Consider the following 55739-nt stretch of genomic DNA (forward strand, 5'->3'; position numbering starts at 1 on the left):
CGCGCTTCGTAGGCGGGCGGGTAGACCGGATCCGCCCTGCTGCCATACACGGTGGTCGGGTTGTAGCTGGGCACGTAGACGACCGGCTGGTCGGCCGGATGGAGCACGATGACCTGGTCGCCGCCCTCGGCCGCCACCGGCGAGGGCGCGCGGGCAACCTGCGCTCATGGACATGCACATCCACGACCGTTTCCGGGGGCTCGTGAGCTGCGCCGCGGCAGGGTGTCGCTGCCGGGGCAGGTCTATCACGTGACCGCGGTCACGCGCGACCGGCAGGCGTGGTTTGCGGACTTCCATGTGGCGTGCACCGCGGTGCGCGCTTTCCGTGAGCCGGCCGCGCTTGGAGATGCCCGGCTGCTGGCCTGGGTGCTGATGCCGGACCACGTGCACTGGCTGCTGCAGCTCGGCGAACGCATGCCGCTGGAGATGGTGGTGGCGCGGATGAAGGCCGCCGTCGGCGTGCAGGCCAATCGGGTGCTGTTCCGTGCCGGCCCACTGTGGGCACCGGCGTTCCACGACCGCGCGCTGCGCAGGGAGGACGACCTGCGGGCCACGGCCCGCTACATCGTCGCCAATCCGTTGCGGGCCGGGATGGTCGACCACCTCGGCGACTACCCCTTCTGGGACAGCGTCTGGCTGAACCCCGTGTAGGAGCCCACTTCAGGGGGCGACCCGACGCGGCAGGATCGTAGCTGCGTTCAACGCGAGCGCTCGGTCCCCGGGTGTGCACGTTGACCGCGATACCTTTTGACGGGACGGGGTCGCCCCCTGAAGTGGGCTCCTACAGGGGGATGGCCCCTTTTTGCTTCAGGCGCCGATCAGGCTTTCGACCGGGATGCCCAGGTTCCTGTGCAGGTTGCGGATCATCGGAATCGTCAGTTCGCGGCGGCCGTTGAGGATTTCGTAGACCCGGTTGCGCTGTCCGATCGAGGGGATCAGGTCCTTGGCGGTGAGGCCGGCCTGCTCCATCCGGAACTTGATCGCTTCGATCGGGTCGGGGGGCCCGATGGGATGGCGCCTGGCTTCGTAGGACTCGATCAGGGTGACGAGGATGTCGAACTCGTCGCCCTCGGCGGTTCCTGGCTCGGGCTCGTGGTCGAAGAAGTACGAGGCGGCCTGCAGGGCCTCCTGGTAATCCTTTTCCGTGCGGATGGGCCGGAGGGTCATGGCATGTGCTCCACCGTTGCGGCGTCGATCCTGTCGTACTCGGCGTGGGTGCCGATGAACTTGATGTACACGGCCTGGAATCCGTAGGCGACGGCCACCACCAGCCGATAGTGGTTGCCCCGGAGGTTGAACACGACGCGATTGCCGCCCACGAAGCTGGCGTGGGCATACATGTCCTTGATGTCCTGTGGGGAGCGCCAGTTCGCGGCCTTTGCTTCGTCGTGCCACGACTGCAGCGTTTGCTCCGAATCGGGGTGGCGTTTCCAGAAGGCTTCGAGGACGGGCTTGGCAATCACTCTCACGGGGCACCATAGTCCCAAATTGGGACTAGCGTCAAGGGTCACGGCACGGGGGTGGGCAGGGGTGAACCCAGCATGCCCTGCGGTCAGGACGTGGGGCATAGGGAGGAGCCGGGCAAAGGTGTCGGAATCGACGGAATTCAATCGGATGTTTCCTCCGGCCCCTTTTCTTCGTCATGCTTGGCGGCCTTTGGGTGGGGTGGCCGCCGATGTTCAGCATTCCGATACGCGTGTACTGGGAAGATACCGACGCCGGTGGTGTGGTCTACCACGCGCGCTACGTGGCGTTCCTCGAACGCGCGCGCAGTGACGCGCTGCGGGCGATCGGCCAGGGCCAGCGGTCGTTGCAGCAGGCCGGGCAGGTGTTCGCGGTGCATTCGATGCGGCTGGACTTCCTGCGCCCGGCGCGGCTGGACGACCTGCTCGAGGTGACCGCGGAGATCACCCACCTGGGCCGGGCCAGCGTGGTCTTCGCCCAGCGCATCCTGCGCGGGGAGGAGCTGCTGCTGGCGGCGGAGGTGAAGGTGGCCTCGCTGCGCGCGGCCGATTTCCGCCCCTGCCCGATCGAGGGCGGGCTGCACCGGGAACTGGCGGCGCTGCAGGCCGGTCCCACCCCCTGATTCCCGCGGCGCGGCCAACCCCGTCCGCCCGCCCCGGGCGTTGCACCCAGACATACCAATAAGAGAAGAGGAACTGGAAGGATGACCGGATCGATCATGGCCCTGGTGGCCACCGTGGTGGAGGCGTTGCCGGAGGATGCGGCCGCGGCCGCCGTCCAGGCCGCGGCCGGCGCCGCGCACGGCGGGATCAACTACCTGGACCTGATGCTGCGGGCCAGCCTGCCGGTCAAGCTGATCGTGCTGCTGCTGTTGGCCGGGTCGCTGATCAGCTGGGTGATCATCTTCCGCAAGCTGCGCAGCTTCAAGGCAGCCGACCAGGAGGCCGACGAGTTCGAGAACCGGTTCTGGTCCGGCGCCGAGCTGGGCAAGCTGTACGCGGCGGCCACCGACCGCAACCGCGTGGTCGGCGGGCTGGAGGCGATCTTCGAGGCCGGCTTCCGCGAGTTCACCCGCCTGCGCGACAAGCGCCGGCACGACCCGCGCGCGCAGCTGGAGGGCGCGCAGCGGGCGATGCGGGTGGCCTATACCCGCGAGGTCGGGCTGCTGGAGCGCAACCTCGAGTTGCTGGCCAACATCGGTTCCACCGCGCCGTACGTGGGCCTGGTCGGCACCGTGTTCGGGATCATGGTGACCATGCACGACATGGTCAGCCAGGGCGCGCAGGTGGGCATCGCCTCGGTGGCGCCGGGTATTTCCGAGGCGCTGTTCGCCACCGCCATCGGCCTGTTCGTGGCGATCCCGGCGGTGTGGGCGTTCAACCGCTACAGCACCCGCGTGGAGCGGCTGGCGCAGCGCTACGAGAGCTTCGCCGATGAATTCAGCTCGATCCTGCAGCGCCAGACCGGCGCGGACGAATGAGTCCGCGCGGACCTGACAGGAGCACGCCATGAGCACACTCGCCCGCCACAAGCGCCGCAAGCTCAAGTCCGAGATCAACGTCGTGCCGTACATCGACGTGATGCTGGTGCTGCTGATCATCTTCATGGTCACCGCGCCGCTGCTGAGCCTGAGCGTGGACGTGGACCTGCCGCAGTCGCAGGCGCGCGCGGTGGACAGCAAGAAGGACCCGGTGATCGTCACCGTGGACGCCGACGGCCGCTATTACCTGACCCTGCAGGGCGGCAAGGCCGAGGGCATCGACGCCACCGAACTGACCGAAAAGCTGCGCGCCTTCGTCGCCCAGAACAAGGACGTGCCGGTGTTCGTCGCCGCCCCGGGGGTGACCGAGTACCAGAAGGTCATGGACACGATGGTCCTGGTCCAGGCCGCCGGCGTGCCGCGGGTGAGCCTGATGAGCCAGCCGGGTGGCCAGGCCGGACAGGCGCCGCGTTGAGGCCGGGCCGCTGATGCACGCCGACGCTTTCTACCGCAATCCCGGCGAGCGCGAGGGCGGGCTCGGCGGCCCGCTGGCGTTGGCCGTTGGCCTGCATGTGCTGGTGGCGCTGCTGTTCTGGGCAGCGTGGCTGTGGTCGCCGCAGCGGCATGCGGAGCCGGCGGCCGGGTCGCCGGTGATCGAGGCCTCGCTGGTGATGTCGCCGGCCGACGTGGCCGCCGCGCAGAAGCGGGCCGAGGACGCGCCCAAGCCCGAGCCGCTGCCGCAGCCGGTGCAGGAGGTGGCCGAGGAAGAGACCGTGCCGCCGCCGCAGCCGATCCCCGAGCCGCGCCCGCAGGACGCGCCGGTGGCTCCGCAGCAGAAGGCCCAGGATTTCATCCCGGTCCCGGACACGGTCGAGCAGGACGCCGCCCGCCGCGATGCGATCGCCCGCGAGAAGGCCGAGCGCGAGCAGGAAGAGCGCCGCCGCCAGGAGCAGGTCGACCTGACCGAGGAGCGCGAGCGGCAGAAGGCCGCCGAGAACCAGCGCCGGCTGGCCGCGCAGGCCGAGGCGGAGAAGCAGCAGAAGCTGGCCGAGATCCGCAAGCAGCGCGAGCAGGCCGCCCGCCAGGCCGACCTGGCCGAGCAGAAGCTGCGCCAGCTGCAGCAGGTGCAGCAACGCCAGGCCACCGCGGCGGCCACGCCGTCGCAGGGCACGCCGGGGCAGGGCGGGAACAGCGAGGACCTGACCGCGAAGTACGCCGCCGCGATCCAGGAGGCGGTGCTGGGCCAGTGGATCCGCCCGGATACCGTGCCGCTGGGGCAGCGTTGCCGGGTTTCGATCCGGCAGATCCCCGGTGGCGAGGTGATCGACGTGGAGGTGCAGCCGGGCTGCCCGTTCGACGAAGCCGGCCGCCGCTCGCTGGAAGCCGCCGTGCTGCGCGCCAAGCCGCTGCCGTACCGCGGCTTCGAGTCGGTGTTCCAGCCCACCCTGACCCTGAACTTCGAAGCCCAGGACCGCTGACGCCGGGGTGCCGCGCCGTTCCTCCAGACCCGGCACGCCTTTCTGTAGGAGCCCACTTCAGGGGGCGACCCGACGCCGTCACCGGGCCGCGGTGTTCAACGCGACCCCTCCGGCCGGGTTCGCGTTGAACGCGGTGGTGGCCAGCGTCCTCGGGTCGCCCCCTGAAGTGGGCTCCTACAGGAGAGGCGTTGGGGGCGTCGGCGGCCTCCATGAACCTGCGTTCACGCTCTTTTCGTTCATGATTGCGAAAATGTTCACGCCTACGCTGCTATTCCTCTGTGCCCGGACCGGAGCCGACGCCTAGCCCATGAAGACCCCCCTGCGCTGGTTTGCCCTGCTTGCCTTCCTCCTGCTGCCGTTCGCGGCCTCGGCCCAGCAGCAGGGCCTGGAGATCGACATCATCGGCGGCAACGCTTCGGCCCTGCCGATCACCGTGGTGCCGATGCCGTACCAGGGCAGCGGCACGCCGTCGGAAACCGACGTGGCCAAGGTGGTGCGCGACGACCTGGCCCGCTCGGGCGTGTTCCGGACCCTGCCGGAGGCGCAGATCGTCGAGCGCCCGACCCGCGGCGGCGAGATCAACTACCCGACCTGGAAGCAGCTGCGCCAGGACTACATCGTGGTCGGCCGCATGCTCGACGGCGGCGACGGCGGTTACCGGATCGAATACGAGCTGTTCGACGTGGCCCGCGGCGAGCGCCTGCTCGGCCAGGCCATCACCGCCCGCGCCAATGCCACCCGCGATGCCGCCCACCAGATCGCCGACGCCATCTACGAGAAGATCACCGGCGTGCGCGGCGCGTTCTGGACCCGGGTGGCCTACGTCACCGCCAGCGGCCGCGGCAAGGACATGCGCTTCGCGCTCAACGTCGCCGACGCCGACGGCTGGAACCCGCAGGTGGTGGTGCGCTCGGCCGAGCCGCTGCTGTCGCCGTCGTGGAGCCCGGACGGGCGCAAGCTGGCCTACGTCAGCTTCGAACGCGGCAACTCGGCGATCTACGTGCAGGACATTTCCTCGGGCGCGCGCGAGCTGGTCTCCAGCTTCCGCGGCATCAACGGCGCGCCGTCGTTCTCGCCGGACGGGCGCAAGCTGGCCATGTCGCTGTCGCGCAGCGGCAACCCTGAGATCTACGTGATGGACCTGGGCAGCAAGCAGCTGACCCAGCTGACCAACCACTTCGGCATCGACACCGAGCCGACCTGGAGCGCGGACGGTTCGAAGATCTACTTCACCTCCGATCGCGGCGGCCGCCCGCAGATCTACCAGGTGGCCGCCAGCGGCGGCAGCGCCACCCGGGTCACCTTCCAGGGCAACTACAACGCCACCGCCTCGGTGTCCTACGACGACAAGAAGATCGCGGTGGCCCAGGGCGCCGGCAACACCTACCGGATCGCGCTGATGGACTCCAGCCTGGGGTCGCCGCGCTGGAGCACGGTGTCCACCGGCAACCTGGACGAATCGCCCAGCTTCGCCCCCAACGCCAGCATGCTGCTGTACGCGGCGCGCGAGGGCGGGCGCGGGGTGCTGTATGCCGTTTCGGCCGACGGCCGGGTGCGCCAGCGCCTGGTCCTGGCCGACGGCGACGTGCGCGAGCCGGCCTGGTCCCCCTACCGCAGCGCCCGTTAAAAATCGAATGTAAGATGGCGAACCTGCGTCAGCCCTACCACCACCCCGTGCATCACAAGGAATGATCATGAACACCTCCACCCGCGTCCTGCTGGTCTCGGTCCTGTCTGTCGTCGCCCTGGCCGGCTGTTCGAAGAAGGTCAAGGAAACGCCGGTCGCCGACACCACCCCGGTCACCCCGACCGCGCCGGTCGACACCGGTTCGGGCGCCTACGGTCCGGAAGACCTGGACACCGATCCCTGCCTGCGCCAGCGCGTGCTCCACTTCGATTTCGACCAGTACACCGTCAAGCCGGAGTACCAGGCCGTGATCGCCTGCCACGCCAAGTACCTGCGCGACCGTCCGTCCGCGCGCCAGAACCTGGAAGGCCACACCGACGAGCGTGGTTCGCGCGAGTACAACATGGGCCTGGGCGAGCGCCGCGGCAACGCCGTGTCCTCCGCGCTGCAGGCCGCCGGCGCCTCGGCCAGCCAGCTGACCGTGGTCAGCTACGGCGAGGAGCGCCCGGTGTGCACCGAGTCGACCGAGGCCTGCTGGGCGCAGAACCGTCGCGTCGAGATCGTGTACAGCGCGCGCTGATCCATGCGCGTGTCGCGTCCCCTGCGGATGCTGGTCGTGGCGGCCCTGGTGGCCGCCACGCCCGCTTACGCACAGAAGCTGAGCCTGGCCGACCGGGTCGCCCGGCTGGAAATGCAGGCCAACAACACCCAGGCCAACCAGGACCTGCTCAACCAGCTCGACCAGCTGCGCACCGAGGTGCAGTCGCTGCGCGAGTCGGTCGAGCAGTTGCAGCATGAGAACCAGCAGCTGCAGCAGCGCGCCCGCGACCAGTACCTGGACCTCGACGGCCGCCTCATCCGGCTCGAGGGCGGGGCCGTGCCCGCGCCGCCGGCCGCTGGCGCAGACCCTTCCGCAGCCACGCCTTCCACCGCGCCGGCGTCGCGCACCGTCACTCCCTCCGCGCCGCCGGAACCGGCCCCGCGCGTGCATGGCGACAGCGGCTCGCTGGCCAAGGCCGGGGACGAGCGCGCCGCCTACGACATCGCCTTCGACGCCCTGAAGGGCGGCCGTTACGACGAGTCGGCGCAGCTGTTCCAGGCCTTCATCGATACCTATCCGGCCGGCGTCTATGCGCCCAACGCGCTGTACTGGCTGGGCGAGAGCTATTACGCCACCCGCAATTTCAAGCTGGCCCAGCAGCAGTTCGACGCGCTGACCGCCCGCTACCCGACCCACGACAAGGCGCCCGGCGCGCTGCTGAAGCTGGGCCTGTCGCAGTTCGGCGACGGCCAGGTGCAGCAGGCCGAGGCGACCCTGCAGCAGGTGATCGCGCGCTACCCGAACACCGACGCCGCACGCATCGCCGGCGACCGCCTGCACTCGATCCAGATCGGCCAGCTGCGCTGAGGCGCTTGGCAGTATGGACACCCCCATCCCGCAGAACCGCCTGCGGTTGACCGAAATCTTCCTGTCGCTGCAGGGCGAGGCCAATGCCGCCGGCTGGCCGACGGTGTTCGTGCGCCTGACCGGCTGCCCGCTGCGCTGCCAGTACTGCGACACCGCCTACGCCTTCCACGGCGGGCAGTGGTGGGAGATCGACGACATCCTGGCCGAGGTCGCCCGCCACGGCGTGCGCCACGTCTGCGTGACCGGCGGCGAGCCGCTGGCGCAGAAGCGCTGCCTGGACCTGCTGCGGCGGCTGTGCGACGCCGGTTACGACGTGTCGCTGGAGACCTCCGGCGCGCTGGACATCGCCGGCGTGGATCCGCGCGTGTCGCGGGTGGTGGACCTGAAGACGCCCGGTTCGGCCGAGATGGACCGCAACCGGCTGGAGAACATCCCGCTGCTGACCGCGCGCGACCAGGTGAAGTTCGTGCTGTGCGGCCGCGGCGACTACGAGTGGGCGCGCGACATGGTCGCCGAGCACGGCCTGGCCGGCCGCTGCGACGTGCTGTTCTCGCCGAGCAAGAGCGAGCTGGCGCCGCGCGAACTGGCCGACTGGATCGTCGCCGACCGCCTGCCGGTGCGCTTCCAGATGCAGCTGCACAAGATCCTCTGGAACGACGAGCCGGGGCGCTGACATGAAGAAGGCTGTCGTCCTGGTTTCCGGTGGCATGGATTCGGCCGTGGTCGTGGCCATCGCCCGCGAGCAGGGCTTCGCCGTGCATGCGCTGAGCGTGCGCTACGGCCAGCGCCACACCTCCGAACTGGAAGCCGCCGACCGCGTGTCGCGCGCGCTGGGCGCGGTGGCGCACAAGACCGTGGACGTGGACCTGCGCAGCATCGGCGGCTCTGCCCTGACCGACGACATCGAGGTACCGGATGCCGGCGGCGAGGGCATCCCGGTCACCTACGTGCCGGCGCGCAACACGATCATGCTCTCGCTGGCGCTGGGCTGGGCCGAGGTGCTGGGCGCGGCGGACATCTTCTGCGGGGTCAACGCGGTGGACTACTCCGGCTACCCGGACTGCCGCCCGGAGTTCATCGCGGCCTTCGAGCGCCTGGCCAACCTGGCGACCAAGGCCGGCGTGGAGGGCGCGGGGATCCGCGTGCACGCGCCGCTGATGCGCATGGGCAAGGACGACATCGTGCGCGAGGGCCTGCGCCTGGGCGTGGACTTCGGCCAGACCGTGTCGTGCTACCGCGCCGATGCCGACGGCCAGGCCTGCGGCCACTGCGACGCCTGCCGCCTGCGCGCCGCCGGCTTCGAAGCCGCCGGCGTGGCCGACCCGACGCGCTACACGGACGGTGGTGCCCCACTGTAGGAGCCCACTTCAGGGGGCGACCCGACGAGGGTGGGAGGCGCGACGATCAACGCGACGCTTCCGGATGGACCGCGTTGAACGAGGCTGCGCCATTGCGGCCGGGGGTCGCCCCCTGAAGTGGGCTCCTACAGGGGGAGCGCCGCGGCGGCGGTCACCGGTGCGCCGCCGCGGCGGCATCGACGCGGCCTGATCGGGTAAAATGCCCGCCCGGCCGAGCGCCGGCACGCATGTGGGCCGTTAGCTCAGTCGGTAGAGCATCGGACTTTTAATCCGCTGGTCGATGGTTCGAATCCATCACGGCCCACCATTCGGGTTTCCTGTCGCGCCTCACGATCCCGCCTGAACGCATCAGGCCGGCCGGGAGCGGCGCGGTTGAAGCGTCCCGTGGCCGGGCGCATATTCGTTTTCCCCTTGCGAACTCCGGACACGGATGCGTCTCGGCCGCTGCGACCGTGGCGGCGCAGGCTGCCGTCTTCCCCGCACACGGCGCCTCATCTGGCATCGCCCATGACCCTCGCCGCCTTCCATCCTGCCGTCGCTCGCTGGTTCGAGGGTGCCTTCCCGGCGCCGACGCCGGCCCAGGCTGCGGCGTGGCCGGCGATCATGGCCGGGCGCAACACCCTGGTGGCCGCGCCGACCGGTTCGGGCAAGACCCTCACCGCGTTCCTGGCGGCGATCGACGCGCTGGTGCGCGAAGGGCTGGCCAACGGCGGCGAGCTGCCCGACCGCACCACGGTGGTCTACGTCTCGCCGCTGAAGGCGCTGTCCAACGACATCTACCTCAATCTCGAGGCGCCGCTGGCCGGCATCCGCGACGCACTGCTGGAGCTGGGCCTGCCCGACGTGCAGATCCGCACCGCGGTGCGCACCGGCGACACCCCGCAGTCCGAGCGTGCGCAGCTGCGCAGGAAGCCGCCGCACATCCTGGTGACCACGCCCGAGTCGCTGTACGTGCTGCTCGGCTCGGCCTCGGGCCGGGCGATGCTGGGCACGGTGCGCAGCGTGATCGTCGACGAGATCCACGCGTTGGCCGACGACAAGCGTGGCAGCCACCTGGCGCTGTCGCTGGAGCGGCTGGAGGCGCTGTGCGGGCGGCCGCTGGTGCGGATCGGCCTGTCGGCCACGCAGAAGCCGGTGGAGGAGGTGGCGCGGTTCCTGGTCGGCGCGGCCAACGTGTATCCGTCGCGCGCGGACCTGGCGGGCGCGGCGATCCCCGGCGCGGCGATCCCCGGCGCGGCGATCCCCGGCGCGGCGATCCCCGGCGCGGCGATCCCCGGCGCGGGCGAACAGGCTGGTGCCGATGGCGTGCGCGAGGATGCCGCGGTGCGCATCGGAGGTACCGCCACCATCGACGTGCCCGACTGCGCGATCGTCGACATCGGCTATGCGAAGCAGCGCGACCTGGCGCTGGAGCTGCCGCCCACGCCGCTGTCGGCGGTGATGTCCAACGATCAGTGGGAGCAGGTCTACGCGCGCCTGGTCGAACTGGTGCGCGAGCACCGGACCACGCTGGTGTTCGTCAACACCCGGCGCATGGCCGAGCGCGCCGCGTTCCACCTGGGCGAACTGCTCGGGCGCGAAGTGGTCGGCACCCACCACGGCAGCCTGTCCAAGGAACTGCGGCTGGAGGCCGAGCAGAAGCTCAAGCGCGGCGAGCTGCAGGCGCTGGTGGCGACCGCTTCGCTGGAGCTGGGCCTGGACATCGGCGACGTCGACCTGGTCTGCCAGCTCGGTTCGCCGCGCTCGATCGCCGCGTTCCTGCAGCGCGCCGGGCGCTCGGGCCACCACGTCGGCGGAGTGCCCAAGGCGCGGCTGTTCCCGCAGACCCGCGACGAACTGGTCGAATGCGCCGCGCTGCTGGACTGCGTGCGCCGCGGCGAGCTGGACGCGCTGCGGGTGCTGCCGGCGCCGCTGGACGTGCTGTCGCAGCAGATCGTGGCCGAGGTCGCCGCCAGCGAGTGGGACGAGGACGCGCTGTACGAGTGGTTCCGTCGCGCCTGGCCGTACGCGAAGCTGGAGCGGGCGAAGTTCGACGAAGTGGTGAAGATGCTGGCCGACGGTTTCAGCGACCGCCGCGGCCCGCGCGCCGGGTGGCTGCACCGCGACGCGGTCAACCGCCGCCTGCGTGGGCGCCAGGGCGCGCGCATGGTCGCGACCATGTCCGGCGGCACGATTCCGGAGACCGGGGATTACGCGGTGGTGCTGGAGCCGTCGTCGACCTTCATCGGCTCGGTGAACGAGGACTTCGCGGTCGAGAGCATGGCCGGCGACATCTTCCAGCTGGGCAACGCCAGCTACCGGATCCTGCGGGTGGAAATGGGGCGGGTGCGGGGGGAGGACGCGCAGGGGATGCCGCCGAGCATTCCGTTCTGGCTGGGCGAGGCGCCCGGACGCACGGATGAACTGTCGTTCGGCGTGTCGCGGCTGCGCGAGGAGCTGGCGTCGCGGATGCGCGGCCTGCGTGTGGTGCAAGCCCAGCCTCCGGTCGTGGACGGCGGCGCGGTCTCCGATGGGGAGGCAGACGGGCAAGTCCGGCTCGACGGGGGCGAGGATGCGGTCGAGTGGTTGTGCGGCGAGGTCGGCCTGCCCGAGGCCGCCGCGCGGCAGCTGGTCGACTACCTCGGCGCCACCATGCTCGCCCTCGGTGCGATGCCGACCCAGCGCCGGGTCGTGCTCGAGCGCTTCTTCGACGAGACCGGCTCCACCCACCTGGTCGTGCACAGTCCCTACGGCAGCCGCCTCAACCGCGCCTGGGGCCTGGCGCTGCGCAAGCGCTTCTGCCGCCAGTTCAACTTCGAGCTGCAGGCCGCGGCGACCGAGGAAGCGATCGTGCTGTCGCTGTCCACCAGCCACAGCTTCCCGCTGATCGAGGTTTCGAAGTACCTGCATTCCTCGTCCGCGCAGGACGTGCTGGTGCAGGCGCTGCTGGACGCACCACTGTTCCCGGTGCGCTGGCGCTGGAACGCGACCACCGCGCTGGCGCTGCCGCGCTTCGTCGGCGGGAAGAAGGTGCCGCCGCAGCTGCAGCGGATGAAGTCCGAGGACCTGCTGGCCACCGTGTTCCCCGACCAGGTCGCGTGCCTGGAGAACATCGTCGGCGAGCGCCAGGTGCCCGATCATCCGCTGGTCGCGCAGACCCTGGACGACTGCCTGCACGAGGCGATGGACACCGAAGGCTGGCTGCAGCTGCTGCGCGGGCTGGAGTCCGGTGCCGTCGAGGTGGTCGCCTGCGATGTCACCGCGCCGTCGCCGCTGGCGGCCGAGGCGCTCAACGCGCGGCCGTATGCCTTCCTCGACGACGCGCCGCTGGAGGAACGCCGCACCCAGGCCGTGCAGACCCGCCGCTACGCGGATCCGCAATCGGCCGGCGATCTCGGCCGGCTGGATGCCGACGCGGTCGAACAGGTGCGCGCCGAGGCCTGGCCGCGGGCGCGTAACGCCGACGAGATGCACGAGGTGTTGACCGGGCTGGGCTTCGTCACCCTCGCCGAGGCCGCGCGCGAGCCGGCGTGGGAGCCGCTGCTGCAGTCGCTGGCGCGCGACGCGCGCGCGACCCGGGTCACTGCGGCCGGCCGGCAGTGGTGGGTGGCGGCCGAGCGCCTGCCGCAGCTGCTGGCGCTGCATCCTTCGGCGCTGCGGCAGCCGGGGATCGCGGTGCCGGAGGAGTTCGCCCGCGTGGAATGGAGCGCCGAGGACGCGGCCGTGGCGCTGCTGCGTTCGCGCCTGACCGGGCTGGGCCCGGTCGGCGCCGCGGCGCTGGCCGACAGCCTGGGCATCGCGCCGCTGGCCGCGGACATGGCGCTGCTGAAGCTGCAGTCGCAGGGCTACGCGATGCAGGGGCGGTTCTCGCCCGGCGCGGCAGGCGAGGGATGGGGCGAGCGCCACCTGCTCGCGCGCCTCCACCGCTACACGCCCAAGCGCCTGCGCCGCGAGATCGAGCCGGTGGCGCCGCGCGATTTCATGCGCTTCCTGTTCGACTGGCAGCGGGTGTCGAAGGACGGCCGGGTCAGTGGTCCGGAAGCACTGGCGGGGGTGCTGGCGCAGCTGGAAGGCTTCGAGGCGCCCGCCGCGGCGGGGGGAAGCGAACTGCTGCCGGCGCGCGTGCGCGACTATTCGATCGGCTGGCTGGACGACCTGTGCACCGCCGGCCGCACGCTGTGGACGCGGTTGCGCCCGGCCACGGCCGAACCCGGCGCGCCTCGTGGCCCGGCCTCGCTGCGTTCGACCCCGGTGCTGCTGCTGCCGCGGCGCAATGCCGTGCACTGGACCACGCTGGCCCGCGGCCCGTCGGGCGAACCGCAGGCCGACGTCGTGGCGCTGTCCTCGCGCGCGCAGAAGCTGGCCGACTTCCTAGCCGCGCACGGCGCCTCGTTCTTCGACGAGATGGTCGCCGGCACGCGCCTGCTGCAGACCGAGGTGGAGGACGCGCTGGCCGAGCTGGTCGCCCGCGGCCGCGCGCACTGCGACAGCTTCGCTGGCCTGCGCGCACTGCTGGTGCCCGCATCGAAGCGGCCCACGCCCGGGCACGGCCGCCGCCGCGCGATGATGCTGGGGATCGAGGACGCCGGCCGCTGGGCGCTGGTGCGGCGGGTGCCGGCGGTCGTGCAGGAGGCGACGGCGGATCGTGGCCGCCCGGTGCGCCCGGACCCGGAAGCGGTCGAGCATGTCGCCCGCGTGCTGCTGCGCCGCTACGGCGTGGTCTGCTGGCGCGTGCTGGAGCGCGAGGCGGCCTGGCTGCCGCCGTGGCGCGAGCTGCTGCGCGTCTACCACCGGCTGGAGGCGCGCGGCGAGGTGCGCGGCGGGCGCTTCATCAGCGGCCTGTCCGGCGAGCAGTTCGCCCTGCCCGAAGCGATCGGCCTGCTGCGCAAGGCGCGGCAGAAGCCGGACGACGGCACCCTGGTCTGCGTGAGCGCGCTCGATCCGCTGAACCTGTCCGGCACCGTGGTCGCCGGCGAGAAGGGGCCGCGCATCCCCGGCGCGCGGTTGCTGTACCGCGACGGCATGCCGCTGGCCGCGCTGGTGGCGGGAGAGGTGCAGCCGATGGCGGCGATGGGAGTGCTGGAGGAGCAGGAGCCGGAACTGCGGGCCACGGTGCGCAAGGCGCTGCTGCGTGAACCGGCGTCGGGCGCGGAAGCCCTGCTGGCCCAGCTGCACGCCGGCCCACTGCCCCTGTAACCCCTGTAGGAGCACACTTCAGGGGGCGACCCGATGCCGCTGGATTACGCGGTATTCAACGCGCGCCTATCCGGAAGGGTCGCGTTCAATGCGGCATGCGTTCCAACGTCCCGGGGTCGCCCCCTGAAGTGGGCTCCTACAGGAGGCGCCGCGGGGCGCGTTGGGTGCGCGGCGCGGGTGCGTCGCAGTGGGTCGCGGGAGGCGCTGTTGCAGCGCGAGTGCGCCCGATGCCTCAGCCTTGCTCGCGCACGATCTCAAGCACCGCTTCGCCGTAGCGGCCGAGCTTGCTGCCGCCGATGCCGCCGACGCGGGCCAGTTCGCTGATCGTGGCCGGGCGCAGGCCGGCGATGTCGCGCAGAGTGCGGTCGTGGAAGATGACGTAGGCCGGGACGTTCTGTTCGCGCGCCAGGTCGCCGCGCCAGGCGCGCAGCGCGTCGAACAGCGGGCGGTCGCCGGCGTCCACGTGCAGGGTGCTTTCGCTGCGCTTCGCCTCGCCACCGGCGCCCTTCGCGCCGCGCGCCTTGCGCGCCGGTTCCTCGCGCAGCTGCACGGACTGCTCGCCGCGCAGCACCGGCCGCGAGGCCGCGCCCAGGCGCAGGCTGCCGTGGCCTTCGGCGTCCACCTCCAGCAGCCCGGACACCACCAGCTGACGGAACACGCTGCGCCACGTGTTGGTGTCCAGTTCGGCGCCGATGCCGTAGGTGGAGATCTCGTGGTGGCGGAACTGGCGCACCTTCTCGGTATCGGCGCCGCGCAGCACGTCGATCAGGTGCGCGGCGCCGAAGCGCTGGCCGGTGCGGTAGACGCAGCTCAGCGCCTTGCGCGCGGCCTCGGTCGCGTCCCAGGTGCGCACCGGCTGCAGGCAGTTGTCGCAGTTGCCGCAGGTGCCCGGGCCACTGCCGCCGCCGGCGTACTCCTCGCCGAACGCGGCCAGCAGCGCCTGGCGCCGGCAGCCGGCCGATTCGCAGTAGCCCAGCAGCTGGTCCAGCTTGCGTCGTTCCAGGCGCTTGCGTTCTTCGCTGGCCTCGCCCTGTTCGATCATCTGCCGCAGCAGCACCACGTCGCCCAGGCCGTAACCCATCCAGGCCTCGGCCGGTTCGCCGTCGCGACCGGCGCGGCCTGTCTCCTGGTAATAGCCCTCGATCGACTTGGGCAGGTCCAGGTGGGCGACGAAGCGTACGTCGGGCTTGTCGATGCCCATGCCGAAGGCGATGGTGGCGCACATCACGATGCCGTCCTCGCGCAGGAAGCGGCGCTGGTTGTCCGCGCGCACCGCCGCAGGCAGGCCGGCGTGGTAGGGCAGGGCGGCGATGCCATGGCCGGCGAGGAACTCCGCGGTCTCCTCGACCTTGCGCCGCGACAGGCAGTAGACGATGCCCGATTCGCCGGCATGCCCGCCGAGGAAGTCCAGCAGCTGCCGGCGCGGGTTGTCCTTGTGCGCCACCGAGTAGCGGATGTTCGGACGGTCGAAGGAGCTGAGGAAGCACTCGGCCTCCTCCAGCGCCAGCCGCTCGACGATCTCGCGCCGCGTGGGCGGATCGGCGGTGGCGGTGAGCGCGATGCGCGGCACCTCCGGCCAGCGCTCGTGCAGCACAGTCAGTTCGCGGTATTCGGGGCGGAAATCGTGGCCCCACTGCGAGACGCAGTGCGCCTCGTCGATCGCGAACAGGGCGATGCGGCTGCGATCCAGCAGCGACAGGAAGCGCGGGGTGAGCAGGCGTTCGGGGGCGACGTAGAGCAGGTCGAGACGGCCTTCGACGAGTTCGCGCTCGACCTCGCGTGCCTCATCGGCGCCCAGGCTGGAGTTGAGGCAGGCCGCGCGCACGCCGAGCTGGCGCAGCGCTTCGACCTGGTCCTGCATCAGCGCGATCAGCGGCGAGACCACCAGCCCGGTGCCCTCGCGCAGCAGCGCCGGGATCTGGAAACACAGCGACTTGCCGCCGCCGGTGGGCATCAGTACCAGTGCGTCGCCGCCGGCGGAGACGTGTTCGACGATGGCCTGCTGCGGGCCGCGGAAGGCATCGTAGCCGAAGGTGCGGCGCAGGACTTCGAGCGCGTCGTGGCGGGGGGCGACGTCGGCGATGCGCGTCCTGGTGGCGGTGGAAATCTCCTGCATGCGCGCAAGGATACCGGCGCGGTCCCGCCGTCGCGCTGAATCCGTACCCCGCCAAGGGGTGGGCGTCCCACCCGTTCCATTGTAGGAGCCCACTTCAGGGGGCGACCCGGAAGCAACCTGACGCAGCCTCGTCCAACACGGCCGATCCGGAGGCTCCGCGTTGACCGCAGCGCGTTCCGGCCGCGTCGGGTCGCCCCCTGAAGTGGGCTCCTACAAGGGGCACACCCGCCGTTTCGATGGCTCAGACGGGGGGGATAGTGGCTTCGCGGCCGGCGTAGCGGAACGGGGGCGTGGCCATCACCATCTCGGCCAGCGAATAGGCCAGCTCGCGCTCGGCCATCACCGCGCCGTCGGCACCGTGGGCGAGCAGGTGGCGCACTTCGGCATCGCTGTGCGCGCGCGCCAGCACCGGCAGCGCCGGGTTCAGCGCGCGCAGCTTGGCGATCGCCTCGCCGGCTTCCAGCGGCTGCGGGATCGCCAGGATCGCGATCGCCGCCGATTCCGGATGGGCCTCGGCCAGCACCTTCTCCGACGCGGCGTGGCCGCGGATGGCGGGGATGCCTTCGGCATGCGCCCGGTCCACGTGCAGCGAATTGTCATCGATCACCACCACCGCCACCCCGCGGCCGTGCAGCACCTGGCTCAGCTCGCGGCCGACCCGGCCGTAGCCGACCACGATGGCGTGGTTGCCCGGGTGCAGCGGCGGGCCGTCGGGCTGCTCCGGCGCGGGCGGCGCCACCGCTTCCTCGCGGTGCCGCGCTTCCCAGCGGTCCAGCAGCATGAAGATCATCGGGTTGAGCATGATCGAGATCAGCGCGCCGGCCAGCACCAGCGCCTGGCCGGTCGCGGGCAGGATCTTCAGGCTCACGCCCAGGCCGGCGATGATGAAAGCGAACTCGCCGATCTGCGCCAGCGAAGCGGAGATGGTCAGCGCGGTCATCTTCGGATGGCCGAAGGCGCGCACGATGAAGAACGCGGCCGCCGACTTGCCGAACATGATGATCACCGTGGTCGCCAGCACCTGCCACGGATGCTCGACCAGGATCGCCGGGTTGAACAGCATGCCCACCGAGACGAAGAACAGCACCGCGAACGCATCGCGCAGCGGCAGCGAATCGTTGGCGGCCTTGTGGCTCAGTTCGGACTCGTTGAGCATCATCCCGGCGAAGAACGCGCCCAGCGCGAACGACACCCCGAACAGCGAGGCGGCGCCGAACGCCACGCCCAGCGCAATGGCCAGCACCGACAGCGTGAACAGCTCGCGTGAGCCGGTGCCGGCGATCCGTTCCAGCACCCAGGGGATCACCCGGCGGCCGACCACCAGCATCACCGCCACGAACAGGCCCAGCTGCACCAGGGTCCAGCCGATCCGGGCCAGCACGCTGCCGGCGCTGTGGCCCTCCGCTGCCGCTTCCGGGCCGAAGATCCCGGCGATCACCGGCATCATCACCAGCGCCAGCACGCAGGCCAGGTCCTCGACGATCAGCCAGCCCACCGCGATCTTGCCGCGCATGGTTTCCAGCAGGCGGCGTTCCTCCATCGCCCGCAGCAGGACCACGGTCGAGGCGGTGGCCAGGGAGAAGCCGAACACCAGCCCTTCCAGCGTCGGCCAGCCCATCAGCCAGGCCACGCCCCAGCCGAACAGGGTGGCCACCGCGATCTGCGCGGTCGCGCCGGGGATGGCGATCCATTTCACTTCCAGCAGGTCGTCCAGCGAGAAGTGCAGGCCGACGCCGAACATCAGCAGCATCACGCCGATCTCCGCCAGCTGGTTGGCGATCTCCTGGTCGGCGACGAAGCCGGGGGTGAACGGCCCGACCACCACGCCGGCCAGCAGGTAGCCCACCAGCGGCGACAGCCGCAGCCGGTTGGCGATCGCGCCCAGCACGAAGGCCAGGCCGAGGCCGACCGCGACGATGTCGATCAGGCTGGTGTCGTGGGGCATCGGGGCGAGGGTGTCGGGGGTTGGCCAGTTTCACCGACTCGGCGCGCCCGCGGCAAACCCGCCGCGTCGTGTTGCCCTCACCGCGCGCCGCGGCGAACGCGTCGCGTGGCGTGCCTTGCCTTTCTGTAGGAGCCCACTTCAGGGGGCGACCCGACGACCTCCAGGTTGCGCGGCGTTCAACGCGACCGCTCGGATCCGGAGAGTCCGCGTTCGACGAGGGTGCCTTGCAGGGCGTCGGGTCGCCCCCTGAAGTGGGCTCCTACAAAAAACAGTTTGTTAAGTTTTTGTTATTGGCCGTTGCCGGTAGAATGCGCGACGCAGCGTGCGTCGCCCGCTGCGGGCTCCCGATCCTTCCGCAAGACCCCATCCATGATCTCCCTGCGAAATTTCGCCCTGCGCCGCGGCGAGCGGCTGCTGTTGTCCAACGTCGACCTGGCCCTGCACGCCGGCTACCGGGTGGGCGTGGTCGGCCGCAACGGCACCGGCAAGTCCAGCCTGTTCGCCGCGATCAAGGGCGAGCTGGAGGCGGACAAGGGCGACGTCGACCTGCCCGGCAAGGTCCGGATCGCCTCGGTGGCGCAGGAAACCCCGTCCCTGCCCGACCCGGCGCTGGAGTTCGTCCTCGGCGGCGACGAGGTGCTGGCCGCGGCGGTGCGCGAGGAGGCCGAGGCCAACGCGCGCGAGGACTGGGAGGCCGTGGCCGCCGCGCACCAGAAGCTGGCCGAACTCAACGGCTACGACGCCGAGGCCCGCGCCGGGCGCCTGCTGCACGGCCTGGGTTTCCCGGCCGAAACCCACCGCCGGCCGGTGTCCTCGTTCTCCGGCGGTTGGCGCGTGCGCCTGAACCTGGCCCGCGCGCTGATGATGCCCAGCGACCTGCTGCTGCTGGACGAACCGACCAACCACCTGGACCTGGACGCGGTCTACTGGCTGGAGCAGTGGCTGCTGAAATACCCCGGCACCCTGCTGCTGATCTCGCACGACCGCGAATTCCTCGACAACGTCGCCACCCACACCCTGCACCTGCACGGCGGCGGCGCGAAGCTGTACGTTGGCGGCTACACCGACTTCGAGCGCCAGCGCGCCGAACAGCTGCGCCAGCAGCAGATCGCGCACGAGAAGGAACAGGCCGAGCGCGCCCACCTGCAGAGCTTCATCGACCGCTTCAAGGCCAAGGCCAGCAAGGCCGCCCAGGCGCAGAGCCGGATGAAGCGCCTGGCCAAGCTGGCCGGCACCGAGGCGGTGCGCGCCGAGCGCGAGTTCCGGATCGAGTTCGCCCAGCCCAACCGCCTGCCGTTCTCGCTGATCCGCCTGAACCATGTCGATTGCGGTTATCCGGCGACCCTGCGATCTGATGCCTCCGGCCCCGCGCAGCGCGCGGGGCATTCGGACGTGCGCGAGCCGGTGGCTCGCGAGCAGCACGTCCTCATCCTGCACGAGGTCGGCTTCGGCCTGGAGGCGGGCGACCGCATCGGTCTGCTCGGCCCCAACGGCGCCGGCAAGACCACCCTGGTGCGCACCCTGGTCGGCGACCTGGCGCCGGTGGCCGGCGAGCGCAGTGCACACCCGGACCTGCGCATCGGCTACTTCGCCCAGCACACGGTCGAGTCGCTGCACGAAGGGCAGTCGCCGATCGACCACTTCCGCGAGCTGTCGCCGGATGCGCCGACCCAGGCCTTCCGCGACTTCCTCGGCAAGTGGAACTTCCCCGGCGACCGCGCCTTCGAGAGCGTCGATGGTTTTTCCGGCGGCGAGCGCGCGCGCCTGGCGCTGGCGCTGATCGCCTGGCAGCAGCCCAACGTGCTGCTGCTGGACGAACCGACCAACCACCTGGACCTGGAGATGCGCGAGGCGCTGGCCGAGGCGCTGAGCGACTTCGAGGGCGCGATCGTGATGGTCAGCCACGACCGCCACCTGATCGGCCTGGTCTGCGACACCTTCTGGCGGGTGGCCGACGGCGTGGTCGAGCCGTTCGCCGGCGACCTGGACGAATACGCGGCCTGGCTGCGTTCGCGGCCTTCGGCGCAGGGCACCAAGCAGCGCATGGCCGAGGCAGCGCCGCCGCCGGCGCCCGCCGCGCCGGCGAAGCCGGCCGTGGCGAAGAAGCCGGCCAACCCGGTCAAGCTCGCCGCGGCGGAGAAGAAGGTTGGCGAGCTGGAGGAGGTGGTGGCGGACCTCGATCGCCGCCTGGCCGATCCGGCGCACCTTGCCGATGCCGGCCGGCTGGCTACGCTCGGCCGCGAACGCGAGGACGCGGCGCGGCGGCTGGACCAGGCCGAGCAGGCCTGGCTGGAACTGCTCGAAGGCGCCTGCCCCGCCCCTCCGGAGCCTCCGCGTCGAACGCCGCACGCCCCGCCTCCACCGGGTTGCCCCTGAAGGGGGCTCCTGCAGGACGCGCGGGTGCCGCGTTTTTCCCCGGGGGCGGCGGAAGGGCCTAAAATTCCCGTATCCGGCCCGCCGGGCCCGTTGCCCCCCAAGATCCAGACGCCATGCCGATCTACGCTTTCCAGTGCGCCGAGTGCGGCCACAGTTTCGACCGCCTGCAGAAGCTTGCCGATCCCGATCCCGACGCCTGCCCGTCGTGCGCTGCGCAGGGCTCCATCCGCCGCCAGCTGACCGCGCCTTCGTTCCGCCTCGCCGGCAGCGGCTGGTACGAGACCGACTTCAAGAAGGACGGCGACCGCAAGCGCAACCTGGTCGACGGCGGCGAAGGTGCGGCCAGGCCGGACGCCAAGCCGGAAGCGAAGGCGGAAGCCAAGCCCGCCGCCGAAGCGCCGAAGGCCGACAGCAAGCCCGCCGTCGCCGCCGCCGCGGCCAAGCCGGCCACGCCTGCCGGCGGTAGCTGATTCCCGCGCGTCGCGCGCGTTCCGGAGTGTGGCGTGGTGATGTCCCGCTGCCGCATCCGCCCTGCATCGCTTTCGTAGAGCGGGGCTTGCCCCGCTGCTGTTGGCTGCTTCGCTGCGCCGGGCGTGGGTAGCCGGGCAAGCCCGGCGTTACGTGGGTCAGGCGGCGCGCTTGCTGCACTTGCGCCCTGCGGTTACGGTGCGGCGATGAAGACCTTCCACGCGCTCCCGTTCGTCCTGCTGCTGGCCGCCTGCTCGCAGCAGTCCCCGCCGCCGGCCGCGACCGCGGTCGATCCGGCGCCAGCGCCCGATGCCGTCGATGCCATCCCGGCCCCGGCCGACGCCTTCCTCGCCGCGATCGCCGGCCACTGCGGCCAGGCCTATGCAGGCCGCATCGTTGCGAACGTGCCTGCCAACGGCGCTACGCCCGATCCGTTCGAAGGCAAGGCGCTGGTCATGCACGTGCGCGGCTGCGATGCACCGCAAAGCGGGCTGCGCATTCCCTTCCACGTCGGCGACGACCATTCGCGTACCTGGGTGCTGGACCGCACCGCCGCCGGCCTGCGCCTGAAGCACGACCATCGCCACGAAGACGGCACCCCGGACGCGGTGACGATGTACGGCGGCGACACCGTCGCGGCCGGCACCGCCGTGCGCCAGGAATTCCCGGTCGACGCGGAGTCCGTGGCGATGTTCGAGCGCGAAGGCCTCACGGCCTCGGTGGCCAACACCTGGGCGATGGAGATCGAGCCGGGCACGCGCTTCGTCTACGAGCTGGCGCGGCCGGACGGGCGCCTGTTCCGGGTCGAATTCGACCTGTCCACGCCGGTGGCGCTGCCGCCGGCGCCGTGGGGCGACGAGGCGGGCTGAGCGCGTCGTCCCGGCCGACGCCGGGACCCGCGCGCCTTCAGCGCGCGCCGAAGCGTGCGCGGCAGCCGCCGCTGACCCGGATTGTGCTGTTGCCGTCCCAGCTCCAGTTGCGGTTCTCCTGGCAGCGCGTGCTGGAGAGGTTCTCGATCACCACAGGCCGGCCCTGGCGACGGTCCCAGGCGCAGCTGCGCTGGCGGTTGCCGTCGCTGCTGCAGGTCACCGAGTAGTTCGGGTTGCCGCCGCCGCCCCAGCCGCTGCCGCTGCGCGGGCCGAACTCGCCGCGGCAACCATTGCGCACCCAGACCGAATTGCCGCGCTGGCCCCAGGTCTGGCCTTCGATGCAGCGCGCGCTGGACAGTTGCCGTACCAGTACCGCGTTGCCGCGGAAGCCGGTGGGGCAGGACTGCTCGCGATGGTTGCGGCTCTCGCAGCGCATGGTCTGGCCGCTGCCGTCGTTCCAACCGCCACGCCCCTGGGTGAAGCGGCCGCGGCAACCCTGGTCGACCCACATCACCCCGCCACCGCCGCCAAAGTTGACCCCTTCCACGCAGCGGGTGCCTGAGATGTTCTCCACCAGCGCCGGGCGGCCCTGGAACGGGGTGCGGCATTCGCGCCGGCGGCGGTCGTTGCTGGAGCAGGTCAGGGTCTGGCCGGTCCAGCTGGAGCCGTTCCAGCCGCCCCAGCCGGCGCCGGGGCGGTTGCCGCCGCCGCCGCGCAGCGAGGTGGCGATGTCCTGCTTGATCCGACTGAAGCCCCAGCCGGAGTTGACCTGGTCCAGGTAGAACTCGAGCTGGTCGTCGGGAATCTGGCGGCCACGGGACTGGTCGGCGTACTCGCGTTCGATCACCCGCACCCGGTCGGGCACCGACAGCTGCCGCAGGTTTTCCGGCGCGTAGGCACGGGTGGCCTGGGCGGCGGCGGGGAGGGGCAGGGCGGTGGCCGAGGTGGCCAGGCCCAGGACGAGCAATGCGGCAGGCAGGGAACGGAACATGACCATCTCCTTCGGCTTGCGCCCTCGCGCCGTGGGTGGGGTTCCCGGCGACCTGCCGGGCTCGACTGCAGGGGACGTGCAATCGCAGGTGTAAGGGCGCATGGCTTAATGCCGGCTCACCGCTGCGTGGCCGCCGGCCGCGGCAATGGCCCCAGCCGCCGGGTCCGGTTTGCCCGGACCGCCCGCGGGCCGCAAAATATCGCGTTCACCGGTGCCCCGGCGCCGGCCTCCCCCGGAGTTCCCATGCGTACCCACTTCTGCGGCCTGGTCGACGAGACCCTGATCGGCCAGACCCTCACCCTCGCCGGCTGGACCGACGTGGCCCGCAACCTCGGCGGCGTGTGCTTCATCGACCTGCGCGACCACGAGGGCATCGTCCAGGTGACGGTGGAGCCGTCGAACGTGGAGGTGTTCGCGGTCGCCGCGGCGCTGGGCTACGAGGACGTGATCCAGGTCGAGGGCGTGGTCCGCGCGCGCGAGGCGGTGAACACGAAGATCCCGACCGGCAAGGTCGAGGTGATCGCCACGAAGATCACCGTGCTCAACAAGGCCGCGCCGCTGCCGTTCCACGCCCACGAGAACCCGGGCGAGGAAACCCGCCTGAAGTACCGGTACCTCGACTTGCGCCGCCCGGAGATGCAGCGCATGCAGCGCACCCGCATCAAGCTGGTGCAGGCGCTGCGCCGGCACCTGGACGCGGACGGTTTCCAGGACATCGAGACGCCGATTCTGACCAAGGCCACGCCCGAGGGCGCGCGCGACTTCCTGGTCCCGGCGCGCATGCACGCCGGCGAGTTCTACGCGCTGCCGCAGAGCCCGCAGCTGTTCAAGCAGATCCTGATGGTGGCCGGCTTCGACCGCTACTACCAGATCGCCCGCTGCTTCCGCGACGAGGCGCTGCGCGCCGACCGCCAGCTCGAGTTCACCCAGCTGGACATGGAGTTCGCCTTCGTCCGCGAGCGCGATGTGCAGGACTACGTGGAAGGCATGATCCGCGCGATCTTCAGGGAAGTGATCGATGTGGAGCTGGACGCGCAGTTCCCGCGCATGACCTGGGCCGAGGCGATGCGCCGCTACGGTTCGGACAAGCCGGACCTGCGCATCGCGCTGGAGCTGGCCGACGTGGCCGCGCTGGTGAAGGACAGCCAGTTCGCGGTGTTCAGCGCCGCCGCCAACGATCCGGACGGGCGCGTGGCCGCGCTCCGCATCCCCGGCGGCGCGGCGCTGTCGCGCAAGCAGATCGACGAGTACGCCGCCCACGCCGCCAAGTACGGCGCCAAGGGCCTGGCCTACATCAAGATCGACGAGGCCGGCGCGGTGTCCTCGCCGATCGCCAAGTTCTTCGACGAGGCCGCGTTCGCCGCGCTGGTTGCCCACGTCGGCGCCGGCAACGGCGACATCGTGTTCTTCGGCGCCGGCGGCTACAACAAGGTCTCCGACTTCATGGGCGCGCTGCGGCTGAAGGCCGGCAAGGACTTCAACCTGGTCGCCGACCGCTGGGCCCCGCTGTGGGTCACCGACTTCCCGATGTTCGAGTGGGACGAGGAGGCGCAGCGCTACGTGGCCCTGCACCATCCGTTCACCGCGCCGGCGGTGGACGACATCGCCGAACTGCGTGCGCACGCGAAGACCGCGGTGTCGCGCGGCTACGACATGGTCCTCAACGGCAACGAGATCGGCGGCGGTTCGATCCGCATCCACCGCCCGGAGATGCAGAGCGCGGTGTTCGAGCTGCTGGGCATCGGCGCCGAGGAGGCGCAGGCCAAGTTCGGCTTCCTGCTCGATGCGCTCAACTATGGCGCCCCGCCGCACGGCGGCATCGCCTTCGGCATCGACCGCATTGCCGCGCTGATGGCCGGCACCGAGTCGATCCGCGACGTGATCCCGTTCCCGAAGACCACCGGTGCGCAGTGCCTGATGACCGGCGCGCCGTCGCCCATCGCCGATGCGCAGCTGGCCGAGGTGCACGTGAAGGTGCGGGCGGACGGGAAGGACTGAGGAAGATCCGGGAATCGACGGGATGTCCCTGTCCATCCGGCGCGCCACCCCCGACGACGCGGCGACACTGTCGTCGCTGGCCGCGCGCACCTTCGTCGAGACCTTCGGCCATCTGTATCCGCCGGAAGACCTGGCGTTCTTCCTGGCCGATGCCTACCCGGTGGAGAAGCAGGCGGTCATCCTCGCCCATCCGGACTACGCGGTGTGGCTGCTGGAAGAGGACGGCGTGGCCGTGGGCCATGCCGCCGCCGGGCCGTGCGGCTTGCCGCATCCGCAGGTCGCCGCCGGCGACGGCGAGCTCAAGCGCCTGTACGTGCTGGCTTCGCACCAGGGCGGCGGCTGGGGCGGGCGCATGTTCGATGAAGCCGAGCGCTGGTTGCTGCGCGACGGCCCGCGCACGCTGTGGATCGGGGTGTGGTCGGAAAACTTCGGCGCGCAGCGGTTCTATGCGCGGTACGGCTTCGAGCGCGTGGGCAGCTACGAATTCCCGGTGGGCCGCGTACGCGACCTCGAGTTCATCCTGCGCCGCCCGGCCGCCGCTGATGGCGGCTGAGCCGTCAGCGGCCGGGTCGATGGCCGGCGGCGGCCGCGTCCTGCTGCTGCACGGCCTGTGGATGCCGGGGCTGTCGATGGGCTGGATGGCGGGCTGGCTGCGGCGGGAAGGATTCGTCACCGAAGTGTTCGCCTATCCGGGCGCGCTGGCCGGGCCCGGCACGGTGGTGCCCGCGCTGCTTCCGCGCCTGGCGCGGGTCGACGCGGTCGTTGCCCACAGCCTGGGCGGACTGATGGCGCTGGAGGCGCTGCGCCAGGGCGATTTCCCCGGCGTCCGCCGCGTGGTCTGCCTGGGTTCGCCGCTGCGTGGCAGCGACGCGGCACGCGGCCTGCGCACGCACCGGGCCACGGCGTGGACCCTCGGGCGGGCGGGGACGCTGCTGCGCCGCGGTTGCGCGCCGTGGACCGGGCCGGCCGAGGTCGGCATGGTCGCCGGCACGCGAGCGCTGGGCTTCGGCCGCTGGTTCGCCCGCTTCGACGGCCCCAGCGACGGCACCGTGGCGGTGGCCGAGACCCGGCTGGACGGCCTGGCCGACCATTGCTGCGTGGACGCCAGCCACAGCGGGCTGCTGCTTTCACGCCAGGCGGCGCGGCAGTCAGTCAGTTTCCTGCGCGAGGGCCGGTTCGAGGCGCATGGCGTGGACGACAGCGGCGGCGATCCGCCCTGAGCCGCTGCATCGTCGAGCGGGGCCGGGTGTAAAATCACCGCTTCGCAACGCAGCACCAGGAAAGCGCCATGGGTAGAGGCCCGTCGATCGAAGCCCGCAAGAACGCCACCGACGCCCAGCGCGGCAAGGTGTTCACCAAGCTGATCCGCGAGATCGGGGTGGCCGCCCGCGCCGGCGGCGGCGACCCGGCCAACAACCCGCGCCTGCGCACGGCGATGGACAAGGCGCTGGCCGCCAACATGTCCAAGGACGTGATGGAGCGGGCGGTGAAGAAGGCCACCGGTGAGCTCGAGGGCGTCGAGTACGAGGAAGTGCGCTACGAAGGCTACGCGCCGGGCGGGGTGGCGGTGATCGTCGACTGCCTCACCGACAACCGCGTGCGCACCGTGGCCGACGTGCGCCACGCCTTCAGCAAGAACGGCGGCAACATGGGCACCGAGGGCTCGGTGGCCTTCATGTTCAAGCGCCTGGGCGTGCTCAGCTACGAGGGCGGCGACGAAGAGAGGATCACCGAGGCGGCGATCGAGGCCGGCGCCGACGACATCGTGGCCTACCCGGAAGACGGCGCGATCGACGTGCTCACCACGCCGGAGAGTTTCGAGGCGGTGAAGCAGGCGATGTCCGCCGCCGGCCTGGCGCCGGGCTACGCGGAGGTGGGGTTCCGCGCCGACAATGACGTCGCCGTGTCCGGCGACACCGCGTTGCAGGTGAAGAAGATGCTGGCCATGCTCGAGGACCTGGACGACGTGCAGAACGTCTGGTCCAACGCCGACCTGGGCGACGCCGGCTGACCATGCACCCGTGCCGGGGCGAAGCGGTCGCGGTGGCGTTGCTGGCATTCCTTCCGGGGGTCGCCGCGTGAACGCGCCGCGTCCGGCAGCGCTGGCCGGCGTGCGCATCCTGGGCATCGATCCGGGCTCGCAGCGCACCGGCATCGGCATCATCGACGTGGACGGCGCCGGCCGTGTGCGCCACGTCCACCACCAGCCGCTGCTGCTGCTGGGCGAGGGCGGCTTCGCCGACCGCCTGAAGCGGCTGCTGCACGGGCTGGCCGCGCTGATCGAGGAGTTCCGGCCGCAGGAAGTGGCGATCGAGCAGGTCTTCGTCGGCCGCAGCGCCGATTCGGCGCTCAAGCTCGGCCAGGCTCGCGGCGCGGCGATCAGCGCGGTGGTCCTGCGCGACCTGCCGGTGAGCGAGTACGCCGCGCGCGAGGTCAAGCTGGCGGTGGTCGGCACCGGCGCCGCCGACAAGGCGCAGATCCAGCACATGGTCGCGGCCATGCTCGGCCTGACCGGCAAGGTCCAGGCCGACGCGGCCGACGCGCTGGCCATCGCCCTGACCCATGCCCACGTGCGAGCCACCGCGCAGCGGCTCGGCGTCGACGCGCGCCTGGCCTGGAGCCGCAAGTGAATCCCACCGTCATCCCTCCAGGAGCGGCAGCATGATCGGACGCCTGCGTGGCATCCTCGCCCTCAAGCAACCGCCGTGGCTGGTGGTCGACGTCAACGGCGTCGGCTACGAGCTGGAGGCGCCGATGAGCACTTTCTACGACCTGCCCGAACTCGGCCGCGAGGTGTCGCTGTTCACCCACTACGCGCAGAAGGAGGACAGCGTCTCGCTGTACGGGTTCCTGCGCGAACCGGAGCGGCGCCTGTTCCGCGACGTGCAGAAGGTCAGCGGCATCGGCGCGAAGATCGCGCTGGCGGTGCTGTCGGGGGTGAGCGTGGACGAGTTCGCGCGGCTGGTGCAGGCCGGCGACGTCACCGCGCTGACCCGGATCCCCGGCATCGGCAAGAAGACCGCCGAGCGCATGGTGGTGGAACTGCGCGACCGTGCCGCGGGCCTGACCGGCACCGGCGTGCCCGGCGGCATGCCGGCGGCGGCCGGCGACCCGGTCGCCGACGCGGCCACCGCCCTGCAGCAGCTGGGCTACAAACCGGTCGAAGCGGCGCGCATGGCACGCGACGCGGCCGCCGCCGGCGACGAGGCCGCGGCGATCATCCGCAAGGCGTTGCAGTCGGCACTGCGCTGAGCCGCCGCCAGGCTTCCGCACATTCCCATTGCGCGACCGCGCTAACCTAGGCACGCCATGTCCGCAGCGCACACCCCCACGCCTGCCCCCGGCCACCACGGCGCGCCCGTGCACGGGCCCCGCGCCGCGTACCTGGCGCTGGTGGTCGGCGCGATCGGCGTGGTCTTCGGCGACATCGGCACCAGCCCGCTGTACACGCTCAAGGAGGCGTTCTCGCCGCACTACGGCCTGGACAGCGACCACGACACGGTGCTGGGCGTGCTGTCGCTGGGATTCTGGTCGCTGATGCTGGTGGTCACGCTGAAGTACGTGACCATCATCATGCGCGCCGACAACGAGGGCGAGGGCGGGATCATGGCGCTGATGGCGCTGGCTCAGCGCACCCTGAAGGACGGCTCGCGCTCGGCCTACGTGGTGGGCATCCTCGGCATCTTCGGCGCCTCGCTGTTCTTCGGCGACGGGGTGATCACCCCGGCGATCTCGGTGCTCGGCGCGGTCGAGGGCCTGGAGATCGCCGCACCCGGGCTGCACCACTTCATCGTGCCGATCACCGTGGCGGTGCTGCTGCTGGTGTTCATGGCCCAGCGCTTCGGCACCGAGAAGGTGGGCAAGGTGTTCGGGCCGGTGATGGTGCTGTGGTTCCTGGCGCTGGCGGCGATCGGTGCCTGGAACATCGTCGAGGCGCCGGAGGTGCTGAAGGCGTTCAATCCGTGGTGGGCCGTGCTGTTCTTCATGGAGCACGGCTGGCAGGGCGTGTTCATCCTCGGCGCGGTGGTGCTGGCGGTGACCGGCGGCGAGGCGCTGTACGCGGACATGGGCCACTTCGGCGCCCCGCCGATCCGCCACGGCTGGGACTTCTTCGTGTTGCCGTGCCTGCTGCTGAACTACCTGGGGCAGGGCGCGCTGGTGCTGGAACACCCGGAGCTGGTCAGGAACCCGTTCTACGAAGCGGTGCCGGACTGGGCGCTGTACCCGATGATCGTGCTGGCCACCCTGGCCGCGGTGATCGCCTCGCAGGCGGTGATCACCGGCGCCTTCTCGGTGTCGCGCCAGGCCATGCAGCTGGGCTACATCCCGCGCATGCGGATCAAGCACACCTCGCACGACACCATCGGCCAGATCTACGTCCCCGGGATCAACTGGCTGCTGATGACGATGGTGCTGGGGCTGGTGCTGGCGTTCCGCAGCTCCAGCAACCTGGCCGTGGCCTACGGCATCTCGGTCTCGGCCACCATGCTGATCGACACCCTGCTGCTGGCGCTGGTGGCGCGGGTGCTGTGGCCGCGCTGGCGCGGCTGGGTGCTGGCGCTGTGCGTGCCGTTCTTCCTGATCGACCTGGCCTTCGTCGTGGCCAACGGCGCCAAGCTGCTGCAGGGCGCGTGGTTTCCGGTGGTGCTGGGCATCGTCCTGTTCACCCTGATGCGGACCTGGCGCCGCGGCCGCGAACTGATGCGCGAGGAACTGCGCAAGGACGGCATCCGGGTCGACACCTTCATCCCGGGGCTGATGCTGGCGCCGCCGGCGCGAGTGCCGGGCACCGCGGTGTTCCTGACCACCGACGGCACCGTGGTGCCGCACGCGCTGCTGCACAACCTCAAGCACAACAAGGTCCTGCATGAGCGCAACGTGTTCCTCACCGTGGAGACGCTGCCGGTGCCGCACGCGCCGGTCGAGCGGCGGCTGAAGCTGGAGCAGATCGGCGACGATTTCTACCGGCTGGTGGTGCGCTTCGGCTTCATGGAGACCCCGGACGTGCCGCTGGCGCTGATGCGCGCCTGCGACGTGGGCGGGATGTCGTTCGACCCGATGGATACGACCTACTTCGCCAGCCGCGAGACCATCGTCGCCAGCGCCCGCCGCGGCATGCCGATCTGGCGCGACCGGGTGTTCGCGGTGATGCACCGCAACGCCGCGCCGGCCACCGGCTTCTTCCGCATCCCGGGCAACCGGCTGGTCGAACTCGGTTCCCAGGTCGAGATCTGAGCCGGCCAGAACCGGCCATAACGGGCCATAATTGGGCGCATGACCGACGACCGCATCATCGCCTCCGGCGCAACCCGCGAGGACGAGGCCATCGAGGCCTCGATCCGCCCGAAGCGCCTGGACGAATACCTGGGCCAGCAGCCGGTGCGCGAGCAACTGGCGATCTACATCGAGGCCGCCCGCCGCCGCGGCGAGGCCATGGATCACGTGCTGATCTTCGGTCCGCCGGGACTGGGCAAGACCACGCTCAGCCATGTGATCGCCAACGAACTGGGGGTGAACCTGCGGGTCACTTCCGGCCCGGTGATCGAGAAGGCCGGCGACCTGGCCGCACTGCTGACCAACCTGCAGCCGCACGACGTGCTGTTCATCGACGAGATCCACCGCATGTCGCCGGTGGTCGAGGAAGTCCTCTATCCGGCGATGGAGGATTTCCAGATCGACATCATGATCGGCGAGGGTCCGGCCGCGCGCTCGATCAAGCTCGACCTGCCGCCCTTCACCCTGATCGGTGCCACCACCCGCGCCGGCCTGCTCACCGCGCCGCTGCGCGACCGCTTCGGCATCGTCCAGCGCCTGGAGTTCTACAGCCCGGAGGAACTGACCCGGATCGTGCGCCGCTCGGCGGCGATCCTGGGCATCGACTGCGAGGCCACCGGCGCCGGCGAGATCGCGCGGCGCGCGCGCGGCACCCCGCGCATCGCCAACCGCCTGCTGCGCCGCGTGCGCGACTACGCCCAGGTCCGCGCCGGCGGCCACATCGACGCGGCCACCGCCGAGGCGGCGATGGCCATGCTCAAGGTCGATCCGGAAGGCTTCGACGAACTCGACCGGCGCCTGCTGCGCATCATCGTCGAGCACTTCGACGGCGGCCCGGTCGGGGTGGAATCGCTGGCCGCCTCCCTTTCCGAGGAGCGCGGCACGCTCGAGGACGTGATCGAGCCCTACCTGATCCAGCAGGGCTTCCTGGTGCGCACCGCGCGCGGCCGCATGGCCACGTCCAAGGCGTACCGCCACCTGGGCCTCAAGCCCCCCGCCCCCCGCGAAACCGGCGAGCTGCTGTAGGAGCTCCCTTCAGGGGCGACCCGGTCACGCCGGGAGACGCTGCGTTCAACGCATGGCCTCCGGATCGGTCGCCTTGAACGCCGCTGTGATCCGACCATCCCGGGTCGCCCCTGAAGGGAGCTCCTACAAGGAGCGCAGCACTGCGATGCGGGCGCAGGTGGTTACCGCCGCCTCCAGGCTCGACGGATCGGCCAGCCCGCGGCCGGCCAGGTCCGGCGCGGTGCCGTGGTCGACGGCCACGCGCGGGTAGGGCAGCCCGAGGGTCAGGTTCACCGCACGCTCGAAGCCGCTGTACTTGAGCACCGGCAATCCCTGGTCGTGGTACATCGCCAGCACCGCGTCGAACCCGCGCAGCTTGCCGGGCAGGAACGCCGTATCGGCCGGCAGTGGCCCGACCAGCGCCATGCCCTCGCCGCGGAGTTCCTCCAGCACGGGGATGATCGTGTCGATCTCCTCGCTGCCCAGGTGCCCGCTCTCGCCTGCGTGCGGGTTCAGGCCCAGCACCGCGATCACCGGCGCGGCGATGCCGAAGTCCGCGCACAGCGCCGCATGCGTGGTCCGCAGCACCCGGCGCAGCAGCGGCGCGTCGATCGCGTCGGCGACCTGGCGCAGCGGCAGGTGGGTGGTGGCCAGCGCGACCCGGACGATATCGTTGGCCAGCATCATCACCACCTCGCGGCCGGCGTGGCCGGCGAGCAGCTCGGTGGTGCCGGTGTAGGCGATCCCGCCCTCGTTGATCGTGGCCTTCTGCACCGGCCCGGTGACCATGCCGGCGAAGTCGCCGCGCATGCAGCCGTCGGCGGCGGCGAGCAGGGCGCCGACCACCGCGCCGGCGTTGCGCGGATCGGGCCGGCCGAAGACCGCCGCGTTGGCGTTGGGGAACATGCGCAGCGGCAGGTCGCCGGGCGCCTGCGCCGGCTGGTCCTCGTGCAGCAGGTTGAGCGGCAGCGACAGCGCCGCGGCGGCCGCCTGCAGCGCGGCAGGATCGGCGAAGGCGACCAGGGTGCAGTCGGTGCGCGGCCGCTGGGCCAGGCGCACGCACAGTTCAGGCCCGACCCCGGCCGGTTCGCCCGGTACCAGCGCGAGCCGGGGCAGGGACATGGTGCCGCCGTCAGCCGCCGGCGGGCGGCGCGTCGGTGGCCGCCGCCGGAGCGGTGGTTTCGTCGGTGCGGTCGCCGCTGCGGAACACGACGTAGGCCTCGCCCCGCATTTCCTGCAGGTGGCGGTTGTATTCCTCTTCCAGCTTGCGGCGGCCGATGGTCTCGCGGACCTGCGCGCGGCGGTTGTTGTCGGTGACGTCGGTCTGCCGTTCGGCCACGCGCTGGATCACGTGCCAGCCGGCGTCGGTGCGGAACGGCTGCGACACGCCGCCGTCGGCCAGTGCGGTCACCTGGTTGCCGAAGTCGGGACCGTAGGCATCGGCCGGGAACCAGCCCAGGTCGCCGCCCTGGCCGCGGGTGTTGTTGTCCTCGGACGACTCGCGCGCCACGTCCTCGAAACCGGCGCCGCCGGCGATGCGCGCGCGCAGGGTGTCGATGCGCGCGCGCGCGGCTGCCTCGTCCTGGCGATCGTTGACCCGCACCAGGATATGGCGCACGTGGTACTCGGTGACCGTCTGCTTCGCGCCGCCGCCGGCGTCGTCGCGTACTTCGACCAGTTGCAGCAGCTGGAAGCCGCTGGGCCCGCGGAGCGGGCCGAGGATCTGGCCGGGGGATAGCCCGGTGATGGCCTGGGCGAACGCGGACGGGATCTCGTCGGCGCTGCGCCAGCCCAGGTCGCCGCCTTCCAGCGCGTTGGGGCTGTCGGAGTAGCGCACGGCGGCGGCGTGGAAGCTCAGTTCGCCGCGGTCGATGACGTTCCTGATGCCTTCGATCTTGCGCTCGCCGGTGGCGATCTGCTCGGCGGTGGCACCTTCGGGCACGCCGACCAGGATGTGCGCCAGGTGGTACTGGCGGCCACCGGCCTGCTGCGCGAGCGCGGCGTCGATCTCGCCTTCGCTGACGTTGATCCGGCTCTGGGCGAAGCTCTGGCGCAGGCGCTGGATCAGGATCTCGTCGGCCAGCGAGCGGCGGAACTCGTCGAAACCGAGGCCGTCGGCGGCCAGGCGCTGGCGCAACCCGTCCACGCTCAGCCCGTTCTGCTGGGCGATGGCGTTGACGGCCTGGTTGACTTCCTGGTCGCTGATGCGGATGCCCTGGCTGCGCGCGCGATCGACCTGCAGCCGGGTCAGGACCAGGCGCTCGAGCACCTGGCGCTCGAGCACCGCGCGCGGCGGCAACTGGTCCTCGCGGCCGGCGTACTGGGCCAGCACGTTGCGCACGGCCAGCTCCAGCTCGCTCTGCAGGACCACGTCCTCGTTGACGACGGCGGCGATGCGCTCGACCGGCTGCGACTGCTGCGCGGTGGCGATCGCGGGAAGGGCGCACGCGGCGATGGCCGCCAGGAGGATTCCCGTCAGACGGGCGGAAAGGCGTCGGCTCATGGACTCGGGAATCTGGGGCTCGGGAATCTGGGAATCTGGGATCCGGGAGATCACGGAATCAGGTTCGGATCGTAATCGTCCGGATGGGGCGTGGTATTGCTTGGCGGGACCAGATAGAGGTCGTCGCGGTGGTAGCCGAGAATAGCACGGCGCAAAGTGCGCTCCGTGTCCTGGCCGGCGGACCCCAGGCCCTTGAGCACGAACTCCACCTGAATGGTGTTGTCCAGCTCGCCTTCGCGGTTGCGCACGTAGCGCCGGGCCAGCAGGCGCACGGCCAGGCAGCAGCTGTCCCACTGCACGCCGCCGATGGCCTCCAGCAGCTTGTCGTCCTCGAACGAGTAGTAGTAGCGGCCGACCACGCTCCAGACCGGGTTGATCGGGTACAGGAAGGCGAAGTCGGCCTGTTCGAGCAGGTCGCGGCGGTAGCGGTAGCCGATGTTGGCCACGCCGTCGCCCGGCCACAGGTAGCGGGCGCGCACGCTGGCCAGGTCCTCGCGGCGGAACTTGGGGTCCCACTGGTAGGACGCGCCCAGGGTCCAGCGGTCGTTGAGCACGTAGTTGGCATCGGCCACCCAGGCCGACTTGCCTTCCTCCACCGGCAGCTCGCCCGGCGCCACCACCCGCGAGTCCTCGAAGTAGCGGATCTGGCCCAGGCTGGCCGACAGCTTCTCGCGGCCGTCGGCCTGGCGGATCAGGCGCGTGCTCAGGGCCACGGTGAGCTGGTTGGCGTCGGTCTGGCGGTCGGCGCCGGAATAGCGGTTGTCGCGGAACAGCTGGCCCCAGCTGAAGGTGAACGGCCGGGTGTCGAACAGCGGCAGCCCGTCCTGGTCGCGGTACGGGGTGTTGAGGTAGAACAGCCGCGGCTCGAGCGTGTGCAGGTAGTCGGCGCCGCCGATGCTGGTGTCGCGGTCGAAGTACATGCCCGCTTCCAGGGTGGTGATCGGCAGGCTGCGGCTCGGCGAGGCGTCGCCGCCCAGCTGCTGGGCCAGGTCGTCCTCGAGCTGGTAGGCGGTGTAGCGCCAGGCCAGGGTCGGGGTGACGTACCAGGCCGGTCCGCCCAGGCGCGCGGAAATGTAGGGCTTCACGTCCAGGCGGCTGCCGCCGGCGAATTCGGTGTGGTGGAAGTGCACCGCCTCGGCCCACACGCCCGCGTCCAGCCACTGGCCCAGCGGCTGCTCCCAGTTGACGTAGGTGCGCGGCAGCCGGCTGTAGGGCAGGTTGGCGTCGGTGAGGGTGTAGTCGGTGAGCTGGAAATGCTCGGCCATGGCGCCGGCATTCCAGTACTCGCCGACGCCGAACACCCCGGCGGTGCTCTGCAGGTAGGAGCTGGAGACGCCGGCCAGGCGGTTGGCGAAATCCTCGACGTAGCGGTCGTCGCTGACCCAGCCGACGTTGGCGCGCGCCTGCCAGGTGCGGTCCAGGTTGTGGTAGCCGCTGAACAGGAAGCGGCCGCGGTCGCGGTCGCGCAGGTCGTCGTCCGGCATGTAGCTGGCGTTGGCCGTACCGCGGCCGCCGTTGTAGAGGTAGCGGAACTCGGTGTCCAGCAGCAGGCCGCGCTCGGTCATCAGGCGCGGCGTCAGGGTCATGTCGTAGTTCGGCGCCAGGTTGAGGTAGATCGGCTGGCGGTAGTCGAAGCCGTTGCGCCCGGACATGCTGACCGACGGGTAGAGCAGGCCCGTCTGGCGGCGATCGTCGACCGGGAACTTGAACCAGGGCACGTACAGGAACGGGATGTTGCCCAGCCGCAGCACCGCGTTGCGGGCCACGCCGAAGCCCGCGTCGCTGTCCACGTCGATCTGCTGCGCGCGCAGCTGCCACATCTGCTGCGAAGGGTCGCAGGTGCTGTAGGTGGAGTGGTTCATGCGGCCCAGCGGGCCGGTCAGCTGGATCGAGTCGGCGCCGCCGTTGCCGCGCCGGTCCACCAGCTGGTAACGGATGTTGGTGATGACGTGGGTGTCGGTGTTATGGTTGCCCTCGGCGCGGTCGGCGACGATGCGCAGGCCCGAGTCCTGGTAGCGGATGCTGCCCTCGGCGACATAGGTGCCGGCCTCGGTGTCCATCTTGATGCTGTCGGTGCCGAGGAACTGGTCGCCGCGGACCAGGGCCACGTTGCCCTGGATCAGCGGGGTGGCGCGGGTGCCGCTCTGTTCGTCGCCCTCGATCACGGTGGGCTGCTGCTCGCGCCCCGGGTCGCCGGGCTGCGCGGCCGGCGGCGCCCCCTCGAACGGCGGGATGATGTCGCCGGCCGGGCACAGGGCCCAGTTCAGCGGCTTGTCGTCGGCGGCCAGGGCCGTGCCCGGCAGGCATACGGCAATGCTCAACGAGAGCGGGAGCAGGCGCAGGGGCGGTCGCACAGGCAGGGGGCATCCGGGCCGAAAATCGCCGGTAGCTTGCCGGATGCGGGTGCATGCGGGCAATGAAAGCCGGCGCATGGCGCAGGCGGGGTTCAGTCGGGGCGCGTCCGCTGGCCCCGGGCTCAGTCGCGCAGGGCGCCGACGTGGGCCCCCGCCGATTCGGCCAGCGCCTCCAGGTTGTAGCCGCCCTCGAGCATCGACACCATCCGTCCGTCGCCGTGGTGGGCGGCGATGGCGCGCAGTTCGGTGGTGATCCAGGCGAAGTCCTCGGCGTCCAGCATCACGTCGGCCAGCGGGTCGGCCAGGTGCGCGTCGAAGCCGGCCGAGACCAGCAGCAGCTGCGGCCGGAACGTGTCCAGCGCCGGCAGCAGCGTGTCCAGCCAGGTGTTGCGGAAGCGGAAGCCGCCGCCCCCCGGCGGCAGCAGCGCGTTGAACAGGTTGCCGGCGCCGCGATCGTGGATGCCGCCGGTGTGCGGGTACAGCCCCGACTGGTGGCTGCTGAAGTAGGCCACCGCCGGGTCGCGCTGGAAGATGGCCTGGGTGCCGTTGCCGTGGTGCACGTCGAAGTCGACGATCGCGACCCGTTCCAGCCCGTGGTGGTCGCGCGCGTGGGCCGCGGCTACGGCGATGTTGTTGAACAGGCAGAAGCCCATCGCCGCATCGGCGGTGGCGTGGTGGCCCGGCGGGCGTACCGCGCAGAACGCGGTGGTGGTCTCGCCGGCGATGACCGCATCGACCGCGGCCAGGCCGGCGCCGGCCGCGTGCAGGGCGGCACGGCCGGAGCCGGGCGACACCACCGTGTCCGGGTCGAGCCGGAGCAGCGGGCCGTCCACCGGGGCCAGCACCTCGTCCACCAGTTCGGCCGCATGCACGCGCAGCAGGTCGCCGCGCCGGGCCAGGGGCGCCTCGCGCCAGTCCAGATCCGGCCAGGCCCGGTGCAGGGCATCCAGCACTACGCGCAGCCGGGCCGGCTGCTCGGGGTGTTCCGGGCCGGTGTCGTGCTCCAGGCAAGCGGGATGGGTATAGGCCAGCATGCGGCCAACCTAGCGCGGCCGCGCGCCCGGCGCCATCCGGCTTTGGTGGGGCGGGCTCCGCGCAGGGCCGGGCTTACCGGGCCTTGCGCCGCTCGTGGCGCCAGATCACCTCACCCTGGCCATCGGCGCGGGCCAGGACCCGGGCCAGCACGAACAGCAGGTCGGACAGGCGGTTGAGGTAGCGCACAGCCTCCCCACGCACCGCCTCGACCCGCGACAGCGCCACCGTCCCGCGTTCGGCGCGGCGCACGATGGTGCGGGCCAGGTGGCAGCGCGCGGCGGCCTCGCCGCCGGCGGGGAGGATGAACTCCTTCAGCGCCGGCAGGTCGGCGTTGAACCGGTCCAGGTGGCGCTCCAGCGCGTCGATGTCCTCGGCCTGGACCGCGGCATGGCCGGGGATGCACAGCTCGCCGCCCAGGTCGAACAACTGGTGCTGGACCGAGGTCAGCAGGTCGCGGATGTCGTCGGGCACGCCCGGGGCGGCCAGGACCACGCCGATGGCCGAGTTGGCCTCGTCCACGGTGCCGTAGGCCTCGACCCGCAGCGAATCCTTGCCGGTGCGGCTGCCGTCGCCCAGCCCGGTGCTGCCGTCGTCGCCGGTGCGGGTGTAGATCTTCGAGAGGCGGTTGCCCATGGCGGCGGCAGGCGCCGCGTCAGCGCGCGGCGCGGCGCTCGCGCAGCATCGGCGCGATGCGCTCGGCGGCGACCTGGAGCACGGTGGCGATGCCGACGTAGGCCGCGGCGGTGGCGGCGTAGCCCGGCAGCCAGTCGTTGAAGTTCTTCCACCAGCCGGCCACGGTCGGGTCGGCGACCACGCCGCTGTACCAGTAGAACGTGCCCTGGGCGACGAACTGGCAGGCCAGCACCGCCACCCCGAACGCGGCCAGCAGGCGGCCCAGCGAGGTCCAGCCGGCGCCGCTGTAGTTGCGGCGCAGCCAGCTGCCGCCGGCCCACATCAGGCCGTACGCCGGGATCAGCCCCCAGTACGCGGCCGAGACGCAGTAGTGCTCCCAGAACGCCATGTCGTGGCTGGAGATCACCACCCAGTCCACGGCCATGGCCAGCGCCATCAGCAGCGGGAACGCCCAGCGGCCCCAGCCGCGCAGGTGGAAGCCGGCGATGAAGAACACCGCCCAGCTAGCGTCCGGCGGCGAGAAGTGGTCGAACACATGGGCGCGTGAAGCGGCCATGAGCAGGGCCAGCACGGACAGGATGAAGATTCGGGAGGTGGTGGCGGTCATGGTCGGGCGTGGGTGAAGGCCAGACCCGCATTCTAGCCGACCCCGCCAGGCTCCGCTTTTTCCCCACTCGGACACCTTGAGCACAGCGATGCGATGCGCCCCGGCACCCCCGTATCATGTGGGCATGATCCGAACCCACGATGTCGTCATCGTCGGCGGCGGCCTGGTCGGCGCCAGCCTGGCGATCGCCCTGGACGGGCTGCCGCTGGACGTGGCCCTGGTCGAAGCGACCCCGCCGGCCGAGCTGCCGGCGGTGTTCGACCAGCGCAACCTGAGCCTGGCCGCCGCTTCGGTGAACGCGTTGTCGGCGCTGGGCGTGATGGGCGAACTGCGCGCGCCGACCGGGCCGATCCGGCGCATCCAGGTCAGCCGCGCCGGCGATTTCGGCAGCGTGCGCCTGGAGGCGGCTGATTACGGCCGCGAGGCCTTCGGCCAGGTCGTCGTCGCCCGCGATTTCGGCGAGGCGCTGGAGGCGCGGCTGTCGCGGCTGCCGCGGCTGACCCGCTACCGGCCGGCGCGTTTCGTCGCGCTCGACGGCGATGATGGCGAGGCGCGCGGCCTGCGCCTGGCCACCGCCGATGGCGAACTGCGGCTGCGCGCGCGCCTGCTCGCCGCCGCCGACGGCACCCGCAGTGCGTTGCGCGAAGCGCTGGGTATTCCCGTGCGCCACCACGACTACGGCCAGACCCTGTTCGTGGCGCGCGTGCACGGCGAACGCGCGCCCGATGGCACCGCGTGGGAGCGCTTCACCGACAGCGGCCCGACCGCGCTGCTGCCGCGCGGCGACCGCAGCTACGGCGTGGTCCACGGCGTGCCCACCGCGCAGGCCGCCGCGGTCGCCGCGCTGGACGAGGCCGGCTGGCTGGCGCGGGTCCAGGACGCCTTCGGCTGGCGAGCCGGGCGTTTCCTCCGCGCCGGCGAACGCAGTGCCTATCCGATCGCCTCGGCGATTGCCGAGGCGCTGGTCGCACCGCGTGCGGTGCTGCTGGGCAACGCCGCCCAGACCATCCATCCGGTCGGGGCGCAGGGTTTCAACCTCGGCCTGCGCGATGCGCTGACCCTGGCCGAGGCGCTGCGCGCCCGCGCTGGCGATCCCGGTGCTGCGGAGCTGCTCGCGCACCATGCGCAGCGCCGCCGCGAGGACCGCGAGCGCACCATCGCCTTCTCAGATGGCCTGGCGCGGACCACCGCCAATCCTTCGCCGCTGCTGCGCCCGCTGCGCAGCCTGGGCCTGCTGGCCGCGGACCGCGCCGGCTGGCTGCAGTCGTGGCTGGTGGGCGGGGCAATGGGCTTCCGCGGCGACGTGCCGGAGCTGTGCCGGTGACGGGTCATGTGAAAGCGAAAGGTCGCGCGCGCCTGGACGTGGCGGTTGCCGGCGGCGGCGTGGTCGGCGCGGCCTGCGCGCTGGCGCTGGCCCGCACCGGGCTCGATGTGGCCCTGGTCGAACCGCGCCCGGCACCGCGCTGGCTGGCCGAACGGCCGGACCTGCGCGTGTACGCGCTGGCGCCGGACAACGCCGCCCTGCTCGAACGCCTGGGCGTGTGGCCGCAGGTACTCGCCGCGCGCGCCCAGCCCTACCGGGCGATGCGCGTATGGGACGCGGCCGGCGGCGGTGAACTGGCCTTCGACGCGGCGGCGATGGCCCGCGCCGAACTGGGCTGGATCGTGGAGAACGACCTGCTGGTCGACCGGCTGTGGGCGGCGCTGGCCGCCGCCGGCGTGCAGCTGCATTGCCCGGCGCGGGTGGAGGCGCTGGAGCAGGACGCGGCGGGCGCACGCCTGCGCCTGGACGACGGCAGCCGCGTGGAGGCACGGATCGCGGTGGCCGCCGACGGCGCCGGTTCGGACCTGCGCCGGCTGGCCGGGCTGGAAGTGGATGCGCACGACTACGGCCAGCGCGGCGTGGTCGCCTACATCGAGACCGCGCGTTCGCACCAGGACACCGCGTGGCAGCACTTCCTGCCGACCGGACCGCTGGCGCTGCTGCCGTTCGCCGGCGGGCGCAGTTCGATCGTATGGACCCTGCCTGACGCCGAGGCCGCGCGCGTGCTGGCGCTGGACGACGACGCGTTCGCGCTCGAACTCACCGATGCGGCGGCGGCGCGGCTTGGGCGCGCGGTGCCGGTTTCGCAGCGCGCCGCTTTCCCGCTGCGCCGGCAGCTGGTCCGCAGCCAGGTGGCCGGGCGGGTGCTGGTGCTGGGCGATGCGGCGCACGTGGTCCATCCGCTGGCGGGGCAGGGCGTGAACCTGGGCCTGCGCGACGTGGCCGCGCTGCTCGCCGAAGTCGAGGCCGCGCAGGCGCGGCGCAGCGACCGGACCGCCGCGCACCGGCTGCAGCGCCGGGCGCGCAGGCGGCGCAGCGACAACGCGGTGTCGGCCTACGCCTTCGAAGGCATCAACCGCCTGTTCTCCAACGCCGACCCGGCCACGACCCTGGTCCGCGGCCCGCTGCTGGGCCTGGCGGGGAAACTGCCGCCGCTGCAGCGCGCGCTGTGGCGCCACGCCGCCGGCCTCTGAGCCGCTTCTGCGCTTTTTTTGCAGGAGCCCACTTCAGGGGGCGACCCGCAGGCACCGGAAGGCGCGTTGTTGAACGTGGGGTCTCCGGAAGCGTGGCTGTTGAACGAGGCGTTTCCTTACGCTTTCGGGTCGCCCATGAATGGGGCTCCTACAGGATCCAGCCGGCCAGTTCTTCCCGGTCCAGGCGGCCGTCGCGGTTCGTGTCGGTGCGGTCGAACCCGCGCAGCAGGTAGCGATCGGCCGCGCCGGCCTCCTTGCGGTCCACGCTGCCGTCGCCGTCCGCGTCGAACACGTCGAAGTCGAAGCGGTCGCCACCGACCAGGCTGCGCGGTTCCAGCGAGCGGATGATGGTGCGCTCGCCGTTCGGACCTTCAAGCACCACCATGCCGGTCTGGCGTTGCAGCGGCTGTTCCGCCGGCGTGGCCGGCGGCGGTGGCAGCGGCGAGGTGCTGGCCGGCGTGCCGCGCTGGGCCAGCGCGTCGCCGCCGGCGGCGAGCAGGAACACCAGCGACGCGAACGTGATTGCGGGACGGATCATGGCGGGCAGGCTCCTACAGGATGATGCGGCGGCTGCCGGCGCGGGCGGAGGCGAAGATCGCGTCGAGCACGCGCAGGTCGCGCACGCCTTCCTCGCCGGGCACCAGCGGCGCGGTGCTGTTGATGATCGCCAGCGCGTCGTCGTCCATCTGCCTGGCCTGCTGGTGCGGCACCGCGTCGGCGAAGACCTGGCCGTCGCTGGTGCGCCCCTTCAGCCCGTCGTAGCTCTGGAACGGCGACAGCTCGTACCAGCCGCGCTCGCAGTCGGCGCGCAGCAGGTTCATGTTGCGACCGAAGCTGGTCGCGCATTCGGCCACGGCGCCGTCGGCGAATTCCAGGGTGAAATGCATGGTCTCGTCCACGCCATCGAACAGTCCGGGGCGCCAGATCTCCTGGCGCGCGCTCACCGCCACCGGTTCCTGGCCACTGGTGTAGCGCGCGGCGTTCAGCGCATACACGCCCATGTCGTACATCGCCCCGCCGCCGTGCTGCGGCAGCAGGCGCCACGGCTTGTTCGCCGGGTCGACGTCGTCGTAGGCATGGAATCCGGCCTCGGCGCGGATCCGCAGGATCCTGCCGTAGGGAAGCTCGCGCGCCATCGCCATCAGCCGCCGCGTGTTCGGTTCGTGCTGCAGGCGGTAGCCGATGGCCAGCTGGACCCTGTTGGCGCGGCAGGCGTCGACCATCGCCTGGCCCTCTGCCGCATCCATCGCCATCGGCTTCTCGCACCACACGTGCTTGCCGGCGTTGGCCGCGCGCAGGGCCAGCGGCTTGTGCAGGTCGTTCGGGGTCGCGATGTAGACCGCCTGGATGGCGGGGTTGTCGGCGATGCGGTCGAAGTCGTCGTAGCCGTACACGTTGGCGTCGGGGATGCCGTACTCCTGCTGCCACGCCGGGATCTTCTCTGGCGAACCGGTGACGATGCCGGCGAGGTGGCAGTGCGCGGCCAGTCGCAGGCCCGGCGCCAACTGGTGGGTCGCGTAGCCGCCCAGGCCGACCAGGGCCACGCCGATGGAGTCCTTGCGCCGCGGCCCAGGCGCGGGTGTCGAGACCGGTGCCGCGGTGGTTCCTTTTGCGCCGGCGGGCAGGGCTGCGCCGATGCCCGCGGCGGCCAGCGTGGACAGCAGGTGGCGGCGGCTCAGTCGCAACGGGTGCATGTTTTCTCCGGGGTGCGAATGGCGGCGTGACGTCCCGAACGATAAGGCGATGTCACGAAGCAACGCCAGCCGTTCGTGCGTGCGGCCCGCGCAGCACGCGCCCTGGCACGCAGGCCCGCGCGAAGGGAAGCCCGCCGGGCGGGCCCGGCGCCACAGGCGCGGCGTAAGATGCCTGCGGCAGTCCCGGCTGCTGCGACGGGCACCGCCGATACTGGCGCATTGGAGGAGAGCAAGCCGATGCAACCGCTGGAACTGAACGACCCGGCCGCGTTCGCCGCCGAATTCCTGCGCCAGACCCAGCTGCAGGGTTTCGGCGCGCTGAGCCGGCGCGACATGGAGTTGCTGGTGTTCGTGCTGCTCGAACGCGACGGCGCGATCGACCGCAACGCCAGCAACCACGCCGCCGCCCAGCAGCTGCGCGTCACTCCGGCGAAACTGCGCGCGCTGCGCCGCGACGGCTACGCGCGCTGGCGCCAGCTGGTGGCCGAGCCCGCCGACGCCGCGCTGCGCCGGATCCTCGGCAACGTGCTGGCGTCCGCCAACCTGCGCGCCGGCAGCCGCCATGTCAGCGAGCGCAGCCGCAAGGACGGTTTCCTCGCCGTGCGCGTGGAGCATCCCGACGACCGCCAGCTGTTCGAACAGGCGATCCTCGATGCTGGTGCGCTGCCGGTGTACGAGCGCAATCGCGAAGTGCTGGCGGTGCGCTTCGATACCCTGGTGGCGCTGGCCGAGCGCAGCGGTTTCCTGCAGCCGGACACCGAAGCGGTGGTGAAGGAACTGCGCAGGCTGGCGCCCGGTTCGGAGGAACTGGCCGACCTGCTGAAGAAGGACGTGGCCAAGCTGCGCTGGGAAGACGCGCGCAACGCGCTCAACAGCCTCGGCGCCAAGGCCGTGTCGACCAGCGCCGAGGGCGCGGTGAAGGCGCTGCTGAAGCTGGTGTTCCCGTTCCTGCCCTGAGCTGGCGCCGTCGCGGTCGTTTGCGCCTGGCCCCGTGCGGCATCCGGCTGCTGTCTGTAGGAGCTGACTTCAGTCGGCGACACGGCGCCGCCGGCACAGGCGACGCCGCTGTGATTCCGCGTCGACCGTTTCGCCGACTGAAGTCAGCTCCTACAAGGGCGTGGCGAAGACGGTGATCTCTTCGCGGTCGTGGTAGAGCTGTTTCGCGCGCACCTGCAGCGGGCGCCCGGCCTGCGCGGCGAACAGGTCCAGGCACAGCCGGGTCTCCTGCCAGCGCTTCTTCATCGGCAGCTTGAGGTTGAACACCGCGTGCCGGCACCAGCCTTCGCGGAACCACTGCGCCATGCGCGCGGCGACCTTGGCCGGCTGCTCCACCATGTCGCAGACCATCCAGTCCAGCGGCCGTGCCGGCTGCCAGTGGAAGCCGTCGGCGCGCAGGTGCTCGACCAGGCCGGTGTCGAGCACGTGCTGGCGCAGCGGGCCGTTGTCGACCGAGGTGACGCGCAGGTGCTGGCGGGTGAGCACCCAGGTCCAGCCGCCGGGCGCGGCGCCGAGGTCGGCGGCGGTCATGCCCGGGCGCAGCAGGCGTTCGCGCTCGCCGGCGTCGAGCAGGACGAGGAAGGCTTCCTCCAGCTTCAGCGCCGAGCGCGAAGGTGCGTCGGGCAGCAGCTTCAGCCGCGGGATGCCCAGCGGCCACGGCGCGCTGTCGCGCGGATCGGCCAGCGCCAGCAGCGCGTGGTCGCCGGCGAGGAAGCACACGTGCAGGCGCGGCAGCCGCGGATCCTCCTTCGGCGAAAGGACGCCGGCCTTGCGCAGGGCCGGGCGCAGCGCGTTGCCGAAGCTGCGCGCCAGCGCCGACAGCGGCTTGCCCGCGTCCGAATCCGGATGCTCGACCCACAGGTCGCCGATGCGCAGGTCGCCGGGCAGTGCGGCGAGCAGCGGGGTGAGGCGGTCCTTCGGATCCAGTCCGCGCAGTTCGGCGAACAGGCGCAGCTTCTGCCGTGGGAACACCAGGTCGCGGAAGGGCAGGGCGCGGTCCAGTGCCCGTGCGTCGGCCTCGTCGCCAGTGACGAACAGTACGTAACCATCGTCGCGGCTGGCGCGTGCATAGCCGGCGATCCCGGCCATTGCCGCGCGCTCGCCCAGTTCGGCGGCCAGCTCCGGTTCGAAGCCCTGGCGGCAGTAGCCGAGCAGGCCGTTCATGCGTGTTCCCGGCGTCGCGCGCGGCACGCGTTGCCACGCATCAGTAGTTCTCGCCGCCGCTTTCGCCGTAGGCGCGCAGCACCGCGCGCGCATCGGTGCGCAGGATGTCGCGGGCCACGGCGATACCGCGCTTCTCCAGTTCGCCGATCCAGTCCGCCGGCAGCGGGCCTTCGTCGAACTCGGTCAGTTCCATCACATCCTCGGCGCGGGCGCCGATCAGCAGGCGGTCGATGCCGGCCCAGATGGTGGCGCCGTAGCACTGGCAGCACGGTTGCGAGGAGGTGGCCAGGGTCACCGGCGCCAGCACGTCGTTCAGGCGCGGCGCCTGCAGCCGCTGCTGGGCGAGCATGTAGGCCATGTTCTCCGCATGCGCCAGCGAGGTGGTGTGCGGCACCACCCGGTTCACCCCGGCGGCGATCACCCGATGATCCGGGCCGAACACCACAGCGCCGAACGGCCCGCCGCTGCGCGCCTCGACATTGCGCCGCGACAGTTCGATCGCCAGCGCGACCTTGTCCTCGTCTGAGACGAAGGTCGCCGCCTGGTCGAACGCCTCGTGGATCCAGGCGGGCAGGGTGAGGTGGACCTGGGCGTAGAGCATGGCCGCCGCGCTCAGCCCGCGGCCCAGGTGTCGCGCAGGGTCACGCTGCGGTTGAACACCGGCTTGCCTGGCGCATGATCGCGGCGGTCGGCGACGAAGTAGCCGGTGCGCTCGAACTGGAACGACTGTTCCGGCACGGCCTGCGCCGCGGCCGGCTCGACCCAGCCCTGCACGGTCTTCTTCGATTCCGGGTTGAGGTGGTCGCGGTAGGTCTTGCCGTCGGATTCGTCGTCAGGCTTTTCCACCGAGAACAGGCGGTCGTACAGGCGGATCTCGGCGGCCACCGCATGCGGTGCGCTGACCCAGTGGATGGTGCCCTTGACCTTGCGGTTTGCGCCTTCCATGCCCGGGCGCGATTCCGGATCCAGCCAGCCGCGCAGTTCCACGACCTGGCCGGCGTCGTCCTTCACCACCTCGTCGATGCGGACGATGCCGGCGCCGCGCAGGCGCGCTTCGCCGCCGGGCACCAGCCGCTTCCAGCCCTTCGGCGGGACCTCGGCGAAATCCTCGCGCTCGATCCACAGCTCGCGCGCGAACGGCACCTGGCGCTCGCCCTGCGACTCGTCCTTGGGATGGTTGGGGAAGGTGAGCGACTCTTCATGGCCCTCGGCCAGGTTGGCCAGCACCAGCTTCAGCGGATCGACCACGGCCATCCGCCGCGGCGCGACCGCGTCCAGGTCCTCGCGCAGGCAGCCTTCCAGTACCGAGAAGTCGATCACCGAGTTCTGCTTGGAAATGCCCACGCGATCCACCAGCAGGCGCAGCGAGGCCGGCGTGTAGCCGCGGCGGCGCAGGCCCTGCAGGGTGTACATGCGCGGATCGTCCCAGCCGTCGACCAGGTTCTCGGCGACCAGCTGGGTCAGCTTGCGCTTGCTCATCACCGTGTAGTTGATGTTCAGGCGCGAGAACTCGATCTGGCGCGGCTTGGCCGCTTCCTTCGGCAGGCCGCGGGCGAGCAGCGGTTCGAGCAGGTCGGGGTTGCCGGCCAGGTCGACGTTGTCCACGCACCAGTCGTACAGCGGGCGATGGTCCTCGAACTCCAGCGTGCACAGCGAATGGGTGATGCCCTCGATCGCGTCGCCCAGGGCATGGGCGATGTCGTACATCGGGTAGATCGGCCATTCGTCGCCGGTGTTCTGGTGCTCGACGTGCTTGATCCGGTACAGCGCCGGGTCGCGCAGGTTGATGTTGCCCGAGGCCATGTCGATCTTCGCGCGCAGGGTGCGGGCGCCGTCGGCGAACTCGCCGGCGCGCATGCGCGCGAACAGGTCCAGGTTCTCCTCGACGCTGCGCTCGCGGTACGGCGAGTTGCGTCCCGGTTCGGTCAGCGTGCCGCGATAGGCGCGCACCTCCTCGGCCGACAGGTCGCAGACGAAGGCCTTGCCGTCGCGGATGAGCTTGAGCGCGGCCAGGTAGTACACGCCGAAGTAGTCCGAGGCGTGGCGCAGGCTGGCCCAGTCGAAGCCCAGCCAGCGCACGTCGTCCTGGATCGCGGCGACGAACTCCGGGTCTTCCTTCGCCGGATTGGTGTCGTCGAAGCGCAGGTTGCAGCGCCCGCCGAACTCGGCGGCCACGCCGAAGTCCAGGCAGATCGCCTTGGCATGGCCGATGTGCAGGTAGCCGTTGGGCTCGGGCGGGAAGCGGGTGCGGATCGCGGTGTGCTTGCCGCTGGCCAGGTCCTCGCGGACGATCTGGCGGATGAAGTCGCGCTTCTCCGGGAGGGCGTCGGCGGGCGGGGCGGGCGTGTCGGAAAGGGACATGGAGCGGGGGAGTCGAAGGCCAAACCGGCAGTTTAGCCGAGCGGCCCCGGCGGCGGGCCGTCGGGCGTATGCTTCGGGCAGCCTGGAGAACGCCATGCAGGTCGTCTACCGCGCCCACAACCTGATCGACGCCCATCTCGCCCGCCACGCGCTGGAGGATGCCGGCATCCCTGCCTTCGTCTTCGGCGAGAACCTGCTTGGCGGTGCCGGCGAACTGCCGCTGTTCGGCGTGCTGCGGGTCTGCGTGCCCGACCCCTGCGTACCCGACGCGGACGCGGCGTTGCAGGCGGCGGGCTTGGGTGGCGACGAACCCGACCCCATTCCTGATGGCGAACCCGGCCTGTTGCCGGCCTGACGGAGCCCGCGATGACCCCCGGATCCCTGCCCGGTCCGCCCGGAGTCGGCGCCTGGAAGCAGCGGCTGCCGCGCGACCAGGACCTGCTCCCGGGCCGCGAGCAGCCCTTGCCGCTGCACAACGCCCACCACGTGCACGGCCGCCCGCTGCGCGGCGATTTCCCCGGCATGGAAACGGTCGACCTCGGCCTGGGCTGCTTCTGGGGCGCCGAGCGCAGGTTCTGGCAGCTGCCGGGCGTGTTCACCACCGCCGTCGGCTACGCCGGCGGCGGCACGCCGAACCCGACCTACGAGGAAGTGTGCTCGGGCCGGACCGGCCACGCCGAGGTGGTGCGGGTGGTCTACGACCCCGCGCAGGTGGATTTCGCCACCGTGCTGAAGACCTTCTGGGAGAGCCACGACCCGACCCAGGGCATGCGCCAGGGCAACGACATCGGCAGCCAGTACCGCTCGGCCCTCTACTGCCACACCCCCGCCCAGCACGCGACCGCGCTGGCCAGCCGCGACGCCTACCAGGCATCGCTGCAGGCCTCCGGCTACCCGCCGGTCACCACCGGAATCGCCTGGCCGCCGCCGCCGTTCTTCCACGCCGAGGACTACCACCAGCAGTACCTGTCGAAGAACCCGGCCGGCTACTGCGCCCTCCGCGGCACCGGCATCTCCTGCCCCTTGTAGGAGCCCACTTCAGGGGGCGACCCGACACCGTCCGGTGACGCTGCGCCCTACGCGGCCCCCACCGGAGCCGGCGCTCTTGCGGCCCCCTTCCCGCGTCAGGCCAGCCGCTGCGCGATGTCCGCGCGCAGCGCGTCCAGGTCCCTGGCGAAGGCGGCGATGCCCTCCGCCAGCTTCTCGCTGGCCATCGCATCGGCAGCCAGGTCGGCGGCGAAGCGGGCCTCGTTCACCGGGACGATCACCCGCTCCTCGCGCGGCAGCGGCGCCAGCCGGCGCTCGACGTGGCCATCGGAAGCCTCCAACTGCTCCAGCAGCTCCGGCGAGATGGTCAAGCGGTCGCAGCCGGCCAGCGCCAGCACCTGCTCGACCGAGCGGAACGAAGCCCCCATCACCACCGTGGCCGTGCCGCGTCGCTTGAACTCCGCGTAGACCCCGCGCACGAACACCACCCCCGGATCCTCGTCGATCGTGGCCGGCACCTGGCCGCGGGACTTGTACCAGTCGAGGATGCGGCCGACGAAGGGCGAAATCAGGAACGCACCCGCCTCGGCGCAGGCGATCGCCTGGGTCGGGTTGAAGATCAGGGTCAGGTTGCAGTCGATGCCCTCGGCCTGCAGCTGGCGCGCGGCCTCCACGCCTTCCCAGGTGGCGGCAACCTTGATCAGGATCTTGTCGCGCGGGACGCCGCGCTCGGCATACATGGCCATGAACTTGCGCGCCTTGGCCACGGTGGCGGCGGTGTCGTGGGCCAGGTCGGCGTCGACCTCGGTGGAGACCCGGCCGGGGACCAGGCCGGCGAGCATCGCGCCTACGCCGACGGTGAGGCGGTCGGCGACTTCGTCCACGACGGACTTGTCCGCCACCGCCTGCGTGCGCGCCCAGGCCAGCTCGCGCTCGATCAACTCTGCGTACACCGGCAGGCCCAGCGCCTTCTTCACCAGGGTCGGGTTGGTGGTGCAGTCGACCGGGCGCAGGCGGACGATCGCGTCGTAGTCACCGGTGTCGGCGACGACCACGGACAGTTCGCGCAGTTGCTGCAGGCGGGAAGGGAGGGCGTCGGAGGCGGTGGTGCTCATGGGGTGCGCAGGTCTCGCGGGGCAGAGGGCTTTCCATCGTAGCCTGCACGGCCACCCGAAGCCCGCCTGGATGGGTGCAAGACCGTTGTCGTTGCAACCTTTCGCCGTCCGCCGGCGTACGTCCGCCGTGCCTTCCGGGTGCCGATGACAGCGCTGCCACCGGTGTCGGGATGTGATAGCTTCCGGTGTCTTTCCCGCCTCCTTCACACAGCCCATCCGCACATGAGCGAACGCCAGCGCCGCACCAAGATCCTCGCCACCCTCGGACCGGCGACCGATGCGCCCGGCGTGCTGGAGGCGCTGTTCCGCGCTGGGGTCAATGTCGTCCGCCTGAATTTCTCGCACGGCGACCCGTCCGGCCAGGCCAAGCGTGCCGCCGACGTGCGCGCCGCCGCGCAGCGGGTCGGCGTGGAGATCGGCATCCTCGCCGACCTGCCGGGGCCGAAGATCCGCATCGAGCGCTTCGCCGGCGGCAAGGTCACGCTCAAGGCCGGAGAGCGCTTCGACCTGGTTGCCTCGCCCGACGCACCTCCGGGCGACGCCACCCAGGTCGGGGTCAGCTACCTGGGCCTGCCTGGCGACGTGAAGCCCGGCGACGTGCTCCTGCTCGACGACGGCCTGATGCAGCTGCAGGTGGTCGAGGTGCAGGGCGAGCGCATCGTCAACACCGTGCTCAACGACGGTGTGCTGTCCGACCGCAAGGGCCTGAACAAGCAGGGCGGCGGCCTGTCGCTGGGCGCGCTGACCGAGCGCGACAAGGAGCTGATCGGGATCGTGGCCAAGATCGGCGTGGACTTCATCGCCGTATCGTTCTGCCGCAACGCGCAGGACATGCACGACGCCCGCGCCGTCGCCCGCGAGCATGGCTGCGACGCGGCACTGGTGTCGAAGATCGAGCGCACCGAGGCGATCGAGAACCTGGCCGAGATCGTCGAGGCTTCCGACGTGGTGATGGTCGCCCGCGGCGACCTGGGCGTGGAGATCGGCGATGCCGAGCTGCCGGGCCTGCAGAAGAAGATCATCCGCGAGTCGCTGCGGCAGAACAAAGTGGTGATCACCGCCACCCAGATGCTGCAGTCCATGGTCGAAAGCCCGATCCCGACCCGCGCCGAGGTGCTGGACGTGGCCAACTCGGTGATCGACGGCACCGACGCGGTGATGCTCTCGGCCGAGACCGCCGCTGGCGCGTATCCGGTCAAGGCGGTGGAGGCGATGGCCCGCATCTGCCTGGGCGCCGAGCGCCAGTTCCAGACCGAGACCGACTTCGGCAAGGCCCAGCGTGGGCTGGAGCGCGCCGACCAGGCCATCGCCATGGCCACCATGTTCCTGTCCGAACACGTGGGCGTGCGCGCGATCGTGGCCATGACCGAATCCGGCGGCACCGCGCGCTACCTGTCGCGTTTCCGTTCCAGCGCGCCGATCTACGCGATCACCCGCCACGACGGCGCGCGCCGGCGCATGGCGCTGATGCGCGACGTGTTCCCGATCAACTTCGACAGCCGCGGCCTGACTCCGCGCGAGGCCGCGCGCGGCAGCATCCGCCTGCTGGTCGATGCGAACCTGCTGCAGGCCGGCGACCGCGTCGTCTTCACCAGCGGCGAACACATGGAACCCCACGGCGCGACCAACACCTTGCGCCTGCTCGAAGTCGGCCAGGACGGCCGCGCCAGCGGCCTGGGCGACCTCTGACGCTCCGCGCCGGGGATCCCTGCGCGGCCCCGGGCCAAGGGAGCGAGTTCACCCGGCGGCTTATAATCTGCGGCCCCCACCGCTGCGCCGCAGGTCCCCCCATGAGCATCGAACAGCTTGCCGAGACCGCCCTGGCGATGGTCGCCCCCGGCAAGGGCGTGATCGCCATCGACGAGTCCACCGCCACGATCGGCAAGCGCTTTGCCGCCGTGGGCATCGAGAACAGCGAAGAGAACCGCCGCGCCTACCGCGAGTTGCTGCTGACCGCGCCGAAGCTGTCCGCGCACATCTCCGGCGCGATCCTGTACGACGAGACCCTGCGCCAGTCGACGAAGGACGGGGTGCCGTTCGCGAAGTACCTGGCCGACAACGGCATCCTCCCGGGCATCAAGGTCGACCGTGGCACCGTGCCGCTGGCCGGTTTCCCCGGCGAGCTGGTCACCGAGGGCCTGGACGGCCTGCGCGGCCGCCTGGAGGAGTACTACCGGCTGGGCGCGCGCTTCGCCAAGTGGCGCGCGGTGATCAACATCGGCGAGGACATCCCCACCGGCACCTGCATCGAGGCCAACAGCCACGCGCTGGCGCGCTATGCCGCGCTGTGCCAGGAGCAGGGGCTGGTACCGATGGTCGAGCCGGAGGTGCTGATGGACGGCGAGCACGACATCGAGACCTGCTACGAGGTCACCGAAGCGGTGCTGCGCTCGCTGTTCGGCGCGCTGTACGAGCAGAACGTGCTGCTGGAGGGCACGATTCTGAAGGCCTCGATGGTGGTCTCCGGCAAGGGCTGCGAGGAGCAGGCCGACGTGCAGGAGGTGGCCGAGTCCACCCTGATGTGCCTGAAGAGCACGGTCCCGGCGATCCTGCCCGGCATCGTCTTCCTCTCCGGCGGCCAGGACGACGAGCACGCCACCGCGCACCTGGACGCGATGAATCGCCTGGGCCCGAACCCGTGGCCGCTGAGCTTCTCCTACGGCCGGGCGATGCAGCAGGCCGCGCTGGCGCTGTGGGCGAAGGACACGACCGCCAACTTCGCCAAGGCCCAGCAGACCGTCCTCGCCCGCGCCCGCGACAACGGCCAGGCCGCGCTGGGGCAGTGGAAGGGGCCGGGCTGAACCGGCAGCCCTTCACCGTGTAGGAGCCCACTTCAGGGGGCGACCCGACGAGGCTGGAAGGCGTTGCGGTCAACCGCAGCCTCGGGGAGGTCGCGTTCAAGCGCCGCTGTGTCCAGCCTCGTCGGGTCGCCCCCTGAAGTGGGCTCCTACAGGGAGCGGCGTCACTCCGTCCGCATCGTCCCCGCGGGCACGAACACCCAGGTGCGGGTCACGTGCAGGATGTCGACGTTGTCCTTCGTCTCCGGCAACGGCGGGAACGGTTCGGCCAGGCCGACCATCCGCAGCACGCCCTCGTCGAGCAGCGGCGTGCCGCTCGAACGCAGGATCCGCGTGCTTTCGACCGTCCCGTCGCGGCGCACGCCCACGCTGACCACCACCTGCCCGCCGAGCCGCCGCCGCCGCGCTTCGTCCGGGTAGTTGAGGTTGCCGATCCGCTCGGCGCGGTCCACCCACGCCCGCAGGTAGTTCGCGTACGCGTACTCGCGCGTGCTCGCCGACACGAACTTGCGCGTCGGCCGCTTCGCGTACAGCTCCGAGCGCAGGTACACCTCCGCCGCCAGCCGCGCCATCTCCGCGTCGCGCGCCGCCCGTGCCGCGCTCACCGGCGGCAGCGGCGACTCCAGCGGCTCGCGCGGCTGCGCCGCCACCACCGCCTCCTCGCCGCGCCGGCTGGCCACCACCCGCGCCTGCGGTGGTGGCGCCTGCACGGCGGGGTTCTGCTTCTGCGGCAGCGGCGCCTGGCCGGGTTCGGCCAGCGGGATCGCCCCGGCCTGCAGGTCGCGCGGTCGCTGCGCCTTGTCGTGCTCGCCACCGCCGCGGTTGTTGGCCTGGGCGAGGAAATCGGCCTGCTCCGGGCTCAACTCGGTCTGCGTGCGGCTGAAGATCACGTCCAGGGTCGGCACCAGCGGGGCCTCGCCCTTGAAGGCGAAGCCCAGCCCCAGGATCAGGATCCCGTGCACCAGCAGCGACAGCACCACGGTGGCGTTGAGCCGCTGGCGCGGGCCGATGGGCGCGGGGCGGGGCGGTGCAGCGGCGGCCGCGGTGGCGCTCATGCGCGGGCGGCGGCCGCCACCGGGCCGGCTTCGATCGCGTCGAACAGCAGCCCGGCGATGTTGAGCCCGAACTGCGCGTCGAGCTCGCGCACGCAGGTCGGGCTGGTCACGTTCACTTCGGTCAGCCAGTCGCCGATCACGTCCAGGCCGACGAAGCGCATGCCGCGACGGCGCATCTCCGGGCCGACCTGGGCGGCGATCCAGCGGTCGCGGTCGCTGAGCGGGCGGCCTTCGCCGCGGCCGCCGGCGGCGAGGTTGCCGCGGAATTCGTCACCCTGCGGGATCCGCGCCAGGCAGTAGTCCACCGGCTCGCCGTCGACCAGCAGGATGCGCTTGTCGCCCATGGATATCTCGGGCAGGTAGCGCTGGGCCAGGGCCAGCTTGCGGCCGCCGTCGGTCAGCGTCTCCAGGATCACGTTGAGGTTGGGGTCGCCGGCCTGGCTGAGGAAGATCGAGCGCCCGCCCATGCCGTCCAGCGGCTTGAGCACGGCCTTGCCCTGTTCGCCCACGAACGCCTTCAGTTCGGCCGGGTCGCGGCTGATCCGGGTCGGCGGGCAGCACTGCGGGAACAGCATCGCCGCCAGCTTCTCGTTGTAGTCGCGCAGCCCGCGCGGGTCGTTCACCACCTGCGCCCCGGCCAGCCGGGCCAGGTCCAGGACCTGGGTGTCGTAGACGTACTCGGCGTCGACCGGCGGGTCCTTGCGCATCAGTACCACCTGGCCGGGGCCGAAGGCCAGTTCCGACCAGGCGCCCAGCTCGAACCAGCCGGCCTTGTCGTCGCGCACCACCAGCGGCGCTGCTACCGCCACCGCCCGCCCGCCATGCAGCGACAGCCCGCCCGGGCGCACGTAGTGCAGCCGGTGGCCGCGGCGCTGGGCCTCCAGCAGCATCGCGAAGGTGGTGTCCTTGGCGATGCTGATCGACCCGATCGGGTCCATCACCACGATGACGTCCAGGGGTGCGGCCATATGCGTAAACGGCAAGGGGGACCGGGGATGTTAGCCGATCGTGCCGGCGCCGCCCCGGCCGCCGGGAATGCGACCGGGACCACAAAATGGGACGCTGTTCGCATCTCCCCGTTCAGGCTGGCCCGCCGGCGCGTTCGGGCTTGACAGCCCTTGGCCGTGCTGGGATATAGACATCTCTCGCAGTGGCGCCGCAGAAGCGCCACGCGCATGGGGAATTAGGGTAATGACTGACAACACGGCCCCGACCGGGGCATTGGGCGGCTTGCGGGTCATGGTTATCGATGACTCCAAGACGATCCGGCGTACGGCCGAGACGCTCCTGAAGCGCGAAGGCTGCGAAGTGGTCACCGCCAGCGACGGCTTCGAGGCCCTGGCCAAGATCGCCGACCAGCAGCCGCAGATCATCTTCGTCGACATCATGATGCCGCGCCTGGACGGCTACCAGACCTGCGCGCTCATCAAGGGCAACCAGAAATTCAAGTCCACGCCGGTGATCATGCTGTCCTCGAAGGACGGCCTGTTCGACAAGGCGCGCGGCCGCATCGTCGGCTCCGAGCAGTACCTCACCAAACCATTCACCCGCGAAGAACTGCTGGGCGCCATCCGCACGTACGTCAACGCCTGACCGGGGGGCAGGCAACAACATGGCTCGAATCCTGCTGATCGAAGACTCGCCGACCGACCGCGCGGTCTTCACCCAGTGGCTGGAACGGGGTGGCCACCAGGTCATCCTCGCCACCAATGCCGAGGACGGCATCGACATCGCCCGCAAGCAACTGCCGGACCTGGTCCTGATGGACGTGGTCCTGCCCGGCATGAGCGGCTTCCAGGCCACGCGCGCGCTGAGCCGCGACGCGGCCACGAGCAAGATCCCGGTGCTGATCGTCAGCACCAAGAGCATGGAGACCGACCGCGCCTGGGGCATGCGCCAGGGGGCGGTCGACTACGTGGTCAAGCCGCCGCGCGAGGAGGACCTCCTCGAGCGCATCAACCAGCTGGTCGCCTGACATGCGCACTCCCTTCGACATCCTTTCCGACTACGAGCAGCGCAGCCTGGCCCACGCGGTCCAGCTGCCGGCCCGCGAACTGGGTCCGGAGACCTGGCGCGGCGTCGGCTACCGCATCGGCGAGCGCCGCCTGGTCTCGCAGTTCGGCGAGGTGGTCGAAATCCTGTCGATGCCGCCGGTCACGCCCGTGCCCGGCGCGCAGCCCTGGCTGCTGGGCATCGGCAACCTGCGCGGCAACCTGTTCCCGGTGATCGACCTGAAGCTGTTCCTCGAGGGCGAACGCACCGTGCTGCACGAAGGCCAGCGCGTGCTGGTGATGCGCCAGCAGGGCGGCGACGTCGCCCTGACCATCGACGAACTCTACGGCCAGCGCAGCTTCGGCGAGGAGCTGGCGGTCGACCCGGCGCCGCTGGCGCAGGGGCGCTACGCCCACTTCGTCGACCGCGCGTACCACAGCGACGGTGCCGACTGGGGCGTGTTCTCCCTGTCGCGCCTGGCCCGCACTCCCGAATTCCGCCAAGCGGCCGCCTGAACGGCCGCCCGCATTCGCACTGAGGTTCACAACGCATGAGCACCGCACCGGACTCCCCCAAGACCAGCCGCCTGGGCAGCGTCAGCACCGGCTTCTGGCTGGTCCTGCTCGCGCTGTCGGTCGTCGTCTTCGGCCTCAACACCGGCGTGGCGACCTGGCAGGGCAGCCGCCTGGCCGGCGCCAGCACCGGCGCCGCCGACCTGCAGGTGCTCTCGCAGCAGCTTGCCAACCAGGGTCGCGACGCGGTCGCCGGCAACGCCGAGGCGTTCAGCGCGTTCCGCGAGACCAAGGCGCAGATCGACACCACCGTGGCCGGTCTGCAGGGCCGCTTCGGCGAGGAGCCGGGCGTGTCCGGCCAGCTGCAGGGACTGGCGGCGGTGT

General features: G+C 71.3%; 52 protein-coding genes, 1 tRNA gene and 1 pseudogene (1 of these 54 running past the window's edge). 34 read left to right on the forward strand and 20 right to left on the reverse strand.

Features of this window, described 5'->3' with window-relative positions; translation table 11 throughout:
* Positions 1 to 137, reverse strand: a 137-nt coding sequence (locus tag CSC64_RS14005; RefSeq protein ID WP_162433574.1) for a DUF3300 domain-containing protein, incomplete at its 3' end; no start/stop codon positions are given.
* A gap of 70 nt (positions 138 to 207) precedes the next feature.
* Here CSC64_RS14005 and CSC64_RS01550 point away from each other — a divergent pair.
* Complete coding sequence (locus CSC64_RS01550; protein ID WP_162433673.1) at positions 208 to 651, forward strand: REP-associated tyrosine transposase; 444 nt, start codon at positions 208 to 210, stop codon at positions 649 to 651.
* A 156-nt stretch (positions 652 to 807) separates the two neighbouring features.
* Here the strand turns inward: CSC64_RS01550 and CSC64_RS01555 are convergent, their stop codons facing one another.
* Positions 808 to 1167: a helix-turn-helix domain-containing protein gene (locus CSC64_RS01555; protein WP_162433575.1), complete on the reverse strand. Its 360-nt coding sequence runs from the start codon at positions 1165 to 1167 to the stop codon at positions 808 to 810.
* Positions 1164 to 1469 carry a type II toxin-antitoxin system HigB family toxin gene (locus CSC64_RS01560; RefSeq protein ID WP_162433576.1) on the reverse strand — a complete coding sequence of 102 codons (306 nt, stop codon included), beginning with the start codon at positions 1467 to 1469 and terminating at the stop codon, positions 1164 to 1166. The genes CSC64_RS01555 and CSC64_RS01560 overlap by 4 nt, the downstream gene beginning before the upstream one ends.
* A gap of 173 nt (positions 1470 to 1642) precedes the next feature.
* Between CSC64_RS01560 and ybgC the strand changes: the two genes are divergently transcribed.
* From ybgC to CSC64_RS01615, 11 genes are all read left to right on the forward strand, one after another.
* Positions 1643 to 2086: a tol-pal system-associated acyl-CoA thioesterase gene (gene ybgC / locus CSC64_RS01565; RefSeq protein ID WP_338014830.1), complete on the forward strand. Its 444-nt coding sequence runs from the start codon at positions 1643 to 1645 to the stop codon at positions 2084 to 2086.
* Positions 2087 to 2167: 81 nt separating this feature from the next.
* Positions 2168 to 2944, forward strand: coding sequence for a protein TolQ (tolQ, locus tag CSC64_RS01570; RefSeq protein ID WP_162433578.1), 777 nt, complete (start codon positions 2168 to 2170; stop codon positions 2942 to 2944).
* A gap of 28 nt (positions 2945 to 2972) precedes the next feature.
* Positions 2973 to 3419, forward strand: a complete 447-nt coding sequence (gene tolR, locus CSC64_RS01575; RefSeq protein WP_162433579.1) for a protein TolR — start codon at positions 2973 to 2975, stop codon at positions 3417 to 3419.
* A 13-nt stretch (positions 3420 to 3432) separates the two neighbouring features.
* Complete coding sequence (locus tag CSC64_RS01580; protein WP_162433580.1) at positions 3433 to 4422, forward strand: cell envelope integrity TolA family protein; 990 nt, start codon at positions 3433 to 3435, stop codon at positions 4420 to 4422.
* A 307-nt stretch (positions 4423 to 4729) separates the two neighbouring features.
* Positions 4730 to 6049: a Tol-Pal system beta propeller repeat protein TolB gene (gene tolB / locus CSC64_RS01585; protein WP_162433581.1), complete on the forward strand. Its 1320-nt coding sequence runs from the start codon at positions 4730 to 4732 to the stop codon at positions 6047 to 6049.
* A 67-nt stretch (positions 6050 to 6116) separates the two neighbouring features.
* Positions 6117 to 6629 carry a peptidoglycan-associated lipoprotein Pal gene (gene pal / locus CSC64_RS01590; RefSeq protein WP_162433582.1) on the forward strand — a complete coding sequence of 171 codons (513 nt, stop codon included), beginning with the start codon at positions 6117 to 6119 and terminating at the stop codon, positions 6627 to 6629.
* Between the two features lie 3 nt (positions 6630 to 6632).
* Entirely contained in the window at positions 6633 to 7457 is an 825-nt protein-coding gene (gene ybgF, locus CSC64_RS01595; RefSeq protein WP_202922297.1) for a tol-pal system protein YbgF, read from the forward strand.
* Between the two features lie 13 nt (positions 7458 to 7470).
* On the forward strand, positions 7471 to 8130 hold the full coding sequence (queE, locus tag CSC64_RS01600; RefSeq protein WP_162433583.1) for a 7-carboxy-7-deazaguanine synthase QueE: 660 nt from the start codon (positions 7471 to 7473) through the stop codon (positions 8128 to 8130).
* Between the two features lies 1 nt (position 8131).
* Positions 8132 to 8815 (forward strand): 7-cyano-7-deazaguanine synthase QueC, encoded by a 684-nt coding sequence (queC, locus tag CSC64_RS01605; protein WP_162433584.1) that lies wholly within the window; start codon positions 8132 to 8134, stop codon positions 8813 to 8815.
* Positions 8816 to 9046: 231 nt separating this feature from the next.
* Positions 9047 to 9122 (forward strand) — tRNA-Lys (locus CSC64_RS01610).
* A gap of 200 nt (positions 9123 to 9322) precedes the next feature.
* Entirely contained in the window at positions 9323 to 13990 is a 4668-nt protein-coding gene (locus CSC64_RS01615; RefSeq protein ID WP_162433585.1) for a DEAD/DEAH box helicase, read from the forward strand.
* Positions 13991 to 14222: 232 nt separating this feature from the next.
* On the opposite strand, the gene recQ is transcribed toward CSC64_RS01615, so the two are convergent.
* Positions 14223 to 16106 (reverse strand): DNA helicase RecQ, encoded by a 1884-nt coding sequence (gene recQ, locus CSC64_RS01620; protein WP_162433586.1) that lies wholly within the window; start codon positions 16104 to 16106, stop codon positions 14223 to 14225.
* A gap of 241 nt (positions 16107 to 16347) precedes the next feature.
* The gene (gene ybaL / locus CSC64_RS01625; protein ID WP_162433587.1) at positions 16348 to 18051 is read right to left on the reverse strand and encodes a YbaL family putative K(+) efflux transporter; all 1704 of its coding nucleotides are present in this window, start codon (positions 18049 to 18051) and stop codon (positions 16348 to 16350) included.
* A gap of 369 nt (positions 18052 to 18420) precedes the next feature.
* Between ybaL and CSC64_RS01630 the strand changes: the two are divergent.
* The 3 genes and pseudogenes from CSC64_RS01630 to CSC64_RS01640 form a co-directional block, all read left to right on the forward strand.
* Positions 18421 to 20361 (forward strand): annotated as a pseudogene (locus CSC64_RS01630) (ABC-F family ATP-binding cassette domain-containing protein); the annotation flags it as partial.
* A 179-nt stretch (positions 20362 to 20540) separates the two neighbouring features.
* Positions 20541 to 20897, forward strand: a complete 357-nt coding sequence (locus CSC64_RS01635) for an FmdB family zinc ribbon protein (RefSeq protein WP_162433589.1) — start codon at positions 20541 to 20543, stop codon at positions 20895 to 20897.
* A gap of 204 nt (positions 20898 to 21101) precedes the next feature.
* On the forward strand, positions 21102 to 21764 hold the full coding sequence (locus CSC64_RS01640; protein WP_162433590.1) for a hypothetical protein: 663 nt from the start codon (positions 21102 to 21104) through the stop codon (positions 21762 to 21764).
* A 37-nt stretch (positions 21765 to 21801) separates the two neighbouring features.
* Here CSC64_RS01640 and CSC64_RS01645 read toward each other — a convergent pair whose 3' ends face one another.
* The gene (locus CSC64_RS01645) at positions 21802 to 22755 is read right to left on the reverse strand and encodes a DUF3011 domain-containing protein (protein WP_162433591.1); all 954 of its coding nucleotides are present in this window, start codon (positions 22753 to 22755) and stop codon (positions 21802 to 21804) included.
* Positions 22756 to 22998: 243 nt separating this feature from the next.
* Between CSC64_RS01645 and aspS the strand changes: the two genes are divergently transcribed.
* From aspS to ruvB, 8 genes are all read left to right on the forward strand, one after another.
* Positions 22999 to 24753 carry an aspartate--tRNA ligase gene (gene aspS / locus CSC64_RS01650; protein ID WP_162433592.1) on the forward strand — a complete coding sequence of 585 codons (1755 nt, stop codon included), beginning with the start codon at positions 22999 to 23001 and terminating at the stop codon, positions 24751 to 24753.
* Positions 24754 to 24775: 22 nt separating this feature from the next.
* Positions 24776 to 25306: a GNAT family N-acetyltransferase gene (locus CSC64_RS01655; RefSeq protein WP_162433593.1), complete on the forward strand. Its 531-nt coding sequence runs from the start codon at positions 24776 to 24778 to the stop codon at positions 25304 to 25306.
* Positions 25296 to 25973: an esterase/lipase family protein gene (locus tag CSC64_RS01660; RefSeq protein WP_162433594.1), complete on the forward strand. Its 678-nt coding sequence runs from the start codon at positions 25296 to 25298 to the stop codon at positions 25971 to 25973. The genes CSC64_RS01655 and CSC64_RS01660 overlap by 11 nt, the downstream gene beginning before the upstream one ends.
* 68 nt (positions 25974 to 26041) lie before the next feature.
* A complete protein-coding gene (locus tag CSC64_RS01665; RefSeq protein ID WP_162433595.1) occupies positions 26042 to 26764 on the forward strand; it encodes a YebC/PmpR family DNA-binding transcriptional regulator in 723 nt (240 codons plus the stop codon).
* Positions 26765 to 26864: 100 nt separating this feature from the next.
* Positions 26865 to 27383 (forward strand): crossover junction endodeoxyribonuclease RuvC, encoded by a 519-nt coding sequence (ruvC, locus tag CSC64_RS01670; protein ID WP_162433675.1) that lies wholly within the window; start codon positions 26865 to 26867, stop codon positions 27381 to 27383.
* Positions 27384 to 27414: 31 nt separating this feature from the next.
* Positions 27415 to 28005, forward strand: a complete 591-nt coding sequence (gene ruvA, locus CSC64_RS01675; RefSeq protein ID WP_162433596.1) for a Holliday junction branch migration protein RuvA — start codon at positions 27415 to 27417, stop codon at positions 28003 to 28005.
* A 57-nt stretch (positions 28006 to 28062) separates the two neighbouring features.
* Positions 28063 to 29988, forward strand: a complete 1926-nt coding sequence (locus tag CSC64_RS01680; protein WP_162433597.1) for a potassium transporter Kup — start codon at positions 28063 to 28065, stop codon at positions 29986 to 29988.
* Positions 29989 to 30027: 39 nt separating this feature from the next.
* On the forward strand, positions 30028 to 31053 hold the full coding sequence (ruvB, locus tag CSC64_RS01685) for a Holliday junction branch migration DNA helicase RuvB (RefSeq protein ID WP_162433598.1): 1026 nt from the start codon (positions 30028 to 30030) through the stop codon (positions 31051 to 31053).
* Between the two features lie 123 nt (positions 31054 to 31176).
* On the opposite strand, the gene pdxA is transcribed toward ruvB, so the two are convergent.
* From pdxA to CSC64_RS01715, 6 genes are all read right to left on the reverse strand, one after another.
* The gene (gene pdxA, locus CSC64_RS01690) at positions 31177 to 32154 is read right to left on the reverse strand and encodes a 4-hydroxythreonine-4-phosphate dehydrogenase PdxA (protein ID WP_162433599.1); all 978 of its coding nucleotides are present in this window, start codon (positions 32152 to 32154) and stop codon (positions 31177 to 31179) included.
* Positions 32155 to 32164: 10 nt separating this feature from the next.
* Positions 32165 to 33535 carry a peptidylprolyl isomerase gene (locus CSC64_RS01695; RefSeq protein WP_162433600.1) on the reverse strand — a complete coding sequence of 457 codons (1371 nt, stop codon included), beginning with the start codon at positions 33533 to 33535 and terminating at the stop codon, positions 32165 to 32167.
* Between the two features lie 50 nt (positions 33536 to 33585).
* Positions 33586 to 35889, reverse strand: coding sequence for an LPS assembly protein LptD (gene lptD, locus CSC64_RS01700; protein WP_425501645.1), 2304 nt, complete (start codon positions 35887 to 35889; stop codon positions 33586 to 33588).
* Positions 35890 to 36011: 122 nt separating this feature from the next.
* Positions 36012 to 36923 (reverse strand): histone deacetylase family protein, encoded by a 912-nt coding sequence (locus CSC64_RS01705; protein ID WP_162433602.1) that lies wholly within the window; start codon positions 36921 to 36923, stop codon positions 36012 to 36014.
* Positions 36924 to 36996: 73 nt separating this feature from the next.
* Positions 36997 to 37557, reverse strand: coding sequence for a cob(I)yrinic acid a,c-diamide adenosyltransferase (locus tag CSC64_RS01710; RefSeq protein ID WP_162433603.1), 561 nt, complete (start codon positions 37555 to 37557; stop codon positions 36997 to 36999).
* A 19-nt stretch (positions 37558 to 37576) separates the two neighbouring features.
* Complete coding sequence (locus CSC64_RS01715; RefSeq protein WP_162433604.1) at positions 37577 to 38164, reverse strand: hypothetical protein; 588 nt, start codon at positions 38162 to 38164, stop codon at positions 37577 to 37579.
* Between the two features lie 124 nt (positions 38165 to 38288).
* Here CSC64_RS01715 and ubiH point away from each other — a divergent pair, with 124 nt between their 5' ends.
* Complete coding sequence (gene ubiH / locus CSC64_RS01720) at positions 38289 to 39488, forward strand: 2-octaprenyl-6-methoxyphenyl hydroxylase (RefSeq protein ID WP_162433605.1); 1200 nt, start codon at positions 38289 to 38291, stop codon at positions 39486 to 39488.
* 8 nt (positions 39489 to 39496) lie between these two features.
* Complete coding sequence (locus CSC64_RS01725) at positions 39497 to 40681, forward strand: UbiH/UbiF family hydroxylase (protein WP_238389712.1); 1185 nt, start codon at positions 39497 to 39499, stop codon at positions 40679 to 40681.
* 148 nt (positions 40682 to 40829) lie between these two features.
* Here the strand turns inward: CSC64_RS01725 and CSC64_RS01730 are convergent, their stop codons facing one another.
* Positions 40830 to 41219 carry an EF-hand domain-containing protein gene (locus CSC64_RS01730; protein WP_162433607.1) on the reverse strand — a complete coding sequence of 130 codons (390 nt, stop codon included), beginning with the start codon at positions 41217 to 41219 and terminating at the stop codon, positions 40830 to 40832.
* A 13-nt stretch (positions 41220 to 41232) separates the two neighbouring features.
* Positions 41233 to 42375 (reverse strand): Gfo/Idh/MocA family protein, encoded by a 1143-nt coding sequence (locus tag CSC64_RS01735; protein WP_162433608.1) that lies wholly within the window; start codon positions 42373 to 42375, stop codon positions 41233 to 41235.
* Between the two features lie 237 nt (positions 42376 to 42612).
* Between CSC64_RS01735 and CSC64_RS01740 the strand changes: the two genes are divergently transcribed.
* Positions 42613 to 43332, forward strand: a complete 720-nt coding sequence (locus CSC64_RS01740) for a hypothetical protein (RefSeq protein ID WP_162433676.1) — start codon at positions 42613 to 42615, stop codon at positions 43330 to 43332.
* A gap of 150 nt (positions 43333 to 43482) precedes the next feature.
* On the opposite strand, the gene rlmM is transcribed toward CSC64_RS01740, so the two are convergent.
* From rlmM to CSC64_RS01755, 3 genes are read right to left on the reverse strand one after another with little or no spacing between them, the layout of a single operon-like run.
* Positions 43483 to 44535 (reverse strand): 23S rRNA (cytidine(2498)-2'-O)-methyltransferase RlmM, encoded by a 1053-nt coding sequence (gene rlmM, locus CSC64_RS01745; protein ID WP_162433609.1) that lies wholly within the window; start codon positions 44533 to 44535, stop codon positions 43483 to 43485.
* A gap of 40 nt (positions 44536 to 44575) precedes the next feature.
* Positions 44576 to 45136 carry a nucleoside deaminase gene (locus CSC64_RS01750; RefSeq protein ID WP_162433610.1) on the reverse strand — a complete coding sequence of 187 codons (561 nt, stop codon included), beginning with the start codon at positions 45134 to 45136 and terminating at the stop codon, positions 44576 to 44578.
* Positions 45137 to 45147: 11 nt separating this feature from the next.
* A complete protein-coding gene (locus CSC64_RS01755; protein ID WP_162433611.1) occupies positions 45148 to 46896 on the reverse strand; it encodes a glutamine--tRNA ligase/YqeY domain fusion protein in 1749 nt (582 codons plus the stop codon).
* Positions 46897 to 46990: 94 nt separating this feature from the next.
* Here CSC64_RS01755 and CSC64_RS01760 point away from each other — a divergent pair, with 94 nt between their 5' ends.
* Positions 46991 to 47251 (forward strand): putative signal transducing protein, encoded by a 261-nt coding sequence (locus CSC64_RS01760; protein WP_162433612.1) that lies wholly within the window; start codon positions 46991 to 46993, stop codon positions 47249 to 47251.
* 11 nt (positions 47252 to 47262) lie between these two features.
* Complete coding sequence (gene msrA / locus CSC64_RS01765; RefSeq protein WP_162433613.1) at positions 47263 to 47925, forward strand: peptide-methionine (S)-S-oxide reductase MsrA; 663 nt, start codon at positions 47263 to 47265, stop codon at positions 47923 to 47925.
* 95 nt (positions 47926 to 48020) lie between these two features.
* Here msrA and CSC64_RS01770 read toward each other — a convergent pair whose 3' ends face one another.
* The gene (locus tag CSC64_RS01770; RefSeq protein WP_162433614.1) at positions 48021 to 48998 is read right to left on the reverse strand and encodes a transaldolase; all 978 of its coding nucleotides are present in this window, start codon (positions 48996 to 48998) and stop codon (positions 48021 to 48023) included.
* Between the two features lie 222 nt (positions 48999 to 49220).
* Between CSC64_RS01770 and pyk the strand changes: the two genes are divergently transcribed.
* Both pyk and CSC64_RS01780 read left to right on the forward strand, forming a co-directional pair.
* Positions 49221 to 50687: a pyruvate kinase gene (gene pyk, locus CSC64_RS01775; RefSeq protein WP_162433615.1), complete on the forward strand. Its 1467-nt coding sequence runs from the start codon at positions 49221 to 49223 to the stop codon at positions 50685 to 50687.
* A gap of 101 nt (positions 50688 to 50788) precedes the next feature.
* Positions 50789 to 51799: a class I fructose-bisphosphate aldolase gene (locus CSC64_RS01780; protein WP_162433616.1), complete on the forward strand. Its 1011-nt coding sequence runs from the start codon at positions 50789 to 50791 to the stop codon at positions 51797 to 51799.
* Positions 51800 to 51960: 161 nt separating this feature from the next.
* On the opposite strand, the gene CSC64_RS01785 is transcribed toward CSC64_RS01780, so the two are convergent.
* Together CSC64_RS01785 and gshB are read right to left on the reverse strand one after the other, a co-directional pair.
* Positions 51961 to 52851 (reverse strand): TonB family protein, encoded by an 891-nt coding sequence (locus tag CSC64_RS01785; RefSeq protein WP_162433617.1) that lies wholly within the window; start codon positions 52849 to 52851, stop codon positions 51961 to 51963.
* Positions 52848 to 53819, reverse strand: coding sequence for a glutathione synthase (gene gshB, locus CSC64_RS01790; protein ID WP_162433618.1), 972 nt, complete (start codon positions 53817 to 53819; stop codon positions 52848 to 52850). Before gshB ends, CSC64_RS01785 begins: the two co-directional genes overlap by 4 nt.
* A gap of 223 nt (positions 53820 to 54042) precedes the next feature.
* Here gshB and pilG point away from each other — a divergent pair, with 223 nt between their 5' ends.
* The 4 genes in view from pilG to CSC64_RS01810 are tightly spaced (at most 35 nt apart) and all read left to right on the forward strand, a layout consistent with a single transcriptional unit that may run on beyond the window.
* Entirely contained in the window at positions 54043 to 54444 is a 402-nt protein-coding gene (gene pilG / locus CSC64_RS01795) for a twitching motility response regulator PilG (RefSeq protein WP_162408292.1), read from the forward strand.
* Positions 54445 to 54463: 19 nt separating this feature from the next.
* Positions 54464 to 54826 carry a response regulator gene (locus CSC64_RS01800; RefSeq protein WP_162433619.1) on the forward strand — a complete coding sequence of 121 codons (363 nt, stop codon included), beginning with the start codon at positions 54464 to 54466 and terminating at the stop codon, positions 54824 to 54826.
* A gap of 1 nt (position 54827) precedes the next feature.
* Complete coding sequence (locus CSC64_RS01805; RefSeq protein WP_162433620.1) at positions 54828 to 55358, forward strand: chemotaxis protein CheW; 531 nt, start codon at positions 54828 to 54830, stop codon at positions 55356 to 55358.
* A 35-nt stretch (positions 55359 to 55393) separates the two neighbouring features.
* Positions 55394 to 55739 carry the start of a methyl-accepting chemotaxis protein gene (locus CSC64_RS01810; protein ID WP_162433621.1) on the forward strand. Its footprint extends 1691 nt past the window's final position, so only the first 346 of its 2037 coding nucleotides appear in the window; the start codon lies at positions 55394 to 55396; its stop codon lies off the right edge, out of view.

The organism is Pseudoxanthomonas koreensis, from assembly GCF_010093225.1.
In the GTDB taxonomy this organism is placed as follows: Bacteria; Pseudomonadota; Gammaproteobacteria; order Xanthomonadales; family Xanthomonadaceae; genus Pseudoxanthomonas; species Pseudoxanthomonas koreensis.

Bases quoted from the DNA above. Each gene is read 5' to 3' on its own strand.
- aspS (WP_162433592.1), top strand. From the start codon at position 22,999: ATGCGTACCCACTTCTGCGGCCTGGTCGACGAGACCCTGATCGGCCAG.
- queE (WP_162433583.1), top strand. From the start codon at position 7,471: ATGGACACCCCCATCCCGCAGAACCGCCTGCGGTTGACCGAAATCTTC.
- CSC64_RS01770 (WP_162433614.1), bottom strand. From the start codon at position 48,998: ATGAGCACCACCGCCTCCGACGCCCTCCCTTCCCGCCTGCAGCAACTG.
- CSC64_RS01655 (WP_162433593.1), top strand. From the start codon at position 24,776: ATGTCCCTGTCCATCCGGCGCGCCACCCCCGACGACGCGGCGACACTG.
- pal (WP_162433582.1), top strand. From the start codon at position 6,117: ATGAACACCTCCACCCGCGTCCTGCTGGTCTCGGTCCTGTCTGTCGTC.
- CSC64_RS01665 (WP_162433595.1), top strand. From the start codon at position 26,042: ATGGGTAGAGGCCCGTCGATCGAAGCCCGCAAGAACGCCACCGACGCC.
- ybgC (WP_338014830.1), top strand. From the start codon at position 1,643: ATGCTTGGCGGCCTTTGGGTGGGGTGGCCGCCGATGTTCAGCATTCCG.
- ruvA (WP_162433596.1), top strand. From the start codon at position 27,415: ATGATCGGACGCCTGCGTGGCATCCTCGCCCTCAAGCAACCGCCGTGG.
- CSC64_RS01660 (WP_162433594.1), top strand. From the start codon at position 25,296: ATGGCGGCTGAGCCGTCAGCGGCCGGGTCGATGGCCGGCGGCGGCCGC.
- CSC64_RS01750 (WP_162433610.1), bottom strand. From the start codon at position 45,136: ATGCTCTACGCCCAGGTCCACCTCACCCTGCCCGCCTGGATCCACGAG.
- pilG (WP_162408292.1), top strand. From the start codon at position 54,043: ATGACTGACAACACGGCCCCGACCGGGGCATTGGGCGGCTTGCGGGTC.
- tolR (WP_162433579.1), top strand. From the start codon at position 2,973: ATGAGCACACTCGCCCGCCACAAGCGCCGCAAGCTCAAGTCCGAGATC.
- CSC64_RS01740 (WP_162433676.1), top strand. From the start codon at position 42,613: ATGCAACCGCTGGAACTGAACGACCCGGCCGCGTTCGCCGCCGAATTC.
- CSC64_RS01805 (WP_162433620.1), top strand. From the start codon at position 54,828: ATGCGCACTCCCTTCGACATCCTTTCCGACTACGAGCAGCGCAGCCTG.
- gshB (WP_162433618.1), bottom strand. From the start codon at position 53,819: ATGGCCGCACCCCTGGACGTCATCGTGGTGATGGACCCGATCGGGTCG.
- CSC64_RS01555 (WP_162433575.1), bottom strand. From the start codon at position 1,167: ATGACCCTCCGGCCCATCCGCACGGAAAAGGATTACCAGGAGGCCCTG.
- recQ (WP_162433586.1), bottom strand. From the start codon at position 16,106: ATGCAGGAGATTTCCACCGCCACCAGGACGCGCATCGCCGACGTCGCC.
- CSC64_RS01645 (WP_162433591.1), bottom strand. From the start codon at position 22,755: ATGTTCCGTTCCCTGCCTGCCGCATTGCTCGTCCTGGGCCTGGCCACC.
- CSC64_RS01580 (WP_162433580.1), top strand. From the start codon at position 3,433: ATGCACGCCGACGCTTTCTACCGCAATCCCGGCGAGCGCGAGGGCGGG.
- CSC64_RS01640 (WP_162433590.1), top strand. From the start codon at position 21,102: ATGAAGACCTTCCACGCGCTCCCGTTCGTCCTGCTGCTGGCCGCCTGC.
- pyk (WP_162433615.1), top strand. From the start codon at position 49,221: ATGAGCGAACGCCAGCGCCGCACCAAGATCCTCGCCACCCTCGGACCG.
- msrA (WP_162433613.1), top strand. From the start codon at position 47,263: ATGACCCCCGGATCCCTGCCCGGTCCGCCCGGAGTCGGCGCCTGGAAG.
- CSC64_RS01615 (WP_162433585.1), top strand. From the start codon at position 9,323: ATGACCCTCGCCGCCTTCCATCCTGCCGTCGCTCGCTGGTTCGAGGGT.
- ybaL (WP_162433587.1), bottom strand. From the start codon at position 18,051: ATGCCCCACGACACCAGCCTGATCGACATCGTCGCGGTCGGCCTCGGC.
- CSC64_RS01785 (WP_162433617.1), bottom strand. From the start codon at position 52,851: ATGAGCGCCACCGCGGCCGCCGCTGCACCGCCCCGCCCCGCGCCCATC.
- tolQ (WP_162433578.1), top strand. From the start codon at position 2,168: ATGACCGGATCGATCATGGCCCTGGTGGCCACCGTGGTGGAGGCGTTG.
- CSC64_RS01635 (WP_162433589.1), top strand. From the start codon at position 20,541: ATGCCGATCTACGCTTTCCAGTGCGCCGAGTGCGGCCACAGTTTCGAC.
- CSC64_RS01705 (WP_162433602.1), bottom strand. From the start codon at position 36,923: ATGCTGGCCTATACCCATCCCGCTTGCCTGGAGCACGACACCGGCCCG.
- CSC64_RS01730 (WP_162433607.1), bottom strand. From the start codon at position 41,219: ATGATCCGTCCCGCAATCACGTTCGCGTCGCTGGTGTTCCTGCTCGCC.
- CSC64_RS01710 (WP_162433603.1), bottom strand. From the start codon at position 37,557: ATGGGCAACCGCCTCTCGAAGATCTACACCCGCACCGGCGACGACGGC.
- ruvB (WP_162433598.1), top strand. From the start codon at position 30,028: ATGACCGACGACCGCATCATCGCCTCCGGCGCAACCCGCGAGGACGAG.
- CSC64_RS01755 (WP_162433611.1), bottom strand. From the start codon at position 46,896: ATGTCCCTTTCCGACACGCCCGCCCCGCCCGCCGACGCCCTCCCGGAG.
- CSC64_RS01780 (WP_162433616.1), top strand. From the start codon at position 50,789: ATGAGCATCGAACAGCTTGCCGAGACCGCCCTGGCGATGGTCGCCCCC.
- pdxA (WP_162433599.1), bottom strand. From the start codon at position 32,154: ATGTCCCTGCCCCGGCTCGCGCTGGTACCGGGCGAACCGGCCGGGGTC.
- ybgF (WP_202922297.1), top strand. From the start codon at position 6,633: ATGCGCGTGTCGCGTCCCCTGCGGATGCTGGTCGTGGCGGCCCTGGTG.
- CSC64_RS01800 (WP_162433619.1), top strand. From the start codon at position 54,464: ATGGCTCGAATCCTGCTGATCGAAGACTCGCCGACCGACCGCGCGGTC.
- tolB (WP_162433581.1), top strand. From the start codon at position 4,730: ATGAAGACCCCCCTGCGCTGGTTTGCCCTGCTTGCCTTCCTCCTGCTG.
- CSC64_RS01695 (WP_162433600.1), bottom strand. From the start codon at position 33,535: ATGAGCCGACGCCTTTCCGCCCGTCTGACGGGAATCCTCCTGGCGGCC.
- CSC64_RS01715 (WP_162433604.1), bottom strand. From the start codon at position 38,164: ATGACCGCCACCACCTCCCGAATCTTCATCCTGTCCGTGCTGGCCCTG.
- CSC64_RS01760 (WP_162433612.1), top strand. From the start codon at position 46,991: ATGCAGGTCGTCTACCGCGCCCACAACCTGATCGACGCCCATCTCGCC.
- rlmM (WP_162433609.1), bottom strand. From the start codon at position 44,535: ATGAACGGCCTGCTCGGCTACTGCCGCCAGGGCTTCGAACCGGAGCTG.
- CSC64_RS01735 (WP_162433608.1), bottom strand. From the start codon at position 42,375: ATGCACCCGTTGCGACTGAGCCGCCGCCACCTGCTGTCCACGCTGGCC.
- ubiH (WP_162433605.1), top strand. From the start codon at position 38,289: ATGATCCGAACCCACGATGTCGTCATCGTCGGCGGCGGCCTGGTCGGC.
- queC (WP_162433584.1), top strand. From the start codon at position 8,132: ATGAAGAAGGCTGTCGTCCTGGTTTCCGGTGGCATGGATTCGGCCGTG.
- CSC64_RS01680 (WP_162433597.1), top strand. From the start codon at position 28,063: ATGTCCGCAGCGCACACCCCCACGCCTGCCCCCGGCCACCACGGCGCG.